Raw genomic sequence first — 57,671 nt, 5'->3', positions numbered from 1 at the left:
GCGAAAGCCCTGGTGCACATCAATGCCTACCCCGACAAACGCTTCGAAGGCACGATCAGCTACGTCTATCCTACGTTACAGGCTGACACGCGGACGGTTCAGGTACGGATCGAGCTTGCCAATCCGGGGCAATTGCTCAAGCCGGGCATGTATGCTCAGGTAGAGCTGCCCGTCGGTGGTCGCAGCAAGGTGGTCGTCATTCCGAATTCTGCCGTCATCGACAGCGGCACTCGGCGCATTGTGTTGGTGCAGGCCGGCGAAGGTCGCTTCGAGCCACGCGAGGTTCGGTTGGGGCAACGCAGCGATAATCAGGTGGAAGTGCTGGACGGCATCAAGGAAGGCGAAGCCGTTGTCGTTACCGCCAACTTTCTTATCGATGCAGAAAGCAATCTCAAGGCGGCTGTCGGCAGCTTTGGCCATGCCAGTCATGGTGCTGCGCCCCCAGCTTCCCAGGGAGAAGCCACATCTTCCGGTGCAAAGCCCACCACAGTTGGACATCAGGCAGAAGGAGCGGTCGAGGAGATCGATCTCAAGATGGGTGCCGTCACACTTAATCATGGTGCAATTGCCAGCCTCAAATGGCCCGCCATGAGCATGGAGTTCCAGACGGCAAACCCGGCGCTTCTGAGCAGTATCAAGGTCGGCATGGCGGTGAAATTCGAATTCGTCGAGCGCAAGGCTGGTGAATGGGTCATTACCCGCATTACGCCGCAACAGCCGGCCAATTCCGGTTCGGCCACCAATCCTCACGCTGGCCACTGACGGGGAACAGTATGCTCGCCAAAATCATCGAATGGTCGGGACGCAACCGTTTCCTAGTTCTGCTGGCTACCCTGTTTGTCATCGTCGGTGGCATCGTTGCCGTCATGCGCACGCCGTTGGATGCGCTGCCCGACCTTTCTGACGTGCAGGTCATCGTCTATACGGAGTATCCGGGGCAGGCGCCCCAGGTCGTCGAAGATCAGGTTACTTATCCGCTGACATCGGCCATGCTGTCGGTGCCGAAGTCGAAAGTGGTTCGCGGCTTTTCTTTCTTCGGCGCCTCTTTCGTCTACATCATTTTCGAGGACGGCACGGATATCTACTGGGCGCGCTCCCGGGTACTGGAATACCTCAACTCCGCCGCCGGACGCATGCCCAAGGGGGTGACCCCACAGATCGGCCCGGATGCCACTGGGGTCGGCTGGGTCTATCAATACGCCGTTCTGGCCAAGGACAAGAGCCTGGCGGAACTGCGCACCTTGCAGGACTGGTATCTACGCTATCAACTGACCAAGGCGCATGGCGTTGCTGAGGTTGCCTCCATCGGTGGCTTTGTGCAGACCTATCAGGTCACTGTCGATCCAGTCAAACTGCGCGCCTTCGGCATCCCCCTGAGCAAGGTAAGCCAAAGCATTCGCGAATCCAACCGCGATGTCGGCGGGCGGGTCGTCGAGATGGCGGAGACCGAGTACATGATTCGCGGCAAGGGGTATTTGCGGGGGATTTCCGACATTGAGAACTTGGTGGTCAAGACCAGCAATGGTACGCCGGTACTGGTCAAGGACATCGCACGCGTCGAGCTGGCGCCGGATGAACGGCGTGGTCTCACCGAGCTGAACGGAGAAGGCGAGGTTGTTTCGGGCATCGCCATGGCGCGCTATGGGCAGAACGCGCTGGAAGTCATCCACAACATCAAACAGAAAATCGGTGAAATTTCCTCTGGCCTACCTGAGGGTGTCACGATTGAGGCCGTCTATGATCGCTCGGAACTGATTCACCGCGCCATTGACACCCTGAAGCGCACCTTGATCGAGGAAAGCCTGATCGTGGCGCTGGTATGCATGGTGTTCCTGATGCACTTCCGCAGCGCCCTGGTGGCCATCCTGATGCTGCCGGTGGGCGTCTTGATTGCCTTCATCGCCATGCGGCTGCTCGGCATGAACTCTAACTTGATGAGTTTGGGCGGAATTGCCATTGCCATCGGCGCGATGATCGATGCCGCCATCGTCATGATCGAGAATGCCCACAAGCACATCGAGCGGCTGCCGGCGGAGCACTGTCATGCCGAACGAATCGAGGCAATGATTAAAGCTTGCAAGGAAGTCGGCCCGGCGCTGTTCTTCTCTTTGCTCATCATCACCGTATCTTTCCTGCCCGTGTTTACACTGGAGTCACAGGAGGGGCGCCTGTTTGCGCCTCTGGCCTACACCAAGACCTTTGCCATGGCCGGCGCGGCTTTGCTATCGGTGACGCTGGTTCCTGTGCTGATGATGCTTTTCATACGAGGCAAGATCATGCCGGAAGCCCGGAATCCGGTGAATCGCTTCCTCATCTGGGGCTATCGTCCGATCATTGCAGCGGTCATGCGCTGGAAGAAGGCCACTGTGCTGGTGGCCATTCTTGCGCTGCTGGTTTCCATTTTTCCGGCCAGTCGACTTGGCTCCGAATTCATGCCGACGCTGAACGAAGGAACACTGCTCTACATGCCGTCTTCGCTGCCTGGCATGTCGATCACCAAGGCAGGCGAGCTTCTACAGACGCAAAACAAGATCATCAAAAGCTTTCCGGAAGTCGCCTCAGTCTATGGTAAAGCGGGACGCGCCAATACCGCTACCGATCCGGCACCGACCGAAATGTTCGAGACGGTGATCAACCTCAAGCCGGAATCTGAATGGCGAGCCGGCATGACCACCGACAAGCTCATCGCCGAAATGGACAAGGCCTTGCAATTCCCCGGCGTCTCCAATGCCTGGACCATGCCGATCAAGGCACGGATTGACATGCTGTCGACCGGAATACGAACGCCTATCGGCATCAAGGTCTTCGGCAAGGATCTCAACGAAATGGAGCGCCTGGCACGCGAGATCGAAACCGTGGTCAAGGCAGTTCCCGGCACGACCTCAGCATTCGCTGAACGTATTACCGGCGGCTTCTACCTGAACATCGAACCCGATCGTACCCAACTGGCGCGTTACGGCCTGACGATTGGGGAGTTGCAGGATGTAATCGGTCAGGCGCTGGGTGGCGAGATGGTAACCACCACGGTCGAAGGACGCGAGCGCTTTGGCGTTACGGTGCGCTATCCGCGCGAATTGCGTTCAGACCCGCAGCTCATCGCCCGCGAAGTACTGGTGCCGACCATGGATGGTGGCATGATTCCGCTGGGGCAACTGGCCAGGGTCGAAGTCGCCAAGGGCACGCCGGGAATTCGCACCGAAAATGCCTTGCTGTCGGCCTATATCTTTGTCGACATCCGTGATCGCGACATTGGCAGTTATGTCGCCGATGCGCGCAAAGCGGTGGCGGAACAGGTCAATTTCCCGCCGGGCTATTACGCCACCTGGAGCGGCCAATTCGAGTCCATGGAACGCGCCATCGAGAAGATGAAGGTCGTCATCCCGGTCACGTTGCTGATCATCTTCCTGCTGCTCTATTTGAACTTCAAGCGCCTGACGGAGACCATCATCGTCATGCTGTCGGTGCCTTTTGCGCTGGTTGGCGGTGTGTGGCTGATGTGGCTGCTCAACTACAACCTGTCGGTTGCCGTCGCAGTCGGCTTTATTGCGCTGGCAGGGGTTGCGGCCGAAACCGGGGTCATCATGCTGATCTACCTTGACCATGCTTGGGAAGAGATCAAAGAGAAACGGCGGCAGCAGGGGCAGACACCCTCAGTTCACGATCTTTATGAGGCCATCATGGAAGGCGCTGTAGAACGGGTTCGCCCTAAGATGATGACCGTCGTCGCCATCATGGCCGGCCTGCTGCCGATCATGTGGGGCACGGGCACCGGCTCCGAAGTCATGAGCCGGATTGCTGCCCCTATGGTAGGCGGCATGATTTCCTCAACCATCCTGACGCTAGCCGTGATTCCGGCGATTTATGCACTGGTTAAGGAGTGGCGGCTAAAGAAACAGGTTGAGTAACACCCACAAGAGGCCGGCGTTAAATGAGCCGAATACGTCTCGAGTGCTCAATTACGTCACTGAGGCTGTAGTTCTTTGCTGGTCGGCGTACGCGCCCATCAGCTCCACAAACCACAATATCTTGGGAGTGATGAAGTACCTTTAACGCTTCCAGATAGTGCTGTGTTGAACCTGGGGAGCGGCTCAGGGCTTCCGCACTCGGATGTCATTTCAATGAGTCGCATGTCACGTGGGTGAATTGGGGCTGGAACGCCTACCAAAATTGCCATTTCGCATAGAAATCCGGGAAAACTTGATTCGGGCCAGTTGAAACTTGATGTGGAGTTCGCAGAGTGAGGCTGTTTGCGCGGGAAAGTTGCTCAGAATTTAGGCAATCTGCCATGAAAACCCGTCCATGACATCCGAGTGCGGCGGCCCTGGGGAGCGGCTAGCCGACTGGTAAACAAGATCCCTGATAGTGATGGGTTGGTTTAGTGCCGTCACGATCTGCCCTAGATGCTCGTGAATACCTTCAATACAGCGTTGGCGTGAGTCCGGGCCAAAATCGAATGGAGACTGCTGGGTATAACGATCATCCTTGTTCGCATCATAGCCTTGCATAAAGACTCCGGGTTCGAGCTCATGCCCAAATTCGGTAGCATGATCCCAATGAAGGTCTTTCATGACCTCATGTGCCTTGTAGTGATTGGATAGGTGGATTAGCCAGTAATCCCATGTGTTGCTACCTAGTGGGCGTACAAAGAAAAGCGTGGCGAATTGCGCTCCGGTTTCAGTCTTGATCCCGTGCGCCACATGGCGCTGCAGAATTTGGCGCCAGCGCTGCGAGTCGGTTGCTTTGAGTGTTTGGATCTGTTCCCAGGGGATGTATTTCTCTAGGCCGATCCGGGCCATGGGTTTCCGGTTGGCGGCGTGGTCGGAGATATAAGTAAGGAGCGAGCCTACATTGAAGGTCAGGATAATTTCGCTACCTTTGAGGTCTCGCATGAGACCTGCCATCTCGGCCATTGGAAGGTCGTTATAGTTGTATTGGTCCAGAACAAAAATAGCCCGCTCACCGAACCTTCGTTGCTTGATCTCGTTCCGGATGCGTGGCAATTCGGCGAGAAAGTCTGCACAACGGACAGAGGTACGCTGCTTATCCTCCATGTCAATCGCTTTATCGTCAGCGCGCCCGTTGAGCCAGTAGTTTAGATAGTCGATCGTCTCTGGTTCGATGTCGATGAAATCGTAGTTCACGCAGAGTTCACGCGGCTTGTTACGGCCACGATTTAAGGCGGCTCGGGCCTCACGTACCGCACGCATCATCAACAGCGGAGAACCGTCTACGGAAACGCTGATCAAAGCCACCCTTCCGGGATTTTTCGTCCGTGAGGCAGCAACTCCGAAATTCGCATCGTCATGACATCGAATTTCGGCTCTTTTTCAGCCCCGAATCATCGACCCGAGGCCCTTTCGGAGCTCATCGCTCCGATTTCTCGCCCTCAGGACGCACCTGTCCTGTAGGGCGCGCACAGACTTCTCTGCGACAGCACCAGATTCGCCATCGCGAACAGCACATGCAACTGCGCCGTGTTCTTCGCCAAACCCTTGTAGCGGCACTTGCGATGCCGGAACAGGTTCTTCACCACATGGAATGCGTGCTCGACCTTCGAGCGGATGCTCGCCTTGGCGTGCTCCGCCTTCTCGATGAGTTGGCGTCTCGGGTCCGTCTTGTCCAGCCTCTTGTAAGTCGAACGCCGGCGTGCGATCACGAATTCGGCCGGGCAGTCCTTCAGTTCGGGACGCTTGCCTGCACCCTGGTAACCAGCGTCGGCATGCACGTGCTTCTCCTCACCATGCAGCAGCTTGTGCGTCTGGCTCACGTCGGACGCGTTCGCCGCCGTGGCGGCAAGCGAATGAACGATGCCGGTGTGCGCATCCGTACCGATATGCGCTTTCATGCCGAAATACCACTGCTTGCCCTTCTTCGTCTGGTGCATGTCGGGGTCGCGCTCGCCCTCCTTGTTCTTCGTCGAGGGGGGCGCAGCGATCAAGGTGGCGTCGACGATCGTGCCTTCGCGCAGGATCAGCCCTTGCTGACCGAGCTGTTCGCGGATCAGCGCGAAGATGCGCACCGGCATCTCGTGACGTTCGAGCAGGCGGCGAAATTTCAGCAGCGTGGTGGCATCGGGTGCCTGACGCTCGATCAGGTCGATGCCCACGAAGCGACGCACCGCGATGCTGTCGACGATGGCATCTTCAATTCCTTCGTCCGACAGGCCCAGGCAGTTCTGGCACAGATACATGCGCAGCATCGTTTCCAGCCCGACCGGCGGACGACCGCGCTCGCCGCGGTAGTAGTGCGGCTCGATCAATGCCACCAGCTGCGACCACGGCACCAGACGATCCAGGTCGGTCAGAAACTTCTCCCGCCGCGTCGGCTTGCGACGCGCCGAGTACTCGAGATCGGCGAAGCTGGTTTGCTGTTTCATCTGGATGGTTGCGCCTATCGGGATGACCGGGGCATTCTACGGGGACGGGGTTAAATCAGTGTTTCCCTACCAAAGCGTTGGCATCCTCAACCTGATAGCAACCACCGCCGCTGAAGCCATCAATCAGAGTGAGCTGCAGCTTCGGAATATGCGCCTGCGACATGAGTGTCTGGATATAGTTACGCACATAGTTTTCAATAATGCGGTGCTTGACTGCACTGTGTTGCTCCAGAACGGGAGGCGGGGAGCCGATACGCCAAGCGTATTTGTTCTCCTTCTTAGCCATGCCGATTAGGTTCCCATGGCTTGAGCCGGCATTTCATCCCAGGTGCGGCCATGCAACTCGCGGCCATTGTGTTTCTTTGCGCGTTTGACGCCGTCAGCACCCCAGCCCCCCCACTGCTTGAAGAAGAAGGCCACTCCGGCATCTTCGCACTGTGCCCGGATTGAGTCGACCCATTCAATCTTCATCGGGCGCGCTTTCGGCCCGGATTCGCCGCCGACAATAACCCAATGAATATGGTCCAGATTGAGGAAACCAACATCCTCCAGCAAGGGCTCGACGGACAGAAACCGGATAGCGGCATTCACTGTACGCAGGTGGTCGATTCGTGGCACACCGTATTTTCTGTCCTCAACCGATACCCCAAGCCAGGCGTTAGATGGGGCCTTTTTCTTGCGAAAAATCTCGGCCATACGATCGGCCCGCTTGGTGAGAATCTGGAAGGTATGCCAATGCGCCTGCTCGATGACGTCGAAGACCTGTTTGATGTACTCGGTAGGTACGTCTTCATGGAAGAGGTCGGACATGGAATTCACGAAATAAGTGGTCGGCGTCTTGCGCAGTAGCGGGTCACGCAGACGTTGCGGCAAGAGCGTGAGCTCAAAGCCGTTTTCGTATCCCGGCGTTCTCATTGCCTGCAAGCGGCCAGCCATGCCCTCGGCATAGCAGTGCTTGCAGCCCGGTGAGATTTTGGTGCACCCGATGGTAGGGTTCCAGGTGCGCTCGGTCCATTCAATCTTGCTAACGGTGGTCATAGGTCGCCTTTTCCGTGAGTGTGCTGTTCATCTTGCAATTTGGCAATTGCCATTTCAATGACTGCCGCTTGGCCCAATGAAAGTTCCGCGCATAAAGTCTGCAGCTGGTCCGCAGCATTCGCGGATAACCAGGTTTGAAGACGATGATCCCCAGCCTCGCGCTTTCGGGCGCGAAATCCACGTTGGGCGCTAGAGATTTGTTGTTGGCGCTTTTGGGTCATTGCAAGCCGCACGTTTGATTACACTGTAATCATAGGAAACACTGATTTAACCCCGTCCCCGTAGAATGCCCCGGTCATCCCGATAGGCGCAACCATCCAGATGAAACAGCAAACCAGCTTCGCCGATCTCGAGTACTCGGCGCGTCGCAAGCCGACGCGGCGGGAGAAGTTTCTGACCGACCTGGATCGTCTGGTGCCGTGGTCGCAGCTGGTGGCATTGATCGAGCCGCACTACTACCGCGGCGAGCGCGGTCGTCCGCCGGTCGGGCTGGAAACGATGCTGCGCATGTATCTGTGCCAGAACTGCCTGGGCCTGTCGGACGAAGGAATTGAAGATGCCATCGTCGACAGCATCGCGGTGCGTCGCTTCGTGGGCATCGACCTGATCGAGCGTCAGGCACCCGATGCCACCACGCTGCTGAAATTTCGCCGCCTGCTCGAACGTCACGAGATGCCGGTGCGCATCTTCGCGCTGATCCGCGAACAGCTCGGTCAGCAAGGGCTGATCCTGCGCGAAGGCACGATCGTCGACGCCACCTTGATCGCTGCGCCCCCCTCGACGAAGAACCAGGAGGGCGAGCGCGACCCCGACATGCACCAGACGAAGAAGGGCAAGCAGTGGTATTTCGGCATGAAAGCGCATATCGGTACGGATGCGCACACCGGCATCGTTCATTCGCTTGCCGCCACGGCGGCGAACGCGTCCGACGTGAGCCAGACGCACAAGCTGCTGCATGGTGAGGAGAAGCACGTGCATGCCGACGCTGGTTACCAGGGTGCAGGCAAGCGTCCCGAACTGAAGGACTGCCCGGCCGAATTCGTGATCGCACGCCGGCGTTCGACTTACAAGAGGCTGGACAAGACGGACCCGAGACGCCAACTCATCGAGAAGGCGGAGCACGCCAAGGCGAGCATCCGCTCGAAGGTCGAGCACGCATTCCATGTGGTGAAGAACCTGTTCCGGCATCGCAAGTGCCGCTACAAGGGTTTGGCGAAGAACACGGCGCAGTTGCATGTGCTGTTCGCGATGGCGAATCTGGTGCTGTCGCAGAGAAGTCTGTGCGCGCCCTACAGGACAGGTGCGTCCTGAGGGCGAGAAATCGGAGCGATGAGCTCCGAAAGGGCCTCGGGTCGATGATTCGGGGCTGAAAAAGAGCCGAAATTCGATGTCATGACGATGCGAATTTCGGAGTTGCTGCCTCACGGACGAAAAATCCCGGAAGGGTGGCTTTGATCAGCGTTTCCCTTATGATGGCTGCAATCAAGAACGGGCGAACTTTTATATCACTATCTCCTGGGGTAAAGCCCTGCCAAAGCGGCAGAACGGAAAACTTCGGTTTCATTTCGAACCAATGACATAACAATAGAACTAAAATGAAAAGACATTGGTCTGTGTCAGCTTGATTGATTACAGGACGTGCTTCATCTCCGCGTACTGGCCTCGAGTACGAACGATCACCGTGACATCGGCGTCACCACGGTTTCGCCAGAACCAGTGTGGTTGCCACTAAAAGCGGCCTGAATCACGCCATCTCCTGCAGGCGCAGCACGTCCCTTCTTGTAGCTAACAGACTGGCCATCGCCATCGCCGTGGGTATCAAAATTCACCACGCCGCCTTCGGAAACCCAGTCGAATTCGGCTTGCTCGCCAACCTTCATACTCGACTTCACCTCGGCGCCTTGGCCGGGCTTTATCACGACACGCATTTCATCGCGCCAAGCCGAATCGTTCGCTACCGGTGTACCACTTTGTACCTGCGCTGGCATTGCGGAACCGGCGCTCCCTTTCGTCGCAACCTTTTCGGCATCCAAAGCAGCGTCAGCAGCGGCTTCTTCGGCCAACTGCGTCTTGATTTCTCCCATTTCCGTCAAGCCCAGAGCGCGTCCAATCCCGGTCGGGTCGATCGCATACTCTGAGGGAAGGACAATGGCGATCAAAATGGCCATAGTAGCGATGAATGCAATCGACGTCGAGCGAAGCAGTTGTTTAGATGTGGGAAGGTTCGTCGAGCGTCGGCTTGGTTGCGTTGTACATAAGATTTTCTCGGTGTGTGAATCAGAAAAAATAACCAGTGAGTTGATAGCCGACAAGAATGAAACAGGCACTTATCATAGCTACGTTTGCGGCGTACGCATGGCGCCAATAACCAGCTGTTCGGCGCCAATAGCTCATCGCAATCAAAATGGTGCCAAGCGCAAGCAACTGTCCGATTTCAACGCCTAGATTGAATGCCAGCAAGTTGGGGGTCAGGCCGTCAGGCGAAATGTTGTACTCGATGATCTTTGTGGACAGACCAAACCCATGGAAGAGTCCAAATACAACTGTTGCGATTTTCGTGTTGGGCTGAAAACCGAGCCAACGCCGAAGCGCCCCAACATTGTCGAGCGCCTTGTAAACCACCGAAAGGCCGATGATTGCATCAATTATGTAGCCATTTATCCGACATTGAAGTACACACCTAGAAACATCGTTGTCGAATGGCCAACAGCGAACAGCGTCATACACAAGGCAATGGGCTTCATCCGGTACAGGAAGAAAATCACCCCAAGCAAAAACAGGATATGGTCATATCCTGTAGCCATGTGCTTCGCCCCTCAAATACATAAAATGGATGATATTTACGCCAGATATCTCTTGAATGTAGCCCTTGTCGCCCTCGGCCACAGCATGGGCGTGCACCTGACTTGCGCACGCGAACGACAAGAGAAGCGTCGCTATGAGAAAGAGTGAAACTCGTTGCCAGGTTAGCCGATAGCAGCCCGGAATTACGCCAACAAATCTTTGATTCATGAACGCCATATACCCCCCTGAAATTTCCCTGCGTTCTCCGCGCTTTCTAAATCGAACGACAGCGCCCTTCAAGCCGGCTTTTACTGATCACCATCATCCTCAAGTGCGTGAAAGATTGAATATGCAGATCGTTCGCCACCATAGCAACGCCCAATCAACCCCCATCAAATCCGCCATCCGACCCTCATTTACGACCCACCAATCAAAACCATCTACGATCACAACGGAAACTTGAAAACCCCCACAAGAAAATTTCATCCAAAACCTCAACCTCATTCTTTCTGACAGTCCTTTTTGCCTCTTGACTGACTGTTCTGCACGGCCTCCTCGATTATTTTCCGTTTCTTGCGTTCGCTGCGCATTTGCGTAACATCTAGAAATATATACAGAACAAGCATGAGTGCACCACCGCCTCCGAGAATCCAGAAGAAGTAATCGTGCAGCAAGGATAGCAGTGCCAAATCACCCTTCATATCAGTCAACGGTCTTTGCAAGGAGGAATTGGTTCATTGGCTTAGCGACTCAGTTACCGCTTGTCGGCCATCTCAGATGCAATTCATCGATGGCATAGGCGTGCTTGTGTCGGCCTGCACCGTGGGGCTCACCTGTCTCGAGATGAGCAAGACTGGCATCGTCGTCACCATGGGAATGCACCAATTCCTCCGCGTCATTGGCAGACCATAGCGCCCATGCGCTCAACGTACCCAGAAGTGCGACGACCGCCAGTACTCCAAATGCCGCCGGCAGCCCCGCCGCTATCCCGATTTGTCCTGCCAATGGATAGGTCAGCAACCAGCACAGGTGCGAGAGTGAAAACTGAGCTGCAAACACTGCAGATCGATCATCCGCAGTGGCGAAGCGACGTAGCAGGCAGCCACTTGGCGTTTGCGTCATTGAATAGCCAACGCCAATTACAAACAGCGTCAGGAGAAAGAACGGCCACTCTGTGGCTTGCCCAAAAGGCCTACAGCAGCCCCCACCGCCAGGCCCACTGTCATGATGGTCGCCCCCAGAAGCATGGGGCGACGATCAGACATGCGGTCCAGAGATATCGGGAGCCAGCAACGCCACAACCATCGATCCAAACCCAAAGCACGCTAGGGCCAGCGGAACATCGCCGCTCTCACGCCCGAGCCTCGTCTGCACGTAGACCACCGTGTTGACGATCACCATTGAACTCGCAGCGGCAGCGGCTAGATTCAACCGTGGGGTACGCAGATAGATTGACATGCCACGGAACGTTTTCTCATAAACGGTTCCGGTGCGCTCCTTGGCCTCCGACAGGGGCAGCACGACGGATAGAACGAGCAACGCAGAGATCAGGAATCCCAGCGACGTGAATGCAAACAACCAGTGGAAGCTGATCACTGTCAGGAGCGCTGCAGCAATCATTGGACTGAGCAGGCTTTCCATGTCATAGGCCATGCGAGAGAGGGACAGTGCGCGGGTATAGTCCTTTTCGTTTGGCAGAACATCCGGGATGGTTGCCTGGAACGCTGGTGTAAAGGCGGCAGAGCAGCACTGCAGGACAAAGCTGACACATCGGCTCGACCCCGTGGCTGTCGCAGTACTCATCGACCAGCCCGTAAATCACTTCAAACGGCAGTCGAGCTCCGCCTGGGCGAAAAACGCGCTGGCAAGCTTCAGGATCTCGTTGGCGCGGCGCAGCTCCTTGACCTCGCGCTCCAGATCCTTGATGCGCTGCGCATCCGGCGTCTTCACGCCAGGACGTGCCCCCGCGTCGACTTCCGCCTGCTTGACCCAATCGAGCAGTGCCTGCGGCACGCATCTGATCTTCGGTGCGATCGATTCGATCGTTGCCCACAGCGACGGGTACTCCCCGCGGTGCTCCTGCACCAGTCGCACAGCTCGCTCGCTAACCTCAGGTGAGAACTTCGATGACTTCTTGATGGCTCCATCTTCTCAAGACTTGGAGCCTCCACAAAACCCGGGGCGGTTCACATCACTGGAATAAGCTCACCGTTCTCTGTAACCCAGCAAACGAAGCGCATTAAACACCACGAGCAGCGTTGAACCTTCGTGGATGGCGACTGCTGGGCCGATGCCGAGACCAAATATGGTCGCCGGAACAAGGAATGCCACCACTCCGAGACTGACGAAAACGTTTTGCCGAATAACGGCTCGTGTACGCCAACTCAGCGCCACCGCAAATGGTAAGCGGCGAAGGTCATCAGTCATCAATGCAACGTCCGCTGTTTCCAGAGCGACATCAGATCCGGCAGCGCCCATCGCGATTCCAACAGTTGCATTCGCCATAGCTGGAGCATCATTCACTCCATCACCGACCATGGCAACCTTGGCCCGCTCCTTGAGCTCTTTGATCGCTTTGACTTTGTCATCAGGCATGAGACCTCCCCATGCCTCATCCAACCCAACCTCTTTAGCCACCGCTGTTGCAACGACTGGGTGATCACCGGAGATCATGATCATGCGACTAACGCCCAGCTCCCGCAGTTGCTGCAGAACCTCCCGGACACGAGGACGGGGTGTGTCCATCATGCCGATGACCCCGAGATCACGGTTACCTAAGCGTACAGCCATGGTTGTATGACCTGCGTCGCTTAGCCGTGCTATGGCCGACGCCGTAAATTCCCCAAGATCTGGAATGCCGTCGGCACCGAACATTCCCTCTTTACCAACCCATGCCTGGCTACCATTCACCTTTGCAACGACGCCGCGGCCAGTCAGACTTCGAAGATCTGTCGCCGTTGGTATTGATTGCCCTTCCAGACGTTGGCGTCCGTCGCGAGCCAGAGCGAGCGCTAACGGATGATCACTCAAGCTCTCCACCGCCACGGCTATTGATAGCAACTCATCCGACGAAACACCCGGAGCCGGAACGACCTCGGTGATGTGGGGTTTGCCTTCAGTCAGTGTTCCGGTCTTATCGAAGGCCATGGCGCGCAAGGAACCAAGCTCTTCCAGCGGGGCACCGCCTTTCACCAGCACGCCTCCTCTCGCCGCACGCGCAACGCCAGATAACACCGCGCTCGGCGTAGCAATCGCCAATGCACACGGGCTGGCCGCAACGAGAACAGCCATCGCCCGGTAGAAGCTATCACTGAACGGCTCATCAATGACAATCCAGGCAAACAGCAGCGCAAGGGCCAAGCCAAGCACGGCGGGAACGAATATGCGCTCGAACCGATCAGTGAAACGCTGCGTTGGGGATTTGCGGGATTCGGCCTCGCTCACCATCTTCACAATCTTGGCCAAGGCTGAGTTACCCGAGGTTCGTGTGACCTCGATCTCGATCGCACTTGCGCCGTTGATAGTCCCGGCGAATGCGCGTGAAGACGAATCCACCAGATCAGGCTTTGAGCGAGCGTTGGCGACATCTGGGACGGGGTATTTGTCGACAGGAATGCTTTCGCCGGTAACAGGCGCCTGGTTGATACTGGACATCCCCTGTACGAGGAATCCGTCTGCCGGAAGACGCTCATTGGGTCGAACGATAACAACGTCTCCCACTGCTAGATCCTCGACCGCAATCTCCGTAATCTGGCCACCGCGCCGAACGTTTGCAGTGTCTGGGGCGAGTTCTGCCAAAGCTTCGATCGCGCGCCTTGCTCGACCCATTGCGTAGTGCTCAAGGGCATGTCCGAGGCTGAACAGAAATAGCAGCAGCGCTCCTTCGGCTAGTGCGCCGAGTGGAATGGCACCGGCAGCCGCCACGAGCATCAGGGTGTCGATCTCGAATCGCTTGCGCCGAAGATTGTCTGCGGCTTCACGCAGGGTGAAGAAGCCACCAAAGAAATAAGCAACGAGGTAGAGGGCAGACGGCAGCCACGGTGGCGCATCAGCGGTCAGCTTCTCAATTCCGAACCCGATGGCAAGAAGAGCTCCGCAGGTTAGGGCGAAGATCAGCTCGGTGTTGTCCCCTAGGAACTCACCATGCTTGTGAGAATGATCATCGGGTTCAACATTGGTATCTGTCTTGACCGACGGTACTGAAGCACCCCTGACGGGATTGCCGTCTTGTCGGAGAGATACTTTCAGGGAAATTAGGGATTCCCATATCTCTGTCTCATTTGTGCGAGTGCGGTCATATTCCATTTTGATGGAACCTGCGGCGCTCACATCCACTTCCAGCACACCTGGGATTCTGCTTAGTTCATCTTCTATAGACCTAGCTCGCCGCGTATGAGTGATGCCATTCACTTGCCACACGACATGTCCATAACGCTCAGTGCATGCGGCTCCCGCCCTCAGAATCAGAGCGCGGACTCGTGCGAGTTCAATCACATCGGGGTCGTAATGGATGCAGAGTTCGGCGGCGGCAGTACCGCCTTTCGCCACTATGTGGATCCGCTCAACGCCAGGTTGGCCTTGGGCCTCTTTAATCAGACGCTCAACGCATGCATCCGCTTCATCTTGCACATCCGGCAGCACGATGGCGATATCGAGGCTCAGCTTCTCAGTCATCGTCTGAATTCCTTTTGGGATGCCGTGGAAGTATGCTCAATCTGCGAGCACGTAGCGATATTCAACAGACGAGTGACCTGGCTTAGCATGAACATAGCTAAGCCGCAGGCTCGCACCCATAGCTCTGCCTGCTCGTTCGAACAGAGCAAGTCCTCCATCCCGTTGACCTAACAGTAGATGCGGCCTCTGATGTTCAGCAGGCAGTGGGCTGCCTGGCTTCCAGATGATGACCCTCACGCCGGGATAACGTATGCGAAGGACTCCTCCCAGAACTGCGTCATCAGTGATGGTCGGCGTTTCGCCCCGATAACCACTTTTTAGCAAGGTGTCGGTCAGAGCAACTATTGGCTCATAACTCATCAGGTCGATCCCGCCATCCATTCAGGAGATGGTCTGAACGCTGCCACGGCCAGATATAGCGCGGCAAGCACACTCAGAACGACTTTGAGCCACCGGAGGCGCGCATGGCCGACGAGCTTCTTCCGACAACAGAAGAAGGCGAACGGAACTGCGAACAACAATGGCTGCAGCCAGCGTCCCTTGAAGTGCATGACCCCAAAAAAAAGAACAAGGGCCAGTAGCAATGCGGTCAGTGCCCGGAAGTACTGTTGCCAGAATGAACAGATCTGTCGGTCATAGTGGTCTCCCTCATGCCTTTTCCACACTGACCAACCAAGGAGCAACATATAAATAAGGCAAAGCACACCAATAGTTGCCCCAGTGGCGCTGACGAGGCTGCTTATACCTCGAACGATGCCGTACCCGCCTAGGGGCGTCTGACCAAGCTTTTCCATTGTTCGAGTACTCGCCAGATCCCAATGGTCAAGCAGCCACAGTCCGTGCGGTATGAGTAAGAGGTACAGCCTGGGCGTCGGCCTTTCGATCAGACGAATCAGAACGTACAACGTCGCAGCAGCAACTGCTGCCGCAAGTACCGAGTGTGTGAGGTCTCGTTGAGATTCCCATCCGATCTGAGGGATCAGAAGCAATGAGGCGGCAGCTAAGACAGCCAGCGAAGGCGGTAACCAGCGACGTGCGGCTAACCACACGAATCCATAGGTGCTTGCGAGTAAAGTATTCTTCAGCAGCGACAGTGAGAAGATCGACACACCGAACAGCTTGAACACAAGCCACTGGACCCATGTGTACAGCGGAGGCTGAGTGCCAGATCCGAGCGCCAGATCCTGCGTCCATAGCGCCTGCTCTGCTTCATGGAGTTCGAGGCCAGGGGACGCAAAAACGCGAGCGCAGACCTGCGCCCCAAAGTAGACGACGAGAAGAGCGAACGGGCCCTTGATGGCTGAGGTGATCATGCGACCGATTCTCGCAGCGCGCCCTTTTCGCGCCGTTAACGCCTGTTTAAATTGCTCTCGTTAAGAATAAGAGGATCTTCTTCTGCGGTACCGGGGATCCCTCATGCCTCCTGTTACAGAGCGTACTAGCTCGCTCGAACTTCCTTGCCAGGACGGCTGCGTCAACGTTTCCATCGTCGTGCCTATCTTCAACGAGGAGGGAAACGTCGGAGAATTTGTGGAGTGCGTGTTTGCTGCACTCACTCCGACTTCACGTGCTTTCGAACTGATTGTTGTCGATGATGGATCCCGCGATGCCAGCGGCGAGATGCTGCTGCGACTTGCCGCGGAGCGGCCATGGCTTCGTCCTGTACGCCTTGTACGGAACTACGGTCAGTCGAGTGCGCTACAAGCCGGTTTTGACCGCGTGCGCGGTCGCTATGTGGTGACGTTGGACGGAGACATGCAGAACGATCCGTTCGACATCCCCGCCATGCTGGACCGTCTGGACTCCGATGCAGGGATAGATGTGATCTCCGGATGGCGGGAGCACAGACAGGACAAAGCTCTTTCCCGCCGTCTTCCCTCATATATCGCCAATGCACTGATCTCACGGGTCACTGGCGTCCAGCTTAATGACTACGGCTGTGCGTTGAAGGCTTATCGCAGGGAGGTCATCGACCGTATACGGCTTTACGGTGAGCTGCATCGCTTCATCCCGTCGCTCGCACGAGACGTAGGGGCGCGAATCGCTGAGATGCCTGTCCGACATCATGCACGCACACATGGGGTATCGAAGTACGGCATTGATCGGACCTTTCGAGTAGTTCTTGATCTCATGCTCATCGTGTTCTTCATGCGCTACCGTCAGCGCCCACTACATGCTTTTGGTGGTTTGGGTCTATGGCTCGCGGCTCTTGGCGTTGCCATTCTGTCTTGGCTAGGCCTTCTCAAACTCTTAGGGGAGCACATTGCTGGACGCCCCTTACTGACGGTAGGGGTCCTGCTGCTATTGGTGGGCGTCCAACTCGTGGTTGCAGGCTTGGTGGGCGAGCTGTTGAGCCGGATCTACCATGAGGGCCGCGGCGGTGCTCAGTACCATGTTCGAGATACACGCAATTGAAGAAAGCGCGGATTCAACGTTCGCGTTTGGCAATCGGCGGTGTCCTCCTGTTTGGCATAGTTTGGTTTGCCGATCCGCGAGAGGTATTCGCGGTGCTTGCCGGTGCCAACTGGATTTGGCTGACTGCTGGTCTCATTCTGTCTGTGCTGTCCAACGTTATCTCCGCCCTGCGCTGGCGTGAGTTGGCCGCATGGCTTGGTCACCCGATCACTTCGACGACCGCACTACAGATTTACTTCCGCGCGATGGCACTGAATGCGCTGCTACCCGGAGGGGTTGTGGGTGGGGATGTCTATCGTGCGCTGGTTCTTCGTCAGCAAGGCATGCACCCAATGGGGGCAACATTATCTGTGTTGCTCGATCGCGTATGGGGCTTCTGGTTGGTGATCGCAATCAGCATTATGGGGAGTGCTTTCACATGGACGCTGATCGCTGGCCAAGTATCTTGGACGGATCAATTTCCCGAGCCTTCTAAACCGCTGTTTGTCGTCATCGGCATTCTCTGGACCCTCTTGCCCCTTTTGTTCCTGCGTCGGCTTGCTCCTGCGTGGCGACGCTTCCACGAAGAGGTGATCTCTTTGGAGACTTGCCATATGCGGATCCGCCGGCAGTACGTTTTGCAAAGCGTCGCTGCACTGTGTGTGCAGTGGCTCTCCATCGGCGCGCTAGCACTTGGGGCTAAGGCAATCCATCTTGAACTCTCTACTGCTGTCTGGGCCACCGTGTCGTTTCCCATATTCTTGATGGCAGCGATTCCTGTTAGCTGGGGTGGATGGGGAGCCCGCGAAGCTGCTGCTGCGGGTGCGTTATCCGTCTTTGGCGTTTCAGCCGCTCAAGGCGTGGGGGCAGGACTGATTTACGGCATCTATGCCTTGGTTCAAGCAGCAGCAGGGGCAGCCTTATTCGGATGGCCCTCCATGCAGCAACAGACTGAACTGGCACGCAAATTGAATCAACACCGACACACTCGTGACTAAATGTGGCGACGTGCAAACGATGAGCCCATCTGTGGTATAAAAAAAAGATGCAACAGGTTCGTTCCTTCTTTGCCGCTTTTCTTGTCGGAATCTTGATGGTCACGCTGCTCAGTCCTCACTTTGGCTGGGAAGTGGTCGCGAGTGAGTCCGAGCTTGGTCACGTCCTTGGCGACCAGCACAAGACTATGGCAGCAGATTGGGATACGAAATACTCGTCGATCGGTGGTGAAGAACCCCACGCCACTGATCATCATCATGGATGTGCGGGGCATCAGTTCTCCCATACTCCTGCCCAAGCCAGCGCATCTCATGCTTGGCATCCCGCCCCAACTAGCCAAGCTGCGCTCCCCAGCGCAGCGATCAGCTTTCAATCCTTCATTCCGCCCGGCCTCTATCGGCCACCTTTGCTCGCGGCTGCCTGAGGTTCTGATCCTCACGATCAAGACCTGAGTCGCTTCGGTAACGGCCAGCCATGGTCGTGTCCGTGCGCTCGTCAGCTGTTCGTCAGACGTCTCCTGGTCGCCGACATAGCACCTGGAGTTCGTCCAGATCTCGTTCGAGCAAGTTGGAGTGAATTCATGTTCAGCAAACTGCTGCCGCTGGCGGTGGGTTGTGTATGGGCCGTTGTCGTCCATGCTCAACCCACTACCCCGGCGCCGACCTCTGGGCAACCTTTTAGCCCGCGCTATGCCATTTCTCCTGACAACCTGCCAGCAGCGTCGACTGGCGCAGGATTTGTCGAGCCAGTAACACCCCTCTCGCTTTCACAAGCGATCGAGTACGTCCTCACAAACAACGCATCGCTGACGGTTTTGGCGCGCGAAGTGCGGGCACGTGATGGAGATCGCCTCCAGAGCAGCTTGCGCCCCAATCCTGAGTTGGGAATGCGAGTTGAGGATCTGCGAGACCGCAATCGAACGACCACCTTGGAACTGAGCCAGCTCATCGAGCGTGGTGGAAAACGCGAAGCACGAATTTCTGTGGCTGAGCTCGGACAGAGCATTGCCACGCAGGAATTTCTTGCTCGCGAGCGCGCCCTACGGGCCGAGATTGAAGCTGCGTTTCGCGGAGTCCTTGCTGCACAGGAAAGCCAGCGTTTAGCTCAGGGCTCACTCGACCTTGCAGAGAGGGTTAGCGATATCGCCGGCCGGCGAGTTCGTGCAGGAAAGGTGTCTCCCGTAGAAGAGACTCGGGCTCAGTTAGCACAGGCGGCAGTACGCGCGGAGCTTAGCGCGGCAAACGGTGCTCTAGCGGTTGCCAGATCTCGACTGTCTGCACTATGGGGCAATGCGATGCCGAGGTTCGAGTACGCAACTGGATCTCTGAATGATGAGTCCGGCTTGCGCCCGCTGCCAGACATGTTGTCAGGGCTTGATGGCTCTCCTTTGATGGAACGTGCTCGAACTGAGATCAGCCGCCGTCGGGCGGTCGTGGATCTGGAGCGTAGTCGTGGAGTACAGGATGTCAGATTGAGTGTGGGGGCTGCTCGAAACAACGAATTGGGCCTCACCCAGGTCCTGTTCGGTTTCTCCATTCCCTTGGCAATCAATGACCGCAACCAGGGCGCACAACTCGAAGCACTGCGTCGTGCTGATCAGGCTCAGGACGAATTGATGGCGCTGCGAGCTCAGCTTTCGGAAGGCCTGGTGCGTGCCTACGAGCGAGCCTCTACGGCCAAAGGTCTTGTCCGCACTCTGGAGCTGGACATTCTGCCGGGCGCCCAAAGTGCCTACGGCGCAGCAACCATCGGCTTTGAGCTCGGAAAGTTCACGCTTCTCGAAGTACTCGACGCCCAGCGCACCCTCTTTCAGGCTCGCTCCCAGTATGTGCGCGCCCTTACCGAAATGAATGAAGCCATCGCGACTATGCGCAGCATAGTGGGCGATCGAAAGGATGGCGAGTAACCATGATCCTCCAACCGATTACCAACTGGATCCAGCAACGGCCGCTCTTGAGTGTCCTAATCGCAGTGCTGGTCACTGCCGCGGCTGCGGCCTCTTACTCCTGGATGGAGGTCAGTCACGGCCATTCTTCTGGCAAGACCGAGGAGAGTCACGATGGTCACGACCACGCGGCTCCTAGCGAGTCAAAGGAAGACGGCAAGGACCATGACCACAGCAAGGACGAACCCAAGAGACCGAAGTCGAAGGAAGGAGTTCCAGACGCCATACCGATGAACCAAACCCAGATTGCACAGGCCGGGTTGGCGGTTGAAAAGGCCGCTCCCGGGCAGTTGAAAACCCTCCTGGAGCTGCCGGGAGAGATACGCTTCAATGCGGACCGAATGGCACACGTCGTCCCACGTGTTGCAGGGGTCGTTGAGGAGGTAAGCGCCGATCTGGGTGCCTCCATGGCCCAGGGGCAGGTCATGGCAGTGATTGCTAGCACCCAGCTTGCAGAACAGCGCAGCGAGTTGCTCTCGGCAAAGAAGCGCCTCGATCTGGCCCGCACTACCTATGAACGAGAAAAGTCGCTCTGGGAGCAAAAGGTGTCTCCAGAGCTGGACTATCTGCAAGCACGGCAAGCCATGAACGAAGCGGAGATCATGGTGGCGAATGCCCGGGAGAAACTCGCAGCACTTGGTGCGAATACGGGTTCCGGTGAAGACAAGCTCAACCAGTTTGCCTTGCGGGCGCCATTTGCTGGAACAGTAGTCGAAAAGCACCTTACCCGCGGAGAGGCGGTGCGAGAAGACACTCAAGCGTTCATTGTGGCCGACCTCACTACAGTGTGGGCGGAGATCAGCGTTCCGGCGCAGGAATTAATGCGGGTGCGAAGCGGCACTGAGGTGACCGTCCGATCAACTGCGTCAGGCGTTTCTGCAAAGGGGATTGTTACCTACGTTGGAGCGTTGCTCGGGGAGCAGACCCGTACCGCGCCCGCGCGCGTGGTGCTTCGGAATCCTGATCTGGCGTGGAGGCCGGGTCTCTTCGTAACGGTTTCCATCGGCCTGGATACCACCGAAGCTGCCGTGACGGTGCTCTCAGCGGCCATCCAGAACATCGAAGGCAAGGACAGCATCTTCGTGAGCACCCCGTCGGGCTTCGTAGTGCGTCCCGTGAAGCTCGGACGTCGCGATGGTGATCACGTCGAAGTCCTTGAGGGGGTTACCGCGGGTGAAGAGTACGTCGCTCGCAACAGCTTCGTCTTGAAGGCAGAACTCGGCAAAGACAGCGCCGAGCACGCTCATTGAGGAGACGAAGATGTTCGAAAAACTCATTCGTGTGAGTATCGAGCAGCGCCTGCTGGTGTTGCTTGCGGTACTCGGTATGGCTTTATTCGGTATTTACAGCTATCAGCGTCTTGCCATAGATGCAGTTCCTGACATCACCAACGTTCAGGTGCAGATCAATACGCAGGCTGCCGGCTATTCACCCTTGGAAACCGAGCAGCGCGTCACCTATCCAATCGAGACCGTCATGGCAGGCCTGCCAGGCCTCTCCCAGACTCGCTCTTTGTCGCGGTATGGACTTTCCCAGGTCACCGTCATTTTTGATGACGACACGGACGTCTACTTTGCTCGCCAGCTCGTAAACGAGCGCTTGCAGGAAGCTCGCAGCAAGTTGCCCGCGGGCGTGGCGCCGCAAATGGGGCCGATCTCCACAGGCCTGGGTGAGATCTTTCTGTGGACAGTAGAGGCAGCTGAAGGCGCATTGAAGCCTGATGGGACTCCATGGACTCCGATGGACCTTCGGGAGGTACAGGACTGGATTATCAAGCCGCAGTTGCGCACCGTTCGTGGCGTCACAGAGATAAACACGATTGGTGGCTTCGCGCGTGAGTATCTGGTAGCTCCCAATCCAGATCGGATGCGTGCCTTTGGCATCACTCTTGGTCAACTCGTGGCTGCGCTGGAAACCAATAACACGAACGTTGGTGCGGGATACATCGAACGTAATGGCGAGCAGTATCTGGTCAGAGCGCCTGGTCAAGTCAGCTCGCTGTCGGAGGTCTCGGACATCGTTGTGACGACGGTAAATGGAGTTCCCGTCCGCATTCAGGACATCGCGGAGGTGAAATTTGGCCGTGAGCTGCGCACTGGGGCTGCTACAGACAATGGTCGTGAAGTCGTCTTGGGCACCGTGTTCATGCTCATCGGCGAGAACAGCCGCTCCGTTGCGCAGGCGGTTGCCCAAAGAATGGAAGAAATCAATCGAAGCCTGCCTGTAGGGGTCAAGGCGGTGACGGTTTACGACCGTACTACCCTGGTGGACAAGGCAATTGCCACCGTAAAGAAGAATCTTCTTGAGGGTGCAGTCCTAGTCATCGTTATCTTGTTCCTTTTCCTCGGAAACATCCGCGCAGCACTCATCACGGCGCTCGTGATCCCACTTTCCATGCTTTTTACGTTTTCCGGCATGGTTCAGCAGAAAGTAAGCGCGAATCTGATGAGCCTCGGTGCGCTCGACTTCGGGATCATTGTTGATGGCGCGGTTGTGATCGTTGAGAACTGCGTTCGCAGGCTCGCCCATCGTCAGAAGGAAGCAGGACGTCTTCTGAATCTGCGAGAGCGGCTGGATGAGGTCTTCGAGGCTGCGCGAGAGGCACGCCGTCCTCTGCTCTTCGGGCAACTGATCATCATGGTGGTGTACCTGCCGTTGTTCGCCCTCTCCGGGGTTGAAGGCAAGATGTTTCATCCGATGGCATTCACAGTGGTGATCGCTCTTCTGGGCGCCATGATCCTGTCGGTAACCTTCGTTCCTGCAGCACTTGCCATGTGTATAGGGAGGTCGGTGACGGAAGGAGAAAGCAAGATCATGGAGCGTGCGCGCAGCATCTACATGAGACTGCTGGACCGTACCTTTGCCAATCGGACTGTAGTCCTGGTCTTGGCATCAGCGATGGTGATAGGCGCGGGGGTGCTTGCGTCGCGTTTGGGTAGCGAGTTCGTCCCGAGCCTCAATGAGGGCGACTTTGCCATTCAGGCGCTTCGGATTCCAGGCACCAGTCTCAGTCAGTCAGTCGAGATGCAGCAAAAGCTGGAGATGACGCTCAAGACACGCTTCCCGGAGATTGAACGTGTGTTTGCTCGTACCGGTACAGCGGAAGTGGCGTCGGATCCGATGCCTCCAAACATCTCCGATGCCTACGTGATGCTGAAGCCCGTCAGTGAGTGGCCGACGCCGCGTCGCTCCAGAGATGAGGTAATGACCGCTGTTCGAGAGGCTCTGGAAGAGATGCCTGGCCAGAGCTATGAGTTCTCGCAGCCCATCCAACTTCGATTCAATGAGCTTATCTCCGGTGTGCGCAGCGACGTTGCCGTAAAGATATTTGGTGACGACATGGATGCGCTCAATAGAAATGCCGAGAGCATCATGGCAGTTCTCTCCACCATCAAGGGATCTGCTGAGGCCAAGGTAGAACAAACAAGCGGCCTACCCGTGCTTACCGTGCGGATTGATCGTGCGAAGGCTGCTCGCTACGGCGTCAATGTGGGCAGTATCCAGGACGCTGTCGCCACGGCCATGGGAGGACGCGAAGCCGGTGTCGTTTTCGAAGGAGACCGTCGATTCGACATCGTTGTGCGATTTGCGGACGAAGCACGAACAGATCTGGATGCGTTCGCGCGCATGCCAATCGAACTTCCTGCGGCAACTGGGGGTGGCGGACGCTTTGTTCCCCTGTCTGAGCTCGCAACGCTCGACATGCAACCTGGACCCAACCAGATCAGTCGCGAAAACGGAAAGCGCCGAATCGTAGTGACCACGAACGTACGGAACCGGGATCTGGGCTCTTTCGTCGCTGAAGCCCAACAGCGTCTGGCAACAGAAGTGAAACTGCCTCCTGGCTACTGGATGACGTGGGGTGGGCAGTTCGAAAACCTCCAATCTGCATCGAATCGATTGAAGCTTGTAATCCCTATTGCCTTGGGCCTGGTGTTCCTGCTGCTGTTCATGATGTTCGGCAAGATCCGCGACGGATTGGTGGTCTTTACAGGGATTCCATTTGCGCTCACGGGTGGTGTGCTGGCGCTATGGCTTCGAGACATTCCGTTGTCCATCTCAGCGGCAGTCGGCTTCATTGCGCTCTCGGGGGTGGCCGTGCTCAATGGTCTGGTGATGATCTCCTGCATCCGTGGTCTGCGCGAAGGAGGGATGTCACTCACAGAAGCGATTCGGGAAGGCGCTTTGCAACGGTTGCGGCCAGTGTTAATGACAGCTTTGGTCGCATCCTTGGGCTTTGTACCGATGGCAATCGCCACGGGAACCGGAGCTGAGGTGCAACGCCCTCTGGCCACAGTGGTCATCGGCGGCATCCTGTCTTCAACGGCACTGACCTTACTGGTGCTGCCGTTGCTTTACGGTGGTCGTCGGCGATCAGAGGAGGACTCCAAGACTCTTTCAGTCTAGTTCAACGAACTGTCTCTTCCGCGTCTCAACCCTAAGGTTGAGACGCCTCAATGAACACGCACTGATTGGGTGAGGAGTCACTCTATGCTTCGTGAGAATTCTGCACGAACGGAGGGCTGGTCTCAGTTCTCCGTAATGGCGTTCGCATCGCTTTGGATTGTTCTTCTTTGCAATCGGGCTTTCTGGACGCGCCTGATTGATGGCCGCGATTTGACGCGGCTTGATGATGTCCTGTTCGTGGTCGGCATCGGGCTGACCTTGGCAATGATTCTCAATGTGGTCTTGGGTGTTCTGGCAGTTGGACGCCTGAGACGGCCGGTACTGATCTTTTTTGTTGTGTTGGCTGCTACGACCAGCGCCTTTGTCGACAGATATGGCGTAGGGATTGATAGAACTATGGTTCAGAACGTCTTTGAGACCGATCCGGCAGAAGCAGCTGAGTTGGTCGATGGACCGTTCCTAGCTTGGGTTCTCGTCGTGGGAGTACTACCGTCCCTGTGGTTGGCACGAGTAAGAGTACGAGTTCGAGAAGGCTCTGCGCTTCGCACGGTCATGTGGCGCTCGGGCTTTGTCGTCGTGAATCTGATTGGTGCTGTACTTCTGTTCGCAATCTTCAGCGCAGAGTACGCATCGGTAATCAGGAACGATCGAGGGCTTCGGTATCAGTTCAACCCCCTGAATGCTGTCTATTCGACTTTTCGATACGTTCAACCAAAGCAAACCACGCCATCCACCGTTCACGTCGGGCTTGACGCTTCTCGTCCCGAGGTAAGACGAGGCTTAACCAGTCCAAGCATTTTTGTACTTGTCGTTGGCGAGACCGCACGTGTTACCGATTTCTCGCTCGAGGGGCATGAGCGAAGGACAAATCCTCAGCTCGAAGCTGCGGACGTTCTCTCCTTTGACAACGTAACCTCGTGTGGGACGTCGACCGCAGTATCACTACCGTGCATGTTCTCCGATCTTGGACAGCGGTCATACAGCGAGGAAGCATTCAGGGGCCGGGAGAATTTGTTGGACGTCCTTGCTCGTGCCGGTTTGGACGTGGTCTGGTTGGACAACAACTCTGGCTGCAAGAAGCTGTGTGATCGCGTCGAATCGCAGAACCTTGCAAAGGAGACTGACCCGCGATTCTGCCGGGATGGCGAGTGTTTTGACGAAATTCTGGTCGATCGGTTGCGGACGAGGTTATCAGACCTGAAGCGAGACACCGTATTTGTTTTGCATCAGAAAGGGAGCCACGGTCCGGCCTATTGGCGACGTTATCCGCCTGAGTTCGAGTTCTTCAGGCCGGTCTGCCAAACCATTAATCTGGATGACTGCTCAGCTGATTCGTTGCACAACGCCTATGACAATACCATTCTCTACACTGATCACGTCCTAGCAAGAATCATAGAGACGCTAAAGGAGTCACCAAATGTAGGGGCTTCTTCAATGCTCTATGTGAGCGACCATGGCGAGTCTCTGGGTGAAGCAGGAATTTATCTCCATGGAGCTCCCCGTTCAATTGCTCCGGAAGTTCAGTTTCAGATCCCAATGATTTTTTGGGCGTCGTCTAGTTTTTTGAAGGATCAACGGCTGTCCATGGAGTGCTTGCAGGCGCAAGCTAGCCGGACGTTGAGCCACGACAACCTGTTTCATTCAGTCCTTGGCGCACTTGATGTGCGCACCTCCGCATACAAGACGGATCTCGATCTGTTTGCTCCTTGTCGGGAGGCCTCACCAGTTGAGGCGGCTCTATGAGGATCCTTGTCGCTACAGATGATCTCTCCCTGCGCGAGCACCTCGTTGGGGCGCTTAAGCAACACTGGTATAGCGTGGAGGCAATCAATACCGCGTCGGAACTGATTTATTCACTCACATCCTTCGAGTGGGGCGGATTGCTACTTGGACCAACGTTTGCAGGGACTGCACTGTGCACTCATCTTGCGTCCCTTCGGTCGCGTTTTACGTCCCTTCCAATTTTTGCGCTCGTTCAGCCAGGCACCCGTCTTAGCGAGGCGTTCAACGCCGGCGCAAATGATGCGGTGATGTCGCCCCCGGATCTCGACGAGGTACTCTCACGGCTACGAGAGCTTGATAGACGTAACAGTGGATCGATTGCGAGCGTGCTAGATACGGGGTCGGTGGCGATCGATCTGGGAGCGAGGTGCGCGATAGTGGGTGATTGCGAGATTCCCCTCCGGCGACGGGAGTTTCAAATATTGAAGCACTTGATCGCTCACGCCGGGCGTGCTGTTGCGGCAGAGGCGCTCTGTCAGTGCGTATATGGTTGGGACGAGGACCTGGGCAGTAATGCTCTGTACGTACACATCCACAACCTGAGGCGAAAGCTCCCACCAGATACCATCATCACCGTAAGGGGTGTGGGTTTCATGGTGAAGACCCGGTGACATGAGTCACTTCGGGCGATTGAGGATGAAATCATCTTCGAAGGAGCAAAGTGCCAGCGCGCAGCGGCATGGGTATTCAAGCAGAGGAGCAAGTAAGGCTCCTCCATCCAGCTCATCGCGAAGCGACGCCGATCTCTGGTTGGTGGCGCTAGTGTGTCTGCTTCTTGCCCTCTTTGCATCGCGTTGGAGCGGCGCCGATCTGTGGTTGTCCAGGCAGTTCTTCGATCCAGGTTCCACTCGCTTTCCACTACGGGAGGCGGAGTTGTGGTCGGGCTTGCTTCATGACGGCTTCAAGTGGCTTTCGCTGACGATTTGGACCGGCTTGCTGTGCATCCGTATATCGGGTATCGGAAGTCTTCACTTGAGGATTGCATCAAGAGAGCTGAATTTTGTTCTGACCGCATCCCTATTCATTGTTCTCGCAACCAGCTATGCCCGAAGCATTTCTCTTCATAGCTGCCCTTGGTACTTGACTCAATTCGGTGGATCAGCCGAGTTCTTTAGATTGCTGGATGTCGCTCCAAGCAATGCGGGCCCGGGACGTTGCCTGCCCAGTGGTCATGCATCGAGCGCTTTCATGTGGCTGGCAGTTGTCCCGATTCTCAGCGGACACAAACGCAGGAACTTGCTTGTGGCCGTGCTGGCTCTTGGCCTTCTGGCGGGCGTGGTTCAGGTCGCAAGGGGAGCACATCTTGCATCACATGTGCTGATGAGCGGAGCTTTAGGTGCGCTTGCGGCGGCTCTGGCACATCGACTGCACATCCGCCGTCTAAGGAAACACTGATTTAACCCCGTCCCCGTAGAATGCCCAAGTCATCCCGATACGCTCAACCCTCCCGATGAAACAGCAAACCAGCTTCGCCGATCTCGAGTACTCGGCGCGCCGCAAGCCGACGCGGCGGGAGAAGTTTCTGACCGACCTGGATCGTCTGGTGCCGTGGTCGCAGCTGGTGGCATTGATCGAGCCGCACTACTACCGCGGCGAGCGCGGTCGTCCGCCGGTCGGGTTGGAAACGATGCTGCGCATGTATCTGTGCCAGAACTGCCTGGGCCTGTCGGACGAAGGAATTGAAGATGCCATCGTCGACAGCATCGCGGTGCGTCGCTTCGTGGGCATCGACCTGATCGAGCGTCAGGCGCCCGATGCCACCACGCTGCTGAAGTTTCGCCGCCTGCTCGAACGTCACGAGATGCCGGTGCGCATCTTCGCGCTGATCCGCGAACAGCTCGGTCAGCAGGGGCTGATCCTGCGCGAAGGCACGATCGTCGATGCCACCTTGATCGCTGCGCCCCCCTCGACGAAGAACAAGGAGGGCGAGCGCGACCCCGACATGCACCAGACGAAGAAGGGCAAGCAGNGGTATTTCGGCATGAAAGCGCATATCGGTACGGATGCGCACACCGGCATCGTTCATTCGCTTGCCGCCACGGCGGCGAACGCGTCCGACGTGAGCCAGACGCACAAGCTGCTGCATGGTGAGGAGAAGCACGTGCATGCCGACGCTGGTTACCAGGGTGCAGGCAAGCGTCCCGAACTGAAAGACTGCCCGGCCGAATTCGTGATCGCACGCCGGCGTACGACTTACAAGAGGCTGGACAAGACGGACCCGAGACGCCAACTCATCGAGCAGGCGGAGCACGCCAAGGCGAGCATCCGCTCGAAGGTCGAGCACGCGTTCCATGTGGTGAAGAACCTGTTCCGGCATCGCAAGTGCCGCTACAAGGGTCTGGCGAAGAACGCGGCGCAGTTGCATGTGCTGTTCGCGATGGCGAATCTGGTGCTGTCGCAGAGAAGTCTGTGCGCGCCCTACAGGACAGGTGCGTCCTGAGGGCGAGAAATCGGGGCGATGAACCCCGAAAGGGCCTCGGGTCGATGATTCGGGGCTGAAAAAGAGCCGAAATTCGATGTCATGACGATGCGAATTTCGGAGTTGCTGCCTCACGGACGAAAAATCCCGGAAGGGTGGCTTTGATCAGCGTTTCCTAAACGCGAAACGACAAAGCGATATCCCATTGCTGCGCTGGCAGGACCTCGCTGCACGGGGACGAATGACAGCGCTTGTCGAGCACGCAGAGTGGCAAGACCTCTACCGTAACGCCGCAAACCTCACGGACAAAGAAGCGGCGACGCATCAGCGTCGCCTCGCCTATGTGCAGGCATTTGAACGAGAGCTCCTCGGACGCGCGCCAACCGAACTCGGACTCATACTGATCAAAAGGGTCGCCGAGGAGCGGTCGGAGAAGCCTCCATCGATCTCTCGCGTCCGGTTCTGGCTGCGCCAATATCGCGAAGCTGGAAGAAATCCTTTGGCCCTCATCACACGAGAGCACCGGACTCGACAGCGTAGGCCCCGTATGAACCACACGGTGATCGAACTTACCCAATCGATCCTCCGTTCAACCTTCCTCGATGACCGACGCCCAAGCGCTCAGGCGATCTATCACCTGCTGTGCGCGGAAATCGAAGGTGAGAATCTAAAACGAAGTCCAGAAGACAAGTTGTGCAAGCCCTCCCGCGCGTCGTTCTACCGGATGGTCGCGGCCCTGGACGCTTACGACGCCGACTTGAATCGCCACGGCAAGCAGTACGCGAAGCGCAAGCACCGCCACGGCGTGCGTATCCACCCACCGTCGATGGTTCTGGAGCGGGTCGAAGCCGACAGCAATTACGTGGACCTGATCGTGGTAGATGAGAACGGCGAGCCGATCGGTCGGCCGGTCCTCACAATTCTGCTCGACATCTTCAGCCGTTGCGTGCTGGGGTGGGACCTTTCGTTCGTTCCCCCGTGTGCCGCGAAAACTCTGCGCGCCTACAAAGACGCCCTTTCTTCGGAAAACGGACGTTTGGCGGGCGGCGCGCCGGTTGAGCTCATTGTCGATGGCGGCTCGGAATTCAGAAACAGCAGCCTGTTCAAGGTGGCGGAGCGCTTTGGTACCTCCGTTCGTATCGTCTCCCCGCGAGAACCCAACGAAAAGCCTCATGTGGAGCGGTTCTTCCGCACCATGAACAGCACATTCGTCCACCTCATGCATGGGACGACTCGATCGTCTCCACAGGATCGAGGTGACTACAAAGCTGTCAAGAATGCGTGGATTCAACTCGACGAATTGCGGGAACGATTCGCGATCTGGCTCGAGCAGATCTATCACAACACCCTGCATTCCGAGCTTGGAATACCGCCCTCAGCGGCCTGGAAGAAGGCGACAGAACTCGACACACCAACGCGTTATCGCGACGAGGGCCTGGACATGGTTTGCCGTAAGTCGGCTGAGCGAACCATTTCTGGCGGGCGCGTGCAGCTTTTCAATTTGTGTTGGACCAGCCCTGCTCTGCCCGATCTGGCGGCCAGACTCGCACAACATCCCGAGAAGGACCGCGTGGTCGTGCTCTACGACGAAACCGATCTCGACCATGTCTTCGTGGTGGATCCCGAAGATTCCACCCGGCTTGTGTGCGCGGACCCCGTGGACCCGCGTTACCAAAAGGGACTCACGCTCACTGAACACCAGGCGGCCAGCAATGCGCTCAAAGCTGCAGGCAAGGAAGCAACGAACACCATCCTTTTGAACCAAGCGCGCAAGCGCCTCTGGGACGAGCTCGATCTCTCAACGACTAAAGCGCGAAAGCGATTCGCTCGGATGCAGAAGGAAAAGATGGCAAGTCGTCTCCGCGCCGCTGGAGATCAGGGTCAGCTTTCCTCGGGTCCGGATACCCGCGCGCGCCCTGCCGAACAGACTCCCCTGCTCGAGGCAACGCTCCCGGCCTTTGAAGAGAGCGCGCAGGGGCAAAACACTGTCGAAGACATCTGGGACGAAGACGGCGACATCTTCAAGTCCCTTTGATCGAGAACGACCAACATGAAACTGGAAAAGCTGCCAACCGGACTCGAAGCGTTTCGGGATGTGTTCTATCAACACGATGACGTGGTGAAGTGCCTTGAAGCCTTCAACGACGTCCTTCGCTTCAATGACGGCCGCCGTGAGCCCGCGTCCCTCGCCATAAGTGGCCGCGCGGGCACCGGCAAGACAACCCTCTGCAATTACCTGCTCGCGCAACATAGCCCCCAAACGCAGGAAGAACCCGAGGGCATCCGCAAGGTAATTCCAGCGTTCTACCAGGCGGTTCCAGCGGCTGCGACGACCAAGGACTTGGCACAGAAACTACTGCTTCGCCTGCAGGTGACCGATATTTCCGGGAACCGTACGCAGCTGACCGAACGACTCGTCCAGAACCTGAAGACGTGTCAGACGCGCTTCTACATCCTTGATGAATTCCAGCACCTCGTGGATCCGAAGAAGGAGAAAACTCACGCAATCGTGCGGAACTGGGTCAAGGACCTGATGAACGAGTCCAAGGTCCCAATCATTTTGGTTGGAACGGAGCACCTGTTGCCGCTTCTGGAGGGTGATGAGCAGATTGAGCGGCGCTTCCGACGCAGATGTTCCCTCACCGAGTTCAGCCTCAACAATGACTATCTCAAGGTTCTAGTGTTCTTTGTTAAGCGTCTGAAGGACCACTGCTCGTTGCAGCCTGGCGCTGCACTGAAGACGCCCCTGTTCGGCCAGCGCATGTACGCCGCCACAGCCGGCAACATGTGCGCGACGAAAGATCTCTTCGTTGAAGCGGCAGATCTCGCACTTCGCAGCCAAAGCGCTGAAATCAACGATGAGCACTTCAAACAAGCATTCGAACGCATTCAGGTCGCTCGCGCGCTGGTTCCGGAAGGCCTCAACCCCTTCACCATGACGGCAGATAGCCTGGAGCTTTCTGGGACGCGTCGATGAACTATCTGCCCTTGCCTATTCCAGGGGAATCGCCTTTGAGTGTGGTGCTTCGTTGCACTCAGGAGAACGGGTACTCGTCGGCAAGCAAGTTCATATACCGCTTGATCAAGAGCCCCGCCCAATCGGTTTTGTTCAGGCGAGGTCATTTCGCCAATAAGCTCGCTGAGCTCTATCCAGACCGGGTCCACGCTCGACTGCTTGCATGCTTCTTCCAGGAATCCCCCAGCGTCTCGTCCCGCAAGCCGGTCCGCGTTCTGAATGCTGAGTTCCCGGGCGACCTGATCCGGTTTTTCTATCAGCCGGTCTGTCCGCAGTGCGCCGAAGAGGGCTATTACCGCGCGGAAACCAGTGTTGCGCTCTTCGAGTACTGCGCCAAACATGGCCAAAAGCTGGTCCGAAAGTGTCCGGAATGCGATTCTCTGTACGGACCTGGTCAGCGCGGCATTGATCAGTGCAGTTGCAAGGCCAAAATATCCACCAACCCACGTATCAGAGGATTCGCGTTTGGTGAGCGACGACTCTACCGGGCCATGGAAGATGGAGACCAGGCTTGGGTGTCGCGCCTGCTCACGTTTGTACGCATTCTCGAAATTGAACGCGAGCCCGACTACGTAAAGCGCTCGAGATTACTCTCCTACGCTGCACTTCTTGCCACGGAAGTGGAGCACGGGGTCCGCGCTTTCGCGCGTCACCAGCAGCGGCGCTATCCGCATCTCATTCCACGGGTTTGGCTAGCACGCCTCCTTGCCAATCATTCGCCGGCACGACAAGCCGCGGAAGATCTTGCCCTGAGACTCTCCCGCGACTACGACGTATCCTACGCAAGACAAACTCCGGAAGCAGTCTCGGACGAAGACCTGTTGCTCCTTCTGGACAGCAGAGCTGCTTCTGCTTCCCTCAGCATCACACCCAACACACTTACGAGTCTGAGCAGCGAAGGCGTCCTGAAGCGCATCGAGCGCAGCTCAATCATCAGAAATCGGTATAGCAGTCACGAGATCTCGGCGCTGATGGCGAGGCTTTCAGCAAGCAGTCGCTCAGAACACCATGGGCCTGAGGATCAGACTCGCACTCACGCATACGCAGACGAATTGGCTGAGCTCGATGCGAAAGTACGAATCGTCGGTCGATTCGACATCGCTCAAGGACTACCCTCTCTGAGGTCAATCAAGATCAAGGATGCACCGAGAACCCCTTCCCGCATTGCGGTACCGTGGGCAGCCGGATCGCGGGAAGAGTTCGACGGGGAAGAAATTCAATCGGAAGATGAAGAGCTCATGGGCCTGCAAGAGACTGCCGAGCGTCTCTGTACTTACCCGGAGGCCGTCCGGCGGATAGAGAAGACCCGCCTGCTCTCCCGCCATGTCCCCTCCGGTGCGAAAGGTCGGCAACCCATGATGTTCGCCGCTAAGGACGTTGAGGCATTCGACCGGCTTTATGTGTTCGTAGGCAACCTTGCAACGCAGTTGGCCACAGGGGCAACCTCCCTATCCGACAAGCTCGCTGCCGTCGGGGTCCATCCGGTATCCGGTCCCAGGATCGATGGCGCCCTGGTCAACGTGTTTCGACGTTCGGACATCGGAAAAGTCGATCTCGAATACGTCAAGACGCTCAAGGACTACCCCACGCGGGCGGGGCGCAAGCCAGCAGGCAGCGTGGCCTACGATCAAACAGTCTGGATGACGGCAGTTGAGGCGGCGGACGAGCTCGCCCTGAACACTCAGCAGATCGCCGCCTTACAGCGCAGCGGGCACTTGCCGGCAGAGGTACCGCCCGATCGGGAAGCAGACAACCGAAACTACTTTCGGAGAACTACCGTCAAGCGATTGAAGGATGAGCTGGCCTCGCTTCGAACGATTGAATCCGTGTCTTCAGAAGTTGGCTTAACGAAGCGGGAGTTCATCGTTCGCTTCATCGAATCCGGCTTCATTGAGTGCGCAGCGCCTCTGGGCGAGGTCCGCGTCAGACAGAGCGACTTGCCAAGAATTCAGGAAAACCTGAATCGGTTCATGAGCGCAGCGCAGGCTGGCACGCTCTTGAACACGCATAGCCGGTATCTGATGAATGCGGAGCGAAGCGGCAGGATCACGAGGGCGCCAGATGACGAGACCAAGATCCCCGGAGTAGCACTGTTCCGCCGGTTCGACGTACTCCAAATGGCAAACATGCCAGAGGTGGAGCCGATTCGAAGAGGCGTGTCGAGGCGATTGAAAGCCTAGTTCCACGCTCCTGACTGTTCCAGCGCGAACTGGGAGGTCCCTTTCCCGATTCCCCGCCGCGGCCAATCAGTGCCAAACACGCCTCCTCCCCCTGGAGCGCGAAGCCCTACTCCACGTCCTTGAGGGTCGAATCCGCCTATTGGCGTCGTAGCCAATGTCTATCGGATCGCGACCTCTCGCCTAGCAACTCTCGTCTCTAATGAGACTTTACGCGTGTCTCAATCGCCCATCTGCCCATGGAGTGGACAGCGTCAAAGTTCTACTTACAGCTGAACTCACAAACCGTGTAGCTGGAACAGGCCTCCTAATCTCGTTTCTAATGAGACGACACTCTTGCCTCTAAGGAGATTCTAGAAACACGGCCGTATCTCGCTGGGCCGAGGGTACGCAACAGCATCGCCCTCGAGTCCGCGTTCTGATCCAGCGTGAGCAAAAGAAAGGGCGCCCGGAGGCGCCCTGAGTTGTGCGTTACTGTCTCAAATGAGACGTTATCGTCTCTAGTGAGATTGCTCTTGTCTCTAATGAGAATCTACGGACGAACAAACCTCAATCCCAACTCAACGCCCCACCCGTCTGATACTCGATCACCCGGGTTTCGAAGAAATTCCGCTCCTTCTTCAGATCGATCATTTCGCTCATCCACGGGAAAGGGTTTTCCGCGCCCGGGTAGAGCACGTCCAGACCGATCTGCTGGGCGCGGCGGTTGGCGATGAAGCGCAGGTATTCCTTGAACATGTTGGCGTTCAGGCCCAGCACGCCGCGCGGCATGGTGTCTTCGGCGTAGCGGTACTCGAGTTCGACTGCCTTGCGGAACAGCGCCTTCAGCTCTTCGCGGAATTCCGGGGTCCACAGGTGCGGGTTTTCGAGCTTGATCTGGTTGATCAGGTCGATGCCGAAATTGCAGTGCATGGACTCGTCGCGCAGGATGTACTGGTACTGCTCGGCGGCGCCGGTCATCTTGTTCTGGCGGCCCAGCGCCAGGATCTGCACGAAGCCGACGTAGAAGAACAGGCCTTCCATCAGGCAGGCGAACACGATGAGGCTCTTCAGCAGCTGCTGGTCGGCTTCGGGCGTGCCGGTCTTGAAGGCCGGGTCGGTCAGCACGTCGATGAAGGGGATGAGGAACTCGTCCTTGTCACGGATGGACTGCACCTCGTGATAGGCGTTGAACACCTCGCCTTCGTCCAGGCCCAGCGACTCGACGATGTACTGGTAGGCGTGGGTGTGGATGGCCTCTTCGAACGCCTGCCTGAGCAAATACTGGCGGCACTCGGGCGCGGTGATGTGGCGGTAGGTGCCGAGCACGATGTTGTTGGCGGCCAGCGAGTCGGCGGTGACGAAGAAGCCGAGGTTGCGGCGGACCACGCGGCGCTCGTCTTCGGTCAGGCCGTTCGGCGACTTCCACAGCTCGATGTCGCGCTGCATGTTCACTTCCTGCGGCATCCAGTGGTTGGCGCAGCCGGCGAGGTACTTTTCCCAGGCCCACTTGTACTTGAAGGGCACGAGCTGGTTCACGTCGGTACCGCCGTTGATGACGCGCTTGTCCTCGGCGCGGATGCGGCGCATGTGCGCGTCACCCTGGGCGGCCGGCGTGGCCGGCGGGGACATCGGCAGGTCACGCACGTCCGGCGCCGGGGTGCGCATCGCCAGGCCCGGTTGCGGGGCGGTCATCGGCAGGTCGTCTTCGAAACTCAGCATTGTTGTTTTCTCCTTCAGTCGGCGCGCGGGCGCGCCGGGTCGTGCGGTGTTTGCGTGCCCCCTGCGCCGGGCGGGCGCAGGGGCGGGCCGTGCTTACTGGCAGGCTTCGCAGGTGGGATCGTCGATCGCGCAGAACTTGGGCGCCGGCTCTTCCGCCTGGCTCGGCACCGCGTTCAGTTCGCCGCCGCGGCCGGTGGATTTCTCGGCGTGGGTGGCGCCCATGGCGCGCAGGTAGTAGGTGGTCTTCAGACCGCGCAGCCAGGCGAGCTTGTAGGTTTCGTCCAGCTTCTTGCCGGAGGCGCCGGCCATGTAGATGTTCAGGCTCTGCGCCTGGTCGATCCACTTCTGGCGGCGCGAGGCGGCTTCGACCAGCCACTTCGGCTCGACTTCGAAGGCGGTGGCGTAGAGCGCGCGGATGTCGGCCGGAATGCGGTCGATGCGCGACAGCGAGCCGTCGAAATACTTCAGGTCGGCGACCATCACTTCGTCCCACAGACCCAGCTTCTTCAGGTCACGCACCAGGTGCTCGTTCACCACGGTGAATTCGCCCGACAGGTTCGATTTGACGAACAGGTTCTGGTAGGTCGGCTCGATGCTGGCATCGACACCGATGATGTTCGAAATGGTGGCGGTCGGCGCGATCGCGAGGCAGTTCGAGTTGCGCATGCCGTAGTTGGCGATGCGGTTGCGCAACGCGTCCCAGTCCATGGTGACCGAGCGGTCGACTTCGAGGTAGCCACCGCGCTGCTCGGCCAGGATGTCCAGCGAGTCGTGCGGCAGGATGCCGCGGTCCCACAGGCTGCCCTTGTAGCTGGAATAGCGGCCACGCTCTTCGGCCAGTTCGGTCGACGCCCAGTAGGCGTAGTAGGCCACCGCTTCCATCGAACGGTCGGCGAACTCGACCGCCGCGTCGGAGGCGTAGGGCGTGCGCAGTTCGTGCAGCGCTTCCTGGAAGCCCATCAGGCCCATGCCGACCGGGCGGTGCTTCAGGTTGGCATTGCGCGCCTTGCCGACCGAGTAATAGTTGATGTCGATCACGTTGTCGAGCATGCGCATTGCGGTGCGGATGGTCTTGCGCAGCTTGTCGTGGTCGAGCACCGGGCCGGCACCGTCGTCCTTCAGGTGGGCGACCAGGTTCACCGAGCCGAGGTTGCACACGGCGATTTCGGTGTCGGAGGTGTTCAGCGTGATTTCGGTGCAGAGGTTGGAGCTATGCACGACGCCGACATGCTGCTGCGGCGAGCGCAGGTTGCACGGGTCCTTGAAGGTGATCCACGGATGGCCGGTCTCGAACAGCATCGACAGCATCTTGCGCCACAGCGACACCGCCTGCGTCTTCTTGAACAGGCGGATTTCGCCGCGCGCGGCCCGCTCTTCGTAGCGGGTATAGGCCTGCTCGAAGGCGCTGCCGTACAGGTCGTGCAGGTCCGGGCAGTCGGCCGGCGAAAACAGCGTCCATTCGCCGTTTTCCATCACGCGGCGCATGAACAGGTCGGGAATCCAGTTCGCCGTGTTCATGTCGTGGGTGCGGCGGCGGTCATCGCCGGTGTTCTTGCGCAGGTCGAGGAATTCCTCGATGTCCAGGTGCCAGCTTTCCAGATAGGCGCACACCGCGCCCTTGCGCTTGCCGCCCTGGTTCACCGCCACCGCGGTGTCATTGACCACCTTCAGGAAGGGGACGACGCCCTGCGACTTGCCGTTGGTGCCCTTGATGTGCGAGCCGAGCGCGCGCACCGGCGTCCAGTCGTTGCCCAGACCGCCGGCGAACTTGGCCAGCAGCGCGTTTTCCTTGATCGCCTCGAAGATGCCGTCGAGATCGTCGGCCACCGTGGTGAGGTAGCAGGACGACAGCTGCGGGCGCAGCGTGCCGCTGTTGAACAGCGTCGGCGTCGAGCTCATGAAGTCGAAGCTGGACAGCAGCTTGTAGAACTCGATCGCGCGCTCTTCGCGGTGGATTTCGTTCAGCGCCAGGCCCATGGCCACGCGCATGAAGAAGATCTGCGGCAGTTCGATGCGGCGGTCGCGGATGTGCAGGAAGTAGCGGTCGTACAGCGTCTGCAGACCGAGGTAGTTGAAGCGCAGGTCGTTGCGGTAGTCCAGTGCCGCGCCCAGCTTGGCGAGGTCGAACTGGGCCAGCTTGGAATCGAGCAGTTCGGCTTCGATGCCCAGCTTGATGTAGCGCGGGAAGTACTCGGCGTAGGCGGTGGCCATCTGCGCCTGCGACACTTCTTCGCCCAGCACTTCGTGGCGCACCGTGTGCAGCAGCAGGCGGGCGGTCACGTAGCCGTAGGCCGGGTCCTGCTCCAGCAGCGAGCGCGCGGCCATGATGGCCGACTTGCGCACTTCCTCGACCGGCACGCCGTCATACAGGTTGGACAGCGTGGCGCTCAGGATGGCGTCGACCGACACCACCTCGCCCAGCGCTTCGCAGGAAGCCTCGATCAGGCCGCGCAGCGCAGCGAGGTCCAGCGGCAGGCGGCGGTTGCCGTCGACCACGTGCAGCACCGGCTCGGCCACGGCCTGGGCCACCTCGTGCTGCTTGGCCGCACGTTCGGCGGCGCGCTTTTCGCGGTAGAGCACGTAGGCACGGGCCACGTCGTGCTCGGCCGAGCGCATCAGCGCCAGTTCGACCTGATCCTGGATGTCTTCGATGTGGAAGGTGCCGCCGTGCGGCTGGCGACGCACCAGCGCCTGCACCACCGAGGTGGTGATGCCGGCCACCTGTTCGCGCACGCGCGCCGAGGCGGCGCCCTGCCCGCCATTCACCGCCAGGAAAGCCTTGGTCACCGCGATCGAAATCTTGGCCGGCTCGAAGCTCACCACCGCACCGTTGCGGCGGATCACCTTGTAGTCGGCGTGCAGCGTCGCAGCGCTCGGCAGTTCGTCGATATTGATCTGATCGATACCGGCGGACGGCGTACGGCTGGTAGCGCTGGTGTGGCCAGCTTCGGCGGTCAATTGCATGCGGGCGTCTCCCGGTGGGCCGTCGAGGGTATCGACGACGGGTTTTGAGATAGGAACGTACGGGGTGGTACGGGGTGCTGCGGAAGGTACTTCCGGCACTCACACCACTAGATCTAGTGGTCGATGAGCACTGAGCTACTAATTCTAGTGAGCCCACCCCTCACCCGCAAGCGCGATTTTTCTGCTAGGCGGTGTCACCGGCCGCATGAAAAGCCCCTGCCCGGTGCAGGGGTTCAGCACCGGAAAAGGCATTGCGGGACGGATTCCGGCGCAAACGCCGGCAGGACGGCGGATCAGCCCGGACGAACCGCGTCCGGCAAGCGTTTCCAGTCGAAACAGGCGCCCGGGTCCACCTTGCGGCCGGGGGCGATATCCGAATGGCCTACCAGGTCGGCCACCGGGTGCCTGCGCTTCAGCGCGGCCACCAGCGCGCTGAGCACCGCGTACTGGGCGTCTTCGTAGGGCAGCACGTTGCAGCCTTCCAGTTCGATGCCGACCGAAAAGTCGTTGCAGCGGCTGCGCCCGCGCCAGCTGGACACGCCGGCGTGCCAGGCGCGGCGCACCGTCGGCACGCACTGCAGCAGTTCGCCGTCGCGGCGCACCACGAAATGCGCCGACACCCGCAGCGGCGCGACATCGACGAAATACGGGTGAGCGGCCGGATCGAGCCGGTTCAGGAACAGGTCCTCGATATAGGGGCCGCCGAACTCGCCCGGCGGCAGGCTGATGCAGTGCACCACCACCAGCGACACCGGGTCAGCGCCGGCACCTGCTTCGTCGGGCCGGGCATCGTCGGGCCGGGCATCGTGATTCGGCGACTCGACCCGGCGGGCAGCGGTGCACCAGCCGTCGGCGTCTATCGTCAGTTCCATGACCGCATCGCTCCAGCGCCGCGTTTCAGGCTCAATCGGCCGCCATGGCCCGTGGGAGCGGCGCCCCGCCGCGATTCCGCGGTGGATCGGGAGCGTGCGGTGTTCGACGGGCGCATCGCGACGGGGGCGCCGCTCCCACACCGGCGCACGGGCGCGGGAGCACGGCTGACGTCACCGGGTACGCTCATGACCGCGGCGCCGCTCCCACAAGGGCGCACAGGTGCGGAAACGGGCGTGCGACCGTGGAATTCAGTCATTGATGCCGAGCCGCTGCAGCCGGTAGCGCAGCGAGCGGAAGGTGACGCCGAGCAGACGGGCGGCGGCGGTGCGGTTGTAGCGGGTCTTGCGCAGCGCGTCCTCGATGGCGGCGCGCTCCATGCGGTCCAGGTAGTCCTGCAGCGGCAGTTCGCCCGCCGGCAGTTCGGGCGTTTCGTCGTCCACCGGCATCAGGCCGAGGTCGGCCGCCTCGATGCGCTCGCCGGCGCACAGCGCGTAGGCGCGCTCCAGCACGTTTTCCAGCTCGCGCACATTGCCCGGGAAGGGATAGGCGCACAGCGCGTCCACCGCTTCGCGGCTGAGCGCAGGTGGCCGGTCACCGCCGGCGGCGATACGGGTGAGCAGCGTGCGCGCCAGTTCCGGTATCGATTCGCGGCACTCGCGCAGGCTGGGCATGCGCAGCTCCAGCACATTAAGGCGGTAGTACAGATCCTGCCGGAAGCGGCCCTCGTCCACCATCTGCTTCAGATTGCGGTGGGTGGCGCTGATCAGCCGCACATCGGTCGCTTCTTCGCTGCGCGCGCCGACCCGGCGCACCGACTTTTCCTGGATGGCGCGCAGCAGTTTCACCTGCATGGCCAGCGGCAGGTCGCCCACTTCGTCAAGAAAAAGCGTGCCGCCGCGGGCAGCCTGGAAGAAGCCTTCGCGGTCGGCATCCGCCCCGGTGAAAGCGCCCTTGGCGTAGCCGAAGAACTCGGACTCGACCAGGTTTTCCGGAATGGCGCCGCAGTTGACCGCGACGAAGGGCCCGTCGCGCCGTGCACCGGCTTCGTGGATGAGCCGGGCGGCGCGCTCCTTGCCGCTGCCGGATTCGCCGTGGATATGCACCGGCGCGCCGCTGCGCGCCAGCTTGGCAATCAGTTCGCGCACCTGGGCCAGCGCCGGCGATTCACCGACCAGCACATCGGCGCCCACCGCCACCGGCTCGTTGCCGCGTCGCGGCAGGTCGAGCGCGGAGCGCACCAGCGCGCGCAGCTGTTCGATCGACACCGGCTTGGCGAGGTAGTCGAAGGCGCCCGCCTTCAGCGCGGCCACCGCGTTGTCCATGCTGCCGAAAGCGGTGATCACCGCCACCGGCATTGCGCGATGGTGTTCGGCGATGTGGCGCACCAGATCCATGCCCTCGCCGTCCGGCAGGCGCATGTCGGTCAGGCACAGCGCGAAGCGCTCGGCCGCCAGCAGTTCGCGCGCCTCGCCGACCGATGCGGCGAGCGAGGCGTGCAGGCCCATGCGGGCCAGCGACATGGCCAGCAGTTCGCGCAGGTCGTCCTCGTCATCGACGACCAGCACCTTCAGCTCACGCTCGGTTCGCCGCCTTTCCATGATTCCTCGATGCTCCTGTTCAGTCCGCGCAGGCGAAAGCGCGCACCCGGTGAATTATCCACGAAGTCCAGCCGCGCCCCGTTGGCGTCGCTCAGCTCCCGTGCGATGTACAGACCCAGCCCGGTGCCGCGGCTATGGGTGGTGAAGAAGGGCTCGAACAGATGGGTGCGGGCGCTGTCCGGCACGCCCTGGCCGTCGTCCACGATGTCCATGCGGGTGCCGTCGTCGTCGCTGCGCACCGTCAAACGCACCGCGCCCTCCGCCGTACTGGCGTAACGCAGCGCATTGCCGAGCAGATTCCACATCACCTGATGCAGATGGCCGCGGTCGAACAGCAGCAGCGCCGCGCCATCGCTTTCGATGCGCACACGGCTGCGCACGTCCGGCTCGCGCATCGCGTATTCCTCGACGAAGCTGCGCAGATAGGCGACCAGATCCAGCAGCTCCGGCTCGGCGCGGTCGCGCCGGCCCAGTTCGAGCACGTCGCTCACCATGCGGTCCAGCCGCAGCGCGTTGTCGGTGATGATGCGGGTAAGCCTCGCCTGGGTTTCGGCGCGGCGTTCGTCGGCCAGCAGTTCGGCGGCCTGGCTGATGGCGGCCAGCGGATTGCGGATTTCATGCGCCATGCTGGCGGTGAGCCGGCCCAGTGCAGCGAGCTTGATCTGCTGCGCCTGTTCGCGCAGCCGGGCCAGATCTTCGATGAATACCAGATGACCGCCGCCCTCGCCGGCCGGCACGCAGCGCACCCGCAACGCCGCGGGCTGCGATGGCAGATCGAGCGCGAACACGCGCTCGCGCGAGGTATCGGCCAGCGCATCGACCGCCGCGGCAAGTGCCGGCGAATAGTCGGCCAGCGTGACCGGCCGCGGCATGACCGGATCGAGCAGCCGGCGCGCCTGCGGATTGGCCTGGCGCACATGGCCGCCCGGATCGACCACCAGCACCCCGTCGTCCATGTCGCGGATGACACGCTCGTTCACCCGCACCTGCTCCGCCAGATCGCGGCCGCGCTCGCGCGCCAGCGCCTCGTTGGCGATCACCCGCCGTGCAAGCAGGCGCACCGCAATGGCGGTGGCGAAATAGCCGATGCTGATGGTGCCGACATGCACGAAGCGGCCAGAGTCGCCGCCCAGATTCACCCACTGCATTGCCTGTTCGAACAGCATGGCCAGACTGGCCACCGCGGCATAGAACAGCGCGAGCCGCCCCTGCCCCATCAGCGCGGCGAACGCCAGCACCACCACATGCATGAAAGGCAGCCCGGTGCCCACGCCACCGGCGGCATAGGTGAGTGCGGTGAGGAAACCGATATCGGCCAGCACGCCAGCTGTCAGCCGCGCGTCGAAGGACGGCAGCAGGCGGTCCAGCCCGGCCATCATGCAGGCCGCGAACAGCCAGTAGGCGCGCACCACGGTCGAGAACAGCGGACCTTCGTAGTCGCCGAAACTGATTTCGCCCGGCACCCCATACACCAGCGCCACCAGCACCGATGCGATGACCAGCCGGTACAGGCTGAAATAGCGCAGCGAAGGCAGACCGACCGGCGACAACCCCCGCACGCCGGTTTCAGTCGCGACCGATGTGTGCATTTCGGTGCTCGACGCTGCAGAAATGCCGCTGATCGCCCTCGGCCAGCGCCTCGCCCTCCGGCAGGCGCAGCCCGCAGTGGGCGCACTGCACGATGCGCTCGACCGGCTTCTGCTCCGGCACCCGGTCGCGCCGCTCGCTCCCGTCACGGACCGACGGACGCTTGAAGAACCAGATCCAGGCCACAGCGGCCAGCAGCAGGAAGAAAAGAATGCGCGACATCGTGATGCTCAGGGGCGACAGACATGAAGACGCGCCAGCGTACCAGCTTGCGGCCGCTGCCCGTCAGCGGCTGCGGCTGTGACCCGGCGCGGCACAGGGCACGGAGTACCGCCTGTCAGTCAGGGCCGGGCCTTCGTGCACGGAGACATCGCAGCCTCGCCCCGCTGCCAGCAGGGGCCGGCCCTGCCGGGGTCTGGGACCGGCGAGCCGGCGGCATCGATCTTCACCACGTGCGTCGTCACCGACACCACGCCGCGCCAGTCAATGTCGGCGAACACCACCCATCCGGTGTTGTTGTCCTCGTCCTCGAATCCGTCGAACACGAAATTTCCGAGGGAGTAGAGGACCGGCTTGCCCTTGTGGATTTCATGGTCCTGGACGACATGGGGATGCCCGCCAATGACAGCGTCCGCCCCGGCCGCCAGCAGCGCACGCGCCGCGGCGCGCTGCCTGTCGTGCGCACGGGGTTCGTGTTCCACGCCCCAGTGCGGCACCACCAGCACGACGTCGGCGCCGTCCCTGCGGGCGCGGGCGATGTCGAGCGCGGCCTGGTCGGTATCCAGCCAGGCCACACCGGCCCCGCCAGGCGTGGCGGCAAACCAGCGCGGGAAGAAATCCAGATAGCCCAGCAGTGCGGTCCGAACACCCTTGCGCTCGATCATCAGCGCGCGATGCGCGGTCTTCAGGTCGCGGCCGCCGCCGAAGGTCTGCACGCCAGCGGCCTGCAGGGCAGAGAGCGTTTCGGCGAAGTCCTCACGGCCGAAATCGCCAGCGTGGTTGTTGGCCAGGCCGGCGATTTCAAACACCGACGCAAACACGCGCAGCGCCGGCTGCGCCGTGCGGAAGGAAAACGGTTTCTCCGCATCCGGTCTGCCCTGTGTGCCGGCAGACGATTCGAAATTGGCCACCCGCAGGTCGGCCGTGGCGAGCAGCCCGCGCACGTGGGCGAACGGATCGCCACCCTCCGCAGCGACTTCGCCGGTCCGTTCGCTTTCAGCCAGCATCACGTCGCCGACAAAGGCGATGCGGACCACCCCGTCAGCCGCGCTGGCCGCAGCGACCCACAGGATCATGAGCATGGCAAGCGCAACAGGATGCCGGCGACTCATCGGGCGGCTCCGCAGGTGTAACCGAGCATGCGCCCGAGCCGGGGCTCGACCACCTCCATGCGGCCGGTATCGAAAGGGGGCTTCGTTTTCTGCGAAGAAATGATGCGGTCGTCACCGTCTGCCGCCTTCGCGTGCACCTCGACCAGCAGCCAGGGCTTGACCCCGTGCGGCACGACCAGCGCCGCACGCAGGCTGAACACGCCAGCCTCATGCCAGACACCGCCCAGCGCATCCGCCTCCGCGCGCAGCGGGACCACGGTCTGCTGCCCGTTGTACTCCACGACACAGGCCACAGCGGGTGACGCCAGGGCGCAGACCGGCAGCAACAGGCATACGCAGGCACAGAGGACCTTCAGGTTCCGATTGCTGCAGAAGGGGATATCGCTCATCGGGCTCGTCATTTCGCATCGACACGACCGGTTGCACGCCGTTTGCACGGCCCGGCGTCCGGTTCGCGTCCCGTCGCAGTGAGAACTGAATACTCGCCCGTGGCCGCAGCGCCTGCAATGCGTGCGCGACCGGATTTTCGGGAAAACGATCGGCGGGCAGGCGTACAGGGGTCGCCGGGGCGCCGTCATGCCACGGAGACAAGCCGCGTGCTGCGAAACCGTGAAGGCAGGAAGCGGGCGCGGAATCCAGATTCCTGGAACGCATGGGACACGGCGCGAGCGCGCCGGAAGCGGAAAACAAAAAAGCCACCCCGAAGGGTGGCTTTTCCGCGGGATTTCTGGTCGGGGAAAGAGGATTCGAACCTCCGGCCCCTGCGTCCCGAACGCAGTGCTCTACCAGGCTGAGCTATTCCCCGAACTTCACTACACACTGCGGAGCAGCTCTTTGTGCCTCGTCGCCCGTAAGCAACGAGGCGCGCACTATACTAAAACTTTCGCTCGACTGCAAACTTTGCGAGATCGAGCAGACTTTGCAGATATTCGTTGGTCGGCAGACCGTCGAGTTCCGCGATCGCCAGCGCCGCTTCTTCACGTGCGCGAACCCGCGCGACTTCAAGCGCACCGCTGTCGACCACTGCCTTCATGACCGGTGCCCAGTCATCGCGACCGCCCTCTTCGATTGCGTGGCGCACCACGGCCACCTGTTCCGGCGTACCGTTCTTCATGACGTGGATCAGCGGCAGCGTGGGCTTGCCCTCGGCCAGATCGTCGCCAAGATTCTTGCCGATAGAACCTTCGTCGCCGGAGTAATCGAGGATGTCATCGACCAGCTGGAAGGCGGTGCCAAGATGCATGCCGAAACGGGCGAACCGCTCTTCAATCTCGGGCTCGGAGCCGGCCAGCATGGCGCCGAGCCGGCTGGCCGCCTCGAACAGCTTGGCCGTCTTGTAGCGGATGACCTGCAGATAGCGCTCTTCGGCGACATCGGCGTCATGACAGTTGAGCAGCTGCAGCACCTCGCCCTCGGCAATGATGTTGGTGGCTTCAGCCAGCACCGCCTGCACCCGCATGCTGCCGACCGACACCATCATCTGGAAGGCGCGTGAGTACAGGAAGTCGCCGACCAGCACCGACGCGGCATTGCCGAACAGCGCGTTGGCGGTCTTGGCGCCGCGACGCAGTTCGGACTCGTCGACCACGTCGTCATGCAGCAGCGTGGCGGTATGGATGAACTCGACCACTGCCGCCAGTTCGGTGCGATGGTCGCCGCGATAATCGCAGGCACCGGAGGTGAGCAGCACAAGCGCGGGCCGCAGGCGTTTGCCGCCGGCGCCGATGATGTACTCGGCCACCTGGCGCACCAGCACCACGTCGGAGTGCAGGCGCGCGCGGATCACGGCGTCCAGCGCACGCATGTCATCCGCAATCAGGCTGTAAAGACGGTTCAGAGAAGACAAGGAAGGACTGCCGGACGCGGAAAAACGCGGATGGTAGCAGCGCCCCAAAACCCGTCAAGCCGTTGATGTATTGGGGGCTTTGACACGGGCCGCGGTACTTCGCTATACTTATGGATTCCCTTAAACCTTACTGGGGTTACACATGTACGCGGTCATAAAAACCGGCGGCAAGCAGTATCGCGTCGCTGCCGGCGAAAAAATCAAGGTAGAACAGATACCTGCGGATGTGGGCTCGGAAATCGTGATCGACCAGATTCTGATGGTCGGTGAGGGCGAATCGGTCAAGATCGGTGCGCCCCTGGTTGCCGGTGCCAGCGTTCGTGCAACGGTGCTCACGCAAGGGCGCCACAAGAAGGTGACCATCTTCAAGATGCGCCGTCGCAAGCACTACCAGAAGCATCAAGGTCATCGTCAGAACTACACCGAACTGCGCATCGACGCCATCAACGGCTGATCGCTGAACGTTTCCAGGAGCACATCTCATGGCACACAAAAAAGGCGGCGGCAGTACCCGCAACGGCCGCGACTCAGAATCGAAACGCCTTGGCGTCAAGAGCTACGGCGGCCAGCTGATTCCCGCAGGCAGCATCATCGTGCGTCAGCGCGGCACCGAGTTCCATCCCGGCGACAACGTCGGCATGGGCAAGGACCACACGCTGTTCGCCAAGATTGACGGCGTCGTGCAGTTCGTCGTCAAGGGTGCAAACCGCCGTCGCGTGGTCACCATCGTTCCGGCCGCAGCCTGATCGCTGTCTGCCTGAACCGAAGCCCTGCCCTCGAGGCAGGGCTTTTCGTTTGTGCCGTCGGTAAAATCCGGTGGCCGGATGGACCTTCTGCCGTCTAACGACACGACAGCAGAACGATTCCCGCCGTTGCAGGACAGGACGGCAATGAAGTCACCCCGCAAGGACGCAGCACGCAATGAAATTCTTTGACGAAGCGAAAATAGAGGTCATCGCCGGCGATGGCGGCAATGGTTCGGCCTCGTTCCGCCGCGAAAAATTCATTCCGTTCGGCGGCCCCGACGGCGGTGACGGCGGCCGTGGCGGCAGCATCTGGGCCATCGCCGACCGCAATCTGAATACCCTGATCGACTTCCGCTACACCCGCATGTTCCGCGCCGAAAGCGGCGAGAACGGCCGCGGCGCCGACTGCTACGGCAAGGGCGGCGACGACAAGGAACTGCGCATGCCGGTCGGCACCACCATCACCGACCAGGTCACTGGCGAAGTGGTCGCCGACCTCGACCACGACGGCGCCCGCGCATTGATCGCCAAGGGCGGCCGCGGCGGTCTGGGCAATCTGCACTTCAAGTCCAGTACCAATCGCGCACCGCGTCAGACCACGCCGGGCGAAGCCGGCGAGCGGCGCGAACTGAAGCTCGAACTGAAGGTGCTGGCCGACGTCGGCCTGCTCGGCATGCCGAACGCCGGCAAATCCACCTTCATCCGCGCGGTATCGGCTGCGCGCCCCAAGGTGGCGGACTACCCCTTCACCACGCTGGCACCCAATCTGGGCGTCGTGCGCGTCGACACCTCACGCAGCTTCGTGATTGCCGACATTCCGGGACTGATCGAAGGCGCGGCCGACGGCGCCGGCCTCGGTCACCAGTTCCTGCGCCATCTGCAGCGCACCCGCCTGTTGCTGCATCTGGTCGATCTGGCTCCGTTCGATCCGGAAGTCGATCCGCTGCATGACGCACGCGCCATCGTCGAGGAACTGCGCCGTTACGACGAGGCGCTGTACCAGAAGCCGCGCTGGCTGGTGCTGAACAAGCTGGATCTGATTCCGGAAGACGAACGCGCACAGCGCGTGCGCGACTTCGTTGACGCCTTCGGTGCCGAACGCGCCTTCAGCATTTCGGCGATGACCCGCGAAGGCTGCGATGGTCTGTGCTACGCCATCATGGATCACGTCGAAGCCACCCGGCCGCCGGAACCGGTCGAACCGGACGTGCGCAATCTGGAGTCCGCCGAAGAGGCTGACGAAGGGACCGACGAAAAGGCAGAAGACGAAAAGTCAGACGACGAGAGCGTCCGATGAGGTCAGGGTTGCAGAACGCGCGCCGGCTGATCGTCAAGGTCGGCAGCGCACTGGTCACCAACAACGGTGCCGGCCTGGACCTCGGTGCGCTGCAGGAGTGGGCGCGCCAGATCGCCGCGCTGCGCGCCGAAGGCCGCGAGGTGCTGCTGGTGTCTTCGGGTGCCATCGCGGCCGGCATGCAGCGCCTGGGCTGGGCCACCCGCCCGAGCGCGATGCACGAACTGCAGGCCGCTGCCGCCGTCGGCCAGATGGGCCTGGCACAGGCCTATGAAAGCGCGTTCTCGCAGTACGGTCTGGCGTGCGCACAGATTCTGCTGACACACGAGGATCTGGCCGACCGCACCCGCTACCTGAATGCACGTTCGACGCTGTCCACGCTGATGGAGCTGGGCGTGGTGCCGGTGATCAACGAGAACGACACCGTCGTGTACGACGAAATCAAGTTCGGCGACAACGACACGCTGGGCGCGCTGGTGGCCAATCTGACAGAAGCCGACTGTCTGGTCATCCTGACCGACCAGAGCGGCCTGTACACCGCTGACCCGCGCAAGGACCCGTCCGCGACGCTGATCAGCGAGGGCGACGCCGACGATGCACGCTTCGAAGCGATGGCCGGCGGTGCCGGCACCGGCATTTCGCGCGGCGGCATGATCACCAAGGTGCGCGCCGCGAAGCGCGCCGCCCGCAGCGGCGCCGACACCGTGATCGCCAGCGGCCGCGAACCGGACGTGCTGCTGCGGCTGGTCGCCGGCGAAGCGCTGGGCTCCTTCCTGAAGGCGGGCAACTCGCCGCTGGCCGCCCGCAAGCAGTGGCTGGCCGACCATCTTCAGCTGGCCGGTACGCTGGTGCTGGACGACGGCGCGGTGAAGGCGCTGTACGAGGGCAAGAGCCTGCTGCCGATCGGCGTGACCGAGGTGCAGGGCCAGTTCGAGCGCGGTGCGGTCGTCGCCTGCCGCGACGCGACTGGTCGCGAACTGGCACGCGGGCTGATCAATTACTCGGCATCGGAAACCCGCCGCATCGCGCGCCGCCCCTCGACCGACATCGAGGCGCTGCTGGGTTATGTCGACGAACCGGAACTGATACACCGCGACAACATGGTGCTCGCCTGAGCACCGCGCCGCGCGTCGTTCAGGCGCGCGGCACTTCAAACTCCAGCAGCGTGCCACCGCCCGGCGCAGCGCCGATCGCGAAGCGCCCGCCGAGCGCATCCGCCCGGTATTTCATGCCGAGCAGGCCGTGCGAACCGGTCTTGCCACGCGCGCCCTCCGGCAGACCGACCCCGTCGTCGCGGATGTCCAGCCTCACCGTATTGCCCTCTTCGGTCAGCCTGATGGTGACCGTATTCGCCTGCGCATGCTTGCGGATATTGGTGAGCGCCTCCTGCGCCACGCGGTAGATCGCGATCGCACGTTCGCGCTCAAGTTCAAGCACTTCAGGCAGTTCGAGCTCGACCGCGAACGGTGCCGACACACGGGTTTCATCGGCCAGCGCTTCCAGCGCCGGCAGCAGGCCGAGATGGGTAAGCACGGTCGGCACCAGCCCCTCGATCACGCGCCGCTTGATCTGCACGCCCTGTTCCAGGATGTCGCACACCCGCCCCAGCGATTCGACGTCCGGGCTGTTCTGCTTGCGCGCCCGGCGCAGCAGCATCGACGCCTCCATCCGGCTGGCGGTCAGGATGGAGCCCAGTTCGTCGTGCAGTTCGCGCGCCAGCGCCGCTTTCTGTCGCTCGGCTTCGGTCTGCAGGTGGCTGGCCAGTTCGCTCAGCTCTTCGGTACGCACCCGCACCAGCGCATCGAGTTCGTCGCGCGCCGCGCGCAGGCGGTCGGCCACCTGGGCCTCGGCCTCGCTGCGCATCGCGTAGGCGCGCAGCAGCAGGATGAGCATGAGCACGCCAACCGCGATCACCACAATGGCCGCCGCCCGCTGACGCTCGATTTCCTCGCCCAGCAGTGTCATCTGTTCTTCGAGGTAGGCACGTTCGGTGCGCACCAGCGGCTCCAGTGCCTGACGCAATTCGGCCTGATCGACCACCGAAGGCAGGAAGGCATCCATCACCTCGACCGGACTGGCGTCCTCCGGCAAGGCCTCGAGCCGCTTCAGTTCTTCCGATTCGGTGGCGGACAGCCGCCGTACCGCGCTCACCCGCTCTTCGTCGATCTGCCGGCGCACCGCCCAGCCCAGCACCACGTTCGACGCGTCCGCCAGGCGCTGCAGCGTGGCCCGATGCTGCGCCAGATGCTCCGCCGACGGGTCCTCGATGTAGCGTTGTTCGGTCTGGTCCGCCTGGGCATTGTCGTAGACCAGGTTGTTCAGCGCAGCCAGCGACAGCCGCGACGCGTCGATCTCCTCCCGCTCGCGCTGCATCGCCAGAAAGGTGGATTCCGACAGCACGGCGAAGGCGATGCCGATCAGTACCACCAGAAGCGCGCCCCAGCGGAAGCGTGCCAGCTTCATCAGCACGCTGTCGGTCAGCCGCTCGGCCCCGTCGGTGGCCGAACCGGCGCGGCGGGCGGCACGCGACAGGCCCTCGACCAGTGCGCGCCGGCGCTGCGCGTGCTGCAGGCTGCGGTCGGCGTCAGACATGTCCGACGTCCCGCGCACGGTGCGGACGACAGCCACTGAAAATGGCTGCGCCTAGCATGGAGTCATGCAGGCAGCGGTACACCCGGACGCTGCTGCCCTTCATCAAGGAGGCCGACATGCTTCACTATGCCCTTATATTCTTCATCGTTGCACTGATCGCCGCATTGTTCGGTTTTGGCGGCCTGGCGGCAAGCGCAGCCGGCATCGCCAAGATACTGTTCTTCGTGTTCCTGGTGCTGACGGTTGCCTCCTTCGTGCTGGGACTGTTCAAGCGCTGACGTGGATAATCCCGCGTAACACTCACTTTTCGCAGCCTTCACATCATGCAAAAGAAACGCGTCCTGCTCGCCGACGACCACCAGATCGTGCGCAACGGTCTGCGCCAGCTGATCAATGCCGAATCCGATCTGGAGGTGGTCGCCGAAGCCTCGACCAGCGCCGAGACGCTTACCCAGCTGCGCCAGACCGAGGTCGACGTGCTGCTGCTCGACATTTCGATGCCGGACCGCGACGGCATGGATACGCTGCGCCTGCTGCGCAGTCACCGCACCGATCTGCCTGTGCTCATCATCAGCGCCTATGCAGAAGAACAGTACGCGCTGAACATGCTGCGCGCAGGCGCCAACGGCTACATCCGCAAGGACGCCGACGTGGACGACATCCTGTCCGCCATCCGCACCGTGCTGCGCGGCCGCCGCTATGTGAGCGACACGGTGGCCGACCTGCTCACCCAGCGGCTCAATGGCGACGCCGACGCACCGGCGCACCAGCAACTGTCGGAGCGCGAGTTCCAGGTGCTGCACAAGCTGGCGACCGGCAAGTCGGTGACCGAAATCGCCGATGAACTGTTCATCAGCGTCAAGAGCGTGAGCACCTACCGCAGCCGTCTGCTCACCAAGCTCAATCTGAAGAGCAACGCCGAGCTGACCTACTACGCGCTGAAGAATGGGCTGATCGAATGAACCGGTCTGTCGGCTCGCACCTACATACCGGCGGTGCCTGTGGTGGAATACTGCAGACCGTGCAATCCCCTGACCGCCACTCCGACGCTTACGCGCACACTGCCGTGCTCCAACGTCCGACCTCCGCTACCCCGATCGCCCGCACCCGCCCGCTGCGCGTGCTGCTCGTCGAGGATTCCGTGCTCATCCGCAAGCATCTGGTCGCGCTGCTGGAAGACAGCGAGGGCGTCGCCGTCTGCGGCGAGGTCGATACCGAAGCGGACGCGGTCACTGCGCTGCGGGTCGGACGCTTCGACGCGGTAGTGGTTGATCTGCAATTGCGCGAAGGCAGCGGCTTCGGCGTATTGCAGCACCTCAAGCTGTATCACCCCGACCTGCTGGCCATCGTACTCACCAACAGCAATACCGCCGCCATGCGCGCCCGCAGCCTGGCCATGGGCGCTCACCACTTTCTCGACAAGTCGAGCGAGTTCGAGCGCGTGGCCGAACTGCTCGAAGGCCTGCGCGGCAACTGATCAGAAGGCCAGCCGCGCGCGCAGCCAGGCCAGCCGCCCTGGTTCGTTCACTCTCTCGGTCTGTACGAAACCTGCCGGCTGGAACACGCCGGTACGGCTGATGTGCTCCGCGTAGCTGCGGTCGAACAGATTGTCGATGCCTGCACTCAACTGCAGCCGGCTGTCCGGCGACCAGCCAGCCATCACTCTCACCGTCGCGAAACCTGGCGTTTCGCCGATGTCGTTGCCCAGTGCATTGCCGTAGCCAACATGCACCCGGTCCTGCCGGCGCACCAGCCGCAGCTGGGTGGCGGCGCTGAAGCGGCCGCTTTCGTACTCCACTCCCAGACGCATTTCCGGCGGCGAGGTCTGCGCCAGCGGAACGTGCTGGGTCAGGTTGTCGGCGCGCACCCAGCTGGCGGCACCGGTCACGCTCCAGCTCTGCAGCAGGCGCCAGCGTGCCTCCAGTTCGCCGCCAAAGCGGCGTGCATCGACATTGATCGCACGGGTGCCCTGCTCAGCCAGGATGAAGTCATCCACCCGGCTCACGAAGGCATGCAGCGACCACTGCAACGCATCACTGCGGCCATTCAGGCCGGCCCCCAGTTCGGTATTGGTTTCGGCATCGATATTGAAGGCGGCAAAGCTCGCGCGCTCCAGACTGCTGGCGGCACGCTGGGCCACGCCCAGCGCAAGATAGTTTTCCAGTCCGTCGCCATGGCGCATCTGCGCCCGCAGAAAGCCGCTGCCCAGCTTTTCGGTGCGTTCGTCGAAACTGCCCGGCAGCAGTTGGGTGCCGAGGAAGTTGCGCAGTTCTCCGGCACGGGTCTGCAGCCGGTCGCTGCGCAGACCGGCGCGCAGCGTAAGGGTGCCAAGCTGCTGCGTCAGCTCGGCGAACGCGCCCTGATTACGCGCATCCAGCGTGTAGAAGGCGCTGCGGGTCGATGTGAACAGCGGGCAGTTCGTGGTGCCGGTGAAACAGGTGCGGGTGGTGCGCAGGTTGTCGCCGAAGTGGTGATCGTCGCGCGCATCGACGCCCAGCAGCAGCGTGCTGCCGTCGGCCGGCTCGAAGGTGGCCACCGCGCGCGCGCTGCGGCCGCGCTGGTCCTGCCGCATCAGCAGGGTGGGCAGCTGGTCGAGCACGCCGGGCACCAGCTCGACCGGCTTTACCGGCCGGTAGCTGTAGTCGTCCATCAGGTGCTTGATGTCCTGCCAGCGCAGCGACAGTTCGAGCGCGGACAGCAACTGGCCCGGCCGGCGATGGGTGAGCTTCGCGCCCCATGCCGAACGGTTGAAGCGTGTGCCGTCCATGTGGAAGGCCGGGTAACCGGCAATCGCGTCACCGTTCTCGTTATCGACTTCGAGCACGGTGTCCGACCCCAGCTTCAGACCGGCGGCCAGCGTGGTGGCGTAGCGCGAATAGAAGGACTGGAAGCGCCGCCCTGCGCCGTCGCGGTAGTTGTCGGAGTCATTGCGGGTGCCGCCTGCGCGCAGCCACAGCACCTCCCCGGCCCAGCTCACCTCGGCCGCCTGATCCAGCCGGTCAAAGCCGCTGCGGGTGGCCGACGCACGCAGCCGCATGCCGGCTTCGGGCGCATCGCGCTCGACCCGGATCAGGCCGGACAGCGCCGGCCCGAACTGCACGGTGTTCGGCCCCTTCACCACGGTGAGCCGGTCATAGGCATCCGGCTGCAGATAAGAGGTGACCGGGTCCATGCCGTGATTGCAGGCCGCATCGGCCACCGCGTCGCCTACCACCACCGGCAGTCGCGCGCCGCCCAGGCCCCGCAGGAACACGCTGCCGGCGGTGCCGCCGACCCGGCTCACGTTGAAGCCGCTCAGGTCGCGCAGGCGCTCGGCCAGATCGGCGCCGCCAACCGGGCTGTCGCGCAGTTCGGTCACCTCACCGGCAGAGGGATCGGCGCGCTTGCCGTGGATATCGACCGCAGGCAGCACGGTGTCGGCACGCGCGGTGTTCAGCGCCAGCAGGCCACAGGCCGCCAGCCATCGGAATTCGGATCGTTTCATGGCAGAAAAAGAGCCACCCCGCCGTAACGGGGTGGAAAGGGGTTTTCAAGCGTGGAATGCGGCGCTACGCCGCGATCAGCCCTGACGCGAACGGCGGGCCGCCCAGCCGGCCAGTCCGAGGCCGGCCAGCATCAGCGCCCACGATTCCGGCTCCGGCACCGGCGGCGTCACCGCACCGGCGAAACCGACGTTCAGCCGGATTTCGTCACGCAGCGGGTCACCCATGCCGGGCATGGCGTGGTGGTGGTACATCGATTCGTTCAGATTCAGCCAGATCGCATCGGCGCTGTAGGCGAGATGAGCGGACGGCTGGAAGCCTTCGATCAGGTTGCCGCGAACACCGCTCACGTAGGCGGTGTTCGCCACGCTGACGCTGTTGAAGGACGGCAGCTGGCTGGCCACATCGGCAATGCGGAAACCGAGGAAGGTCGGCGAACCGAAATTCATGAAGTCGCCGGTGCCGACATACTTCAGGCTCAGGCCGCTGTCGTACAGATTGACCGACCACGAGATCGAGCCAGAAGTGTTGAGCTTGATGGCCGGCAGTTCGACCGCATCGCCAACCGTCACCGTGAAGGTCTGCAGCGCCTGGAAGCCGGCGCCCAGCCCCAGATCCATGCCGTACTGAACGGTGACCGCGTGGTCGACGAAACTGGCGTGGGCGGACGCCGCGGCCGGTACGGCCAGCGCGAAAGCGAGGGAGGTGGCGCGAAGAAGCGTGTTCATCCTTATTTCCTTTTGGTAAGCAAAGAGCCGGCAGAGGCCGGCCCGGGATCAATCAGAAGGTTCAGCCGTTCAGGCGACGACGGGCCACGGCGGCGATCAGGCCCAGACCGCCCAGCATCAGCGCCCAGGCTTCGGGTTCCGGCACCGGCGTGACCGACAGCGCTGCAGTGAAGCCACGCTGTCCGTTGGCGGCGGCGAGGTCGATGTAGGGACTGGCGTAGCGGGCGCCGCCGACGATGAGGCTGTAGCTACCGGCGGCCAGGCGAAAGGTCGCGCTGACCGACTGGTCGGCGCTGCCGTCGCCGGCGATGTCGATCACGCCATCGCCGTTGATGTCCACGCCCGCGCCATCCACGGCCTGACCGATATAGGCCAGCCGGGCCGACGCCCAGTTGGCTTCGCCCACTTCCTCAAGCTTGTTGCCGAGCCAGAAGTCGCCATTTGCGTTGAATGCGCCCTCGCGGTTGCCGAACATGCCGGCGCCCAGATAGGTCGGCGAAATCGTCGGCAGGAAGCCCGGGTGATGAGCCAGGTAATCCGGATGGTCACCCGCCTCGAACGCCGCGCCCGGCGCGATGCCGGCGTACAGCGAAAAGCCGGGCATGAGGTCGCCGGCGGCGGTCAGCGTGCTGCCGCCGCTGAGGTAGGTGAAACTGCTGGCACTGACCGTGAGCGTCACATCGGCGGCTCCGGTCAGCGTGAAGCGGGCCCAGCGCAGCCGGTGGCTGTCGCCCCAGTCTGCGTCGGCGCCGTCGGCCCAGCCGTAGTCCGAGGTGACGCGCTGGTCAGCCAGCGTCCAGGTATTGCCGGACTGCACGCCATTGACGAAGAAATCACGCGAGCTGTAGCTCACGTGGGCGAAGGCCGAAGCCGAGAACAGGCCTGCCAGAACGGCGGCCATGCAGTGCTTTTTCATGTGTGCTGAATCCTGTTCGCGCCGCCGGCGTACCGGCGTGCGTTGCAGACGGCCGCGCCGCAAGGCGTGGCCGGACCGGCGCCCGGACATGTGGTGCTCGCCGGGCGAAGGGGGATTCAGCGCATGGGCGGTGCGCGCGACTGCCAGTGGGCACCGGCGCTGATCGCGTGCAGCGAAGCGCCGGTGCAGGACGCCTCGATGACCGGCTGCAGCGGTGCCGGCAGCGGCAGGCCAAAGGGCGGCGGTGCCAGGCCGGTGCTGCCGGCGCACAGCGAACAGTGGCCGCGATGAGTGGCGTCGCCCGGCGGACGATCGCGGTCGGCGCTGGAGCAGATGTCGTCGCCGGGCATTACCCGCGCGGTCGCCTGACCGGCCGCACCCAGGCCCACCAGTGCCAGCAGCACACAGGCGAGCGCCATCGCCAGCGCACGCGTTCGGGCGTGCGCTGCAATGCGGATGATCGACGGATGGAACGGGAACGGCATCGGACCTGACCGGGCTCGGCGCGTCACCAGGACAGCGCTGGTAACGCATGGGCGCACGCACAGGCGTGCGCCGGCTCAGGGCGTGCTCAGCACGCGCACACGGTGCTCGGGCACCGGGCGCACGGCGTCACGCCGGCATGGGGTCAGGCCAGGGGTGGTGCGCGCGGCGGCGCGGCGCGCCGGAAAACCGGCGGCAGGGGAAGATCGGAGCGCGCGGGCGGCGCTTCCGCCTCGGCATGCAGCGCGAACACCGCGTACGCGGGCTGGGAGGGCAAGGCGATCGCGGCCTGCGCGACGCACCACGGGCAGTGCGGCCGGGCCTCGCCGTCGTCGCTGCCTTCAGCGACGGGCTTCACGCCGAAGGCGGTACAGATTTCTGCCGACGCCACCGGGTCGTCCGACTGCTGCCAGCGCATCAGCGTGGGCAGCAGCACCTGGGCGCACACTGCGAACAGCGCGAGCATCAGGGCGAAGCGGAATCGGGGGCGGGCAAACGTCATGGGCGCGCATGGTAGCGTGCTGACGGCGCGAGCGGCAAGACAGGCGGGCTGTGCGGCGCCGCTTGCGTTAACATGTCGGGTCCGGCGCGAACGCGTCCTGGTCCGAATCACGCCAGAAAGCCCTCTTACTGATGATCCGAAAGTTGCTGCGCCGGATACTCCGGCGCCCCGAAGACAACGCCCGCACACCGGCCGCCAGCAGTGGACCGGTTTCCATTCCGCGCGAACAGCACGGCATTTCGCGCGAACAGATCCTGCCGGCCGCACGCAAGGTGTGCGACGGGCTGCAGGCCGAGGGCTATCAGGCCTATGTGGTCGGCGGCGCGGTGCGCGACCTGATCGCCGGCATCGAACCCAAGGATTTCGACGTCGCCACCAGCGCCACGCCGGAGCAGGTGACCGAGGTATTCCGTCGCGCCCGCATGATCGGCCGCCGTTTCAAGATCGTGCATGTCATGTTCGGCCGCGACGTGATCGAGGTGACCACTTTCCGCGGCGACTCGGAGGCGGTGACCGACGAGCACGGCCGCATCCTGCACGACAACGTGTTCGGCACGATGGAAGAAGATGCCGCCCGGCGCGACTTCACGGTCAATGCGCTGTACTACGACCCGACCACCGAAACCGTGATCGACTTCCATCACGGCGTGGCCGACCTGAAACAGAAGACGCTGCGCATGATCGGCGACGCCCCGCGCCGCTACCGCGAAGACCCGGTGCGCATGCTGCGTGCGGTCCGGCTGGGCGCCAAGCTCGGTCTGATCATCGATCCGGCCGCGCGCGAACCGATACGCTCGATGTCCGGCCTGCTGGAAAACGTGCCGCCGGCCCGCCTGTTCGACGAAATGCTCAAGCTGCTCACCAGCGGTCACGCAGTGCGCTGCGTGCGCCAGCTGCGCGAGGAAGGGCTGCACCACGGCCTGCTGCCGCTGCTCGACGTCATCCTCGAACAGCCGATGGGCGAACGCTTCGTCATGCTGTCGCTGGAGCGCACCGACGAGCGCGTACGCGAAGGCAAGT

General features: G+C 60.8%; 50 protein-coding genes, 1 tRNA gene, 2 pseudogenes and 1 other annotated feature (2 of these 54 only partly in view). Of the genes and pseudogenes, 24 read left to right on the top strand and 29 right to left on the bottom strand.

The features are described from left to right. On the top strand, positions 1-762 hold the 3' portion of the coding sequence (locus tag METUNV2_RS0105310) for an efflux RND transporter periplasmic adaptor subunit (protein ID WP_442921800.1). 642 nt of this gene lie to the left of the window's left edge; the window shows 762 of its 1,404 coding nt (coding positions 643-1,404); the start codon falls outside the window, past its left edge; its stop codon occupies positions 760-762. An 11-nt stretch (positions 763-773) separates the two neighbouring features. Then, positions 774-3,905: an efflux RND transporter permease subunit gene (locus METUNV2_RS0105305; protein ID WP_018228454.1), complete on the top strand. Its 3,132-nt coding sequence runs from the start codon at positions 774-776 to the stop codon at positions 3,903-3,905. 366 nt (positions 3,906-4,271) lie between these two features. On the opposite strand, the gene METUNV2_RS18935 is transcribed toward METUNV2_RS0105305, so the two are convergent. From METUNV2_RS18935 to METUNV2_RS0105285, 4 genes are all read right to left on the bottom strand, one after another. Beyond that, positions 4,272-5,246: a three-Cys-motif partner protein TcmP gene (locus METUNV2_RS18935; RefSeq protein WP_018228453.1), complete on the bottom strand. Its 975-nt coding sequence runs from the start codon at positions 5,244-5,246 to the stop codon at positions 4,272-4,274. 140 nt (positions 5,247-5,386) lie between these two features. Further along, positions 5,387-6,376: an IS5 family transposase gene (locus METUNV2_RS0105295; RefSeq protein WP_018227468.1), complete on the bottom strand. Its 990-nt coding sequence runs from the start codon at positions 6,374-6,376 to the stop codon at positions 5,387-5,389. A gap of 55 nt (positions 6,377-6,431) precedes the next feature. Next, entirely contained in the window at positions 6,432-6,662 is a 231-nt protein-coding gene (locus METUNV2_RS19815) for a hypothetical protein (protein ID WP_018228452.1), read from the bottom strand. 5 nt (positions 6,663-6,667) lie between these two features. Then, on the bottom strand, positions 6,668-7,414 hold the full coding sequence (locus tag METUNV2_RS0105285; RefSeq protein ID WP_018228451.1) for a DUF5131 family protein: 747 nt from the start codon (positions 7,412-7,414) through the stop codon (positions 6,668-6,670). A 321-nt stretch (positions 7,415-7,735) separates the two neighbouring features. Here METUNV2_RS0105285 and METUNV2_RS0105275 point away from each other — a divergent pair, with 321 nt between their 5' ends. Further along, a complete protein-coding gene (locus METUNV2_RS0105275; protein WP_018228450.1) occupies positions 7,736-8,725 on the top strand; it encodes an IS5 family transposase in 990 nt (329 codons plus the stop codon). Positions 8,726-8,804: 79 nt separating this feature from the next. Here the strand turns inward: METUNV2_RS0105275 and METUNV2_RS19810 are convergent, their stop codons facing one another. The 3 genes from METUNV2_RS19810 to METUNV2_RS20390 form a co-directional block, all read right to left on the bottom strand. Beyond that, positions 8,805-8,978 carry a hypothetical protein gene (locus METUNV2_RS19810; protein WP_157281313.1) on the bottom strand — a complete coding sequence of 58 codons (174 nt, stop codon included), beginning with the start codon at positions 8,976-8,978 and terminating at the stop codon, positions 8,805-8,807. Positions 8,979-9,090: 112 nt separating this feature from the next. Then, the gene (locus METUNV2_RS18925) at positions 9,091-9,726 is read right to left on the bottom strand and encodes a transmembrane anchor protein (protein WP_232415613.1); all 636 of its coding nucleotides are present in this window, start codon (positions 9,724-9,726) and stop codon (positions 9,091-9,093) included. Further along, a complete protein-coding gene (locus tag METUNV2_RS20390) occupies positions 9,692-10,036 on the bottom strand; it encodes a HupE/UreJ family protein (protein WP_442921799.1) in 345 nt (114 codons plus the stop codon). Before METUNV2_RS20390 ends, METUNV2_RS18925 begins: the two co-directional genes overlap by 35 nt. Here METUNV2_RS20390 and METUNV2_RS20385 point away from each other — a divergent pair. Further along, positions 9,938-10,366, top strand: a complete 429-nt coding sequence (locus METUNV2_RS20385) for a hypothetical protein (protein ID WP_442921804.1) — start codon at positions 9,938-9,940, stop codon at positions 10,364-10,366. The two genes, METUNV2_RS20390 and METUNV2_RS20385, sit on opposite strands and share 99 nt — an antisense overlap. 582 nt (positions 10,367-10,948) lie before the next feature. Here METUNV2_RS20385 and METUNV2_RS20330 read toward each other — a convergent pair. The 5 genes and pseudogenes from METUNV2_RS20330 to METUNV2_RS0105230 form a co-directional block, all read right to left on the bottom strand. After that, positions 10,949-11,362: pseudogene (locus METUNV2_RS20330) on the bottom strand (MFS transporter); the annotation flags it as partial. Positions 11,363-11,455: 93 nt separating this feature from the next. Next, the gene (locus METUNV2_RS19980) at positions 11,456-12,001 is read right to left on the bottom strand and encodes an MFS transporter (protein WP_008063246.1); all 546 of its coding nucleotides are present in this window, start codon (positions 11,999-12,001) and stop codon (positions 11,456-11,458) included. Then, positions 11,951-12,059: a sequence feature (AL1L pseudoknot), on the bottom strand. Its footprint overlaps the gene before it by 51 nt. Further along, positions 11,958-12,337: pseudogene (locus tag METUNV2_RS0105245) on the bottom strand (transposase); the annotation flags it as partial. (Overlaps the previous feature by 102 nt.) The pseudogene METUNV2_RS0105245 and the gene METUNV2_RS19980, both read right to left, overlap by 44 nt. A gap of 66 nt (positions 12,338-12,403) precedes the next feature. Beyond that, positions 12,404-14,872 carry a heavy metal translocating P-type ATPase gene (locus METUNV2_RS0105240; RefSeq protein ID WP_026187892.1) on the bottom strand — a complete coding sequence of 823 codons (2,469 nt, stop codon included), beginning with the start codon at positions 14,870-14,872 and terminating at the stop codon, positions 12,404-12,406. A gap of 359 nt (positions 14,873-15,231) precedes the next feature. Beyond that, a complete protein-coding gene (locus tag METUNV2_RS0105230; RefSeq protein ID WP_018228442.1) occupies positions 15,232-16,185 on the bottom strand; it encodes a glycosyltransferase family 39 protein in 954 nt (317 codons plus the stop codon). Positions 16,186-16,288: 103 nt separating this feature from the next. On the opposite strand from METUNV2_RS0105230, the gene METUNV2_RS0105225 reads away from it, so the two are divergent. After that, positions 16,289-17,287, top strand: coding sequence for a glycosyltransferase family 2 protein (locus METUNV2_RS0105225; RefSeq protein WP_026187891.1), 999 nt, complete (start codon positions 16,289-16,291; stop codon positions 17,285-17,287). Continuing rightward, positions 17,284-18,264 (top strand): lysylphosphatidylglycerol synthase transmembrane domain-containing protein, encoded by a 981-nt coding sequence (locus METUNV2_RS0105220; RefSeq protein ID WP_008063252.1) that lies wholly within the window; start codon positions 17,284-17,286, stop codon positions 18,262-18,264. Before METUNV2_RS0105225 ends, METUNV2_RS0105220 begins: the two co-directional genes overlap by 4 nt. Here METUNV2_RS0105220 and METUNV2_RS20085 read toward each other — a convergent pair. Then, complete coding sequence (locus tag METUNV2_RS20085; RefSeq protein WP_018228439.1) at positions 18,261-18,536, bottom strand: hypothetical protein; 276 nt, start codon at positions 18,534-18,536, stop codon at positions 18,261-18,263. The two genes, METUNV2_RS0105220 and METUNV2_RS20085, sit on opposite strands and share 4 nt — an antisense overlap. Before the next feature lie 306 nt (positions 18,537-18,842). Here METUNV2_RS20085 and METUNV2_RS18910 point away from each other — a divergent pair, with 306 nt between their 5' ends. The 10 genes from METUNV2_RS18910 to METUNV2_RS0105170 all read left to right on the top strand — a co-directional run bounded on the left by METUNV2_RS18910 (position 18,843) and on the right by METUNV2_RS0105170 (position 34,011). Continuing rightward, the gene (locus tag METUNV2_RS18910; RefSeq protein WP_036271170.1) at positions 18,843-20,168 is read left to right on the top strand and encodes a TolC family protein; all 1,326 of its coding nucleotides are present in this window, start codon (positions 18,843-18,845) and stop codon (positions 20,166-20,168) included. A gap of 2 nt (positions 20,169-20,170) precedes the next feature. After that, positions 20,171-21,457 carry an efflux RND transporter periplasmic adaptor subunit gene (locus METUNV2_RS0105205; protein WP_008063255.1) on the top strand — a complete coding sequence of 429 codons (1,287 nt, stop codon included), beginning with the start codon at positions 20,171-20,173 and terminating at the stop codon, positions 21,455-21,457. Positions 21,458-21,467: 10 nt separating this feature from the next. Continuing rightward, positions 21,468-24,614: an efflux RND transporter permease subunit gene (locus tag METUNV2_RS0105200; RefSeq protein WP_018228437.1), complete on the top strand. Its 3,147-nt coding sequence runs from the start codon at positions 21,468-21,470 to the stop codon at positions 24,612-24,614. A gap of 84 nt (positions 24,615-24,698) precedes the next feature. Next, positions 24,699-26,357, top strand: coding sequence for a phosphoethanolamine transferase (locus METUNV2_RS19490; RefSeq protein ID WP_081618507.1), 1,659 nt, complete (start codon positions 24,699-24,701; stop codon positions 26,355-26,357). Beyond that, complete coding sequence (locus METUNV2_RS20325; RefSeq protein ID WP_018228435.1) at positions 26,354-27,007, top strand: winged helix-turn-helix domain-containing protein; 654 nt, start codon at positions 26,354-26,356, stop codon at positions 27,005-27,007. The genes METUNV2_RS19490 and METUNV2_RS20325 overlap by 4 nt, the downstream gene beginning before the upstream one ends. 1 nt (position 27,008) lies before the next feature. Beyond that, positions 27,009-27,791: a phosphatase PAP2 family protein gene (locus tag METUNV2_RS19480; RefSeq protein WP_081618506.1), complete on the top strand. Its 783-nt coding sequence runs from the start codon at positions 27,009-27,011 to the stop codon at positions 27,789-27,791. Between the two features lie 55 nt (positions 27,792-27,846). Beyond that, complete coding sequence (locus tag METUNV2_RS0105190; RefSeq protein WP_018228434.1) at positions 27,847-28,836, top strand: IS5 family transposase; 990 nt, start codon at positions 27,847-27,849, stop codon at positions 28,834-28,836. 220 nt (positions 28,837-29,056) lie between these two features. Further along, positions 29,057-30,850, top strand: a complete 1,794-nt coding sequence (locus tag METUNV2_RS0105180) for a Mu transposase C-terminal domain-containing protein (protein ID WP_081618505.1) — start codon at positions 29,057-29,059, stop codon at positions 30,848-30,850. Positions 30,851-30,865: 15 nt separating this feature from the next. Continuing rightward, positions 30,866-31,792 carry a TniB family NTP-binding protein gene (locus METUNV2_RS19335; protein WP_018228431.1) on the top strand — a complete coding sequence of 309 codons (927 nt, stop codon included), beginning with the start codon at positions 30,866-30,868 and terminating at the stop codon, positions 31,790-31,792. Beyond that, positions 31,789-34,011 (top strand): TniQ family protein, encoded by a 2,223-nt coding sequence (locus tag METUNV2_RS0105170; RefSeq protein WP_018228430.1) that lies wholly within the window; start codon positions 31,789-31,791, stop codon positions 34,009-34,011. The genes METUNV2_RS19335 and METUNV2_RS0105170 overlap by 4 nt, the downstream gene beginning before the upstream one ends. A 546-nt stretch (positions 34,012-34,557) precedes the next feature. On the opposite strand, the gene METUNV2_RS0105165 is transcribed toward METUNV2_RS0105170, so the two are convergent. The 10 genes from METUNV2_RS0105165 to ispB all read right to left on the bottom strand — a co-directional run bounded on the left by METUNV2_RS0105165 (position 34,558) and on the right by ispB (position 45,899). Then, positions 34,558-35,709: a ribonucleotide-diphosphate reductase subunit beta gene (locus METUNV2_RS0105165; protein WP_018228429.1), complete on the bottom strand. Its 1,152-nt coding sequence runs from the start codon at positions 35,707-35,709 to the stop codon at positions 34,558-34,560. Between the two features lie 93 nt (positions 35,710-35,802). Further along, entirely contained in the window at positions 35,803-38,673 is a 2,871-nt protein-coding gene (locus METUNV2_RS0105160; RefSeq protein WP_018228428.1) for a ribonucleoside-diphosphate reductase subunit alpha, read from the bottom strand. 293 nt (positions 38,674-38,966) lie between these two features. Further along, complete coding sequence (gene ampD / locus METUNV2_RS0105155; protein WP_018228427.1) at positions 38,967-39,545, bottom strand: 1,6-anhydro-N-acetylmuramyl-L-alanine amidase AmpD; 579 nt, start codon at positions 39,543-39,545, stop codon at positions 38,967-38,969. Between the two features lie 249 nt (positions 39,546-39,794). Continuing rightward, positions 39,795-41,144 (bottom strand): sigma-54-dependent transcriptional regulator, encoded by a 1,350-nt coding sequence (locus METUNV2_RS0105150; RefSeq protein WP_018228426.1) that lies wholly within the window; start codon positions 41,142-41,144, stop codon positions 39,795-39,797. Continuing rightward, positions 41,114-42,733: a sensor histidine kinase gene (locus METUNV2_RS0105145; protein WP_026187887.1), complete on the bottom strand. Its 1,620-nt coding sequence runs from the start codon at positions 42,731-42,733 to the stop codon at positions 41,114-41,116. The genes METUNV2_RS0105150 and METUNV2_RS0105145 overlap by 31 nt, the downstream gene beginning before the upstream one ends. Then, entirely contained in the window at positions 42,711-42,953 is a 243-nt protein-coding gene (locus METUNV2_RS0105140) for a PP0621 family protein (RefSeq protein WP_018228424.1), read from the bottom strand. The genes METUNV2_RS0105145 and METUNV2_RS0105140 overlap by 23 nt, the downstream gene beginning before the upstream one ends. A 119-nt stretch (positions 42,954-43,072) precedes the next feature. Next, complete coding sequence (locus METUNV2_RS0105135) at positions 43,073-44,032, bottom strand: CapA family protein (protein ID WP_018228423.1); 960 nt, start codon at positions 44,030-44,032, stop codon at positions 43,073-43,075. Between the two features lie 26 nt (positions 44,033-44,058). Further along, on the bottom strand, positions 44,059-44,319 hold the full coding sequence (locus METUNV2_RS18900) for a hypothetical protein (RefSeq protein ID WP_232415610.1): 261 nt from the start codon (positions 44,317-44,319) through the stop codon (positions 44,059-44,061). 471 nt (positions 44,320-44,790) lie between these two features. Next, positions 44,791-44,867: transfer RNA gene (locus METUNV2_RS0105125), tRNA-Pro, on the bottom strand. 69 nt (positions 44,868-44,936) lie between these two features. Next, entirely contained in the window at positions 44,937-45,899 is a 963-nt protein-coding gene (gene ispB, locus METUNV2_RS0105120) for an octaprenyl diphosphate synthase (RefSeq protein ID WP_026187885.1), read from the bottom strand. A 151-nt stretch (positions 45,900-46,050) separates the two neighbouring features. On the opposite strand from ispB, the gene rplU reads away from it, so the two are divergent. The 4 genes from rplU (at position 46,051) to proB (ending at position 49,063) form a co-directional block, all read left to right on the top strand. Then, entirely contained in the window at positions 46,051-46,362 is a 312-nt protein-coding gene (gene rplU / locus METUNV2_RS0105115) for a 50S ribosomal protein L21 (RefSeq protein WP_018228420.1), read from the top strand. 28 nt (positions 46,363-46,390) lie between these two features. Then, positions 46,391-46,654, top strand: coding sequence for a 50S ribosomal protein L27 (gene rpmA, locus METUNV2_RS0105110; protein WP_018228419.1), 264 nt, complete (start codon positions 46,391-46,393; stop codon positions 46,652-46,654). A 175-nt stretch (positions 46,655-46,829) separates the two neighbouring features. Further along, a complete protein-coding gene (gene cgtA, locus METUNV2_RS0105105) occupies positions 46,830-47,951 on the top strand; it encodes an Obg family GTPase CgtA (RefSeq protein ID WP_018228418.1) in 1,122 nt (373 codons plus the stop codon). Further along, the gene (proB, locus tag METUNV2_RS0105100; RefSeq protein WP_026187884.1) at positions 47,948-49,063 is read left to right on the top strand and encodes a glutamate 5-kinase; all 1,116 of its coding nucleotides are present in this window, start codon (positions 47,948-47,950) and stop codon (positions 49,061-49,063) included. The genes cgtA and proB overlap by 4 nt, the downstream gene beginning before the upstream one ends. Before the next feature lie 19 nt (positions 49,064-49,082). Here the strand turns inward: proB and METUNV2_RS0105095 are convergent, their stop codons facing one another. Continuing rightward, positions 49,083-50,540, bottom strand: a complete 1,458-nt coding sequence (locus tag METUNV2_RS0105095; RefSeq protein WP_018228416.1) for a sensor histidine kinase — start codon at positions 50,538-50,540, stop codon at positions 49,083-49,085. A gap of 116 nt (positions 50,541-50,656) precedes the next feature. On the opposite strand from METUNV2_RS0105095, the gene METUNV2_RS0105090 reads away from it, so the two are divergent. From METUNV2_RS0105090 to METUNV2_RS0105080, 3 genes are all read left to right on the top strand, one after another. Then, positions 50,657-50,818 (top strand): DUF1328 domain-containing protein, encoded by a 162-nt coding sequence (locus tag METUNV2_RS0105090; protein WP_008057937.1) that lies wholly within the window; start codon positions 50,657-50,659, stop codon positions 50,816-50,818. Between the two features lie 45 nt (positions 50,819-50,863). Then, positions 50,864-51,502, top strand: coding sequence for a response regulator (locus METUNV2_RS0105085; protein WP_018228414.1), 639 nt, complete (start codon positions 50,864-50,866; stop codon positions 51,500-51,502). A 104-nt stretch (positions 51,503-51,606) separates the two neighbouring features. Then, positions 51,607-52,017, top strand: a complete 411-nt coding sequence (locus tag METUNV2_RS0105080; RefSeq protein ID WP_018228413.1) for a response regulator — start codon at positions 51,607-51,609, stop codon at positions 52,015-52,017. Here METUNV2_RS0105080 and METUNV2_RS0105075 read toward each other — a convergent pair whose 3' ends face one another. The 5 genes from METUNV2_RS0105075 to METUNV2_RS0105055 form a co-directional block, all read right to left on the bottom strand. Next, entirely contained in the window at positions 52,018-54,024 is a 2,007-nt protein-coding gene (locus tag METUNV2_RS0105075; RefSeq protein ID WP_018228412.1) for a TonB-dependent receptor domain-containing protein, read from the bottom strand. It lies immediately after the preceding gene. A gap of 75 nt (positions 54,025-54,099) precedes the next feature. After that, on the bottom strand, positions 54,100-54,750 hold the full coding sequence (locus METUNV2_RS0105070) for a PEPxxWA-CTERM sorting domain-containing protein (RefSeq protein WP_018228411.1): 651 nt from the start codon (positions 54,748-54,750) through the stop codon (positions 54,100-54,102). A gap of 61 nt (positions 54,751-54,811) precedes the next feature. Continuing rightward, a complete protein-coding gene (locus METUNV2_RS0105065) occupies positions 54,812-55,666 on the bottom strand; it encodes an FxDxF family PEP-CTERM protein (protein ID WP_018228410.1) in 855 nt (284 codons plus the stop codon). Between the two features lie 116 nt (positions 55,667-55,782). Beyond that, complete coding sequence (locus tag METUNV2_RS0105060; protein WP_018228409.1) at positions 55,783-56,151, bottom strand: hypothetical protein; 369 nt, start codon at positions 56,149-56,151, stop codon at positions 55,783-55,785. Between the two features lie 143 nt (positions 56,152-56,294). Continuing rightward, entirely contained in the window at positions 56,295-56,651 is a 357-nt protein-coding gene (locus tag METUNV2_RS0105055) for a DUF2946 family protein (RefSeq protein ID WP_026187882.1), read from the bottom strand. 131 nt (positions 56,652-56,782) lie between these two features. Between METUNV2_RS0105055 and pcnB the strand changes: the two genes are divergently transcribed. Next, positions 56,783-57,671 carry the 5' portion of a polynucleotide adenylyltransferase PcnB gene (gene pcnB / locus METUNV2_RS0105050; protein ID WP_026187881.1) on the top strand. It continues 458 nt past the right edge of the window, so 889 of the gene's 1,347 nt are visible here — the first part of the coding sequence; its start codon is at positions 56,783-56,785; its stop codon lies beyond the right edge, outside the window.

It is taken from the genome of Methyloversatilis universalis EHg5, from assembly GCF_000378945.1.
In the GTDB taxonomy this organism is placed as follows: Bacteria; Pseudomonadota; Gammaproteobacteria; order Burkholderiales; family Rhodocyclaceae; genus Methyloversatilis; species Methyloversatilis universalis_A.
This window is presented reverse-complemented; position numbering and strand designations above follow the sequence as displayed.

Coding starts and splice junctions, on each gene's coding strand:
- METUNV2_RS0105065 (WP_018228410.1), bottom strand. CDS start 55,666: ATGAAAAAGCACTGCATGGCCGCCGTTCTGGCAGGCCTGTTCTCGGCT.
- METUNV2_RS0105060 (WP_018228409.1), bottom strand. CDS start 56,151: ATGCCGTTCCCGTTCCATCCGTCGATCATCCGCATTGCAGCGCACGCC.
- METUNV2_RS0105230 (WP_018228442.1), bottom strand. CDS start 16,185: ATGATCACCTCAGCCATCAAGGGCCCGTTCGCTCTTCTCGTCGTCTAC.
- METUNV2_RS20325 (WP_018228435.1), top strand. CDS start 26,354: ATGAGGATCCTTGTCGCTACAGATGATCTCTCCCTGCGCGAGCACCTC.
- METUNV2_RS0105240 (WP_026187892.1), bottom strand. CDS start 14,872: ATGACTGAGAAGCTGAGCCTCGATATCGCCATCGTGCTGCCGGATGTG.
- METUNV2_RS0105055 (WP_026187882.1), bottom strand. CDS start 56,651: ATGACGTTTGCCCGCCCCCGATTCCGCTTCGCCCTGATGCTCGCGCTG.
- METUNV2_RS19810 (WP_157281313.1), bottom strand. CDS start 8,978: ATGAAACCGAAGTTTTCCGTTCTGCCGCTTTGGCAGGGCTTTACCCCA.
- METUNV2_RS20085 (WP_018228439.1), bottom strand. CDS start 18,536: ATGCCCCGCACATCCATGATGATGATCAGTGGCGTGGGGTTCTTCACC.
- METUNV2_RS19815 (WP_018228452.1), bottom strand. CDS start 6,662: ATGGCTAAGAAGGAGAACAAATACGCTTGGCGTATCGGCTCCCCGCCT.
- METUNV2_RS0105135 (WP_018228423.1), bottom strand. CDS start 44,032: ATGCTCATGATCCTGTGGGTCGCTGCGGCCAGCGCGGCTGACGGGGTG.
- METUNV2_RS0105275 (WP_018228450.1), top strand. CDS start 7,736: ATGAAACAGCAAACCAGCTTCGCCGATCTCGAGTACTCGGCGCGTCGC.
- rpmA (WP_018228419.1), top strand. CDS start 46,391: ATGGCACACAAAAAAGGCGGCGGCAGTACCCGCAACGGCCGCGACTCA.
- METUNV2_RS0105085 (WP_018228414.1), top strand. CDS start 50,864: ATGCAAAAGAAACGCGTCCTGCTCGCCGACGACCACCAGATCGTGCGC.
- METUNV2_RS0105295 (WP_018227468.1), bottom strand. CDS start 6,376: ATGAAACAGCAAACCAGCTTCGCCGATCTCGAGTACTCGGCGCGTCGC.
- METUNV2_RS0105150 (WP_018228426.1), bottom strand. CDS start 41,144: ATGGAAAGGCGGCGAACCGAGCGTGAGCTGAAGGTGCTGGTCGTCGAT.
- METUNV2_RS0105145 (WP_026187887.1), bottom strand. CDS start 42,733: ATGCACACATCGGTCGCGACTGAAACCGGCGTGCGGGGGTTGTCGCCG.
- METUNV2_RS19980 (WP_008063246.1), bottom strand. CDS start 12,001: ATGAGTACTGCGACAGCCACGGGGTCGAGCCGATGTGTCAGCTTTGTC.
- METUNV2_RS0105075 (WP_018228412.1), bottom strand. CDS start 54,024: ATGAAACGATCCGAATTCCGATGGCTGGCGGCCTGTGGCCTGCTGGCG.
- METUNV2_RS18910 (WP_036271170.1), top strand. CDS start 18,843: ATGTTCAGCAAACTGCTGCCGCTGGCGGTGGGTTGTGTATGGGCCGTT.
- METUNV2_RS19490 (WP_081618507.1), top strand. CDS start 24,699: ATGCTTCGTGAGAATTCTGCACGAACGGAGGGCTGGTCTCAGTTCTCC.
- METUNV2_RS0105285 (WP_018228451.1), bottom strand. CDS start 7,414: ATGACCACCGTTAGCAAGATTGAATGGACCGAGCGCACCTGGAACCCT.
- METUNV2_RS0105165 (WP_018228429.1), bottom strand. CDS start 35,709: ATGCTGAGTTTCGAAGACGACCTGCCGATGACCGCCCCGCAACCGGGC.
- METUNV2_RS0105200 (WP_018228437.1), top strand. CDS start 21,468: ATGTTCGAAAAACTCATTCGTGTGAGTATCGAGCAGCGCCTGCTGGTG.
- proB (WP_026187884.1), top strand. CDS start 47,948: ATGAGGTCAGGGTTGCAGAACGCGCGCCGGCTGATCGTCAAGGTCGGC.
- METUNV2_RS0105095 (WP_018228416.1), bottom strand. CDS start 50,540: ATGTCTGACGCCGACCGCAGCCTGCAGCACGCGCAGCGCCGGCGCGCA.
- METUNV2_RS0105090 (WP_008057937.1), top strand. CDS start 50,657: ATGCTTCACTATGCCCTTATATTCTTCATCGTTGCACTGATCGCCGCA.
- METUNV2_RS0105205 (WP_008063255.1), top strand. CDS start 20,171: ATGATCCTCCAACCGATTACCAACTGGATCCAGCAACGGCCGCTCTTG.
- ampD (WP_018228427.1), bottom strand. CDS start 39,545: ATGGAACTGACGATAGACGCCGACGGCTGGTGCACCGCTGCCCGCCGG.
- METUNV2_RS19480 (WP_081618506.1), top strand. CDS start 27,009: ATGAGTCACTTCGGGCGATTGAGGATGAAATCATCTTCGAAGGAGCAA.
- METUNV2_RS0105305 (WP_018228454.1), top strand. CDS start 774: ATGCTCGCCAAAATCATCGAATGGTCGGGACGCAACCGTTTCCTAGTT.
- cgtA (WP_018228418.1), top strand. CDS start 46,830: ATGAAATTCTTTGACGAAGCGAAAATAGAGGTCATCGCCGGCGATGGC.
- METUNV2_RS0105180 (WP_081618505.1), top strand. CDS start 29,057: ATGACAGCGCTTGTCGAGCACGCAGAGTGGCAAGACCTCTACCGTAAC.
- METUNV2_RS0105160 (WP_018228428.1), bottom strand. CDS start 38,673: ATGCAATTGACCGCCGAAGCTGGCCACACCAGCGCTACCAGCCGTACG.
- METUNV2_RS19335 (WP_018228431.1), top strand. CDS start 30,866: ATGAAACTGGAAAAGCTGCCAACCGGACTCGAAGCGTTTCGGGATGTG.
- METUNV2_RS0105170 (WP_018228430.1), top strand. CDS start 31,789: ATGAACTATCTGCCCTTGCCTATTCCAGGGGAATCGCCTTTGAGTGTG.
- METUNV2_RS0105140 (WP_018228424.1), bottom strand. CDS start 42,953: ATGTCGCGCATTCTTTTCTTCCTGCTGCTGGCCGCTGTGGCCTGGATC.
- METUNV2_RS0105225 (WP_026187891.1), top strand. CDS start 16,289: ATGCCTCCTGTTACAGAGCGTACTAGCTCGCTCGAACTTCCTTGCCAG.
- rplU (WP_018228420.1), top strand. CDS start 46,051: ATGTACGCGGTCATAAAAACCGGCGGCAAGCAGTATCGCGTCGCTGCC.
- METUNV2_RS20385 (WP_442921804.1), top strand. CDS start 9,938: ATGGAAGAGTCCAAATACAACTGTTGCGATTTTCGTGTTGGGCTGAAA.
- METUNV2_RS0105070 (WP_018228411.1), bottom strand. CDS start 54,750: ATGAACACGCTTCTTCGCGCCACCTCCCTCGCTTTCGCGCTGGCCGTA.